This is a genomic window from Antribacter sp. NEAU-D49 (assembly GCF_057158775.1).
On the sequence record NZ_JBXTSN010000031.1, the window covers coordinates 1 to 53,546 of the forward strand.

Here is a 53,546-nt window from a genome sequence, read left to right on the forward strand (position 1 = left end):
CGGCCGCCCGGGCTGCCGATCATCCGACGAACTGCCGAACACACGAGCCAGGACGCGCGGTCCCGGGCGGTCCACCTCCTCCGCGCGGCCGCGAGCCGGTGGACCGCGGCGGGCGGGACGACGTCGGGCACCGGGGCCGGCGGGACGACGTCGGGCACCGCGGCGGTGCGCGCCGCGCACGTGGCCGCGCACCGGGAGCTGTACGACCGGGTGAGCCTGCGACTGGGCCCGAGCGCCGCGCCCGACGAGTCCCACCTGCCCACCGACCTCCGCGTGGCGCGCAGCGCGGGCGGTCACGACCCGCTCCTCACGGCGCTGGCGTTCCACTTCGGGCGGTACCTGCTGCTGTCGTCGTCACGGCCGGGCGGGCCGCCCGCCACGCTCCAGGGCATCTGGAACGCCGAGCTGCCCGGCCCGTGGAGCAGCGCCTACACGCTGAACATCAACGCCCAGATGACGTACTGGCTCGCCGAGACCACGAACCTGCCGGAGTGTCACGAGCCGCTGCTCGACCTGCTCGGCCGGGTGGCCGACGGCCCGGGCGCGACGGTCGCGTCCGGCCTGTACGGGGCCCGGGGGTGGGTGCTGCACCACAACAGCGACCTGTGGGGGCACGCGGCCCCCGTGGGGGCGGGACACGGCGACCCCGCCTGGGCGTCGTGGCCGCTGGGCGGCACCTGGCTCGCGCGGCACGCGTGGGACCACCACGTCTTCGCGCCCGACGACGGCGCCCTGCGCGAGCGCGTCTGGCCGCTGCTGCGCGGCGCGGGCGAGTTCGCCGCCGACTGGGTGCTGACCGACGACGCCGGCCGCGCCTGGACCAGCCCGTCGACGTCGCCGGAGAACCACTACGTCACGGCGGACGGCACGGTGACGGGGGTGGGCACCTCGAGCACGATGGACGTCGAGCTCCTGCGCGACCTGGCGCGGACCTGCCGCGCGGCCCGTACCGCGCTGGGCCCGGACCCGTCGATCGGGGACGACACCTGGCTGGTGCGGCTGGAGCAGGCGGTCTCCTCCCTGCCCGGGGTGCGGGCCGGCGCCCGGGGCGAGCTCCTCGAGTGGGAGCAGGACGTGGTCGAGGCGGAGCCGGAGCACCGGCACCTGTCGCACCTGGTGGGCGTCTATCCGCTCGGCGCCTACTGGCCCGACACCGCCCCGGAGGTCTGCGCGGCTGCGGCCCGGTCGCTCGAGCTGCGGGGGCGGGAGTCGACCGGCTGGTCCCTCGCGTGGCGGCTCGCGCTGTGGGCACGGCTGGGCCGCGCCGACCGCGCGCACGAGCAGGTCCTCCTGGCGCTGCGCCCGGCCATGGACGGCCTCGGCCACCGGGGCGGGCTCTACCCCAACCTCTTCAGCGCGCACCCGCCGTTCCAGGTCGACGGGAACTGCGGGTTCACCGCCGGGGTGGCCGAGCTGCTGGTCCAGTCCCGCCCCCGCCCCCACAGCCTCGGAGGGCTGCGGGTCGACCTGCTGCCGGCGCTGCCCGCCGCGTGGCCCGAGGGCGAGGTCGTGGGGCTGCGCACGCCCGGCGGCGTGCTCGTCGACGTCGCCTGGCGGGACGGCCGCGTGACGCGCGCCCGGCTGCGCCGGCCCGCCGCCGTCGGGCAACCGGAGCACGCCGCCGTCGGGCAACCGGGGCCCGCCGTCGGGCAGCCGCGGCCGGCCGGGACGACCCCGTCCGGGCCGCCCGCGACCCCCCTCCAGGTCGAGGTGCGCTCGCCCGGCGCCGCGCCGCGCCACCTCCGGCTGCTCCCCGGCGATACCGTGTGCCTGTCCCCGGACCCCGTCGGGTCCCCGCTGTGAGGAGCAGACCCGTGGCAACCATCGACGACGTCGCACGAGCGGCCGGGGTCTCCGCGTCCACGGTCTCATACGTGCTGTCGGGCAAGCGAAAGATCTCGGGCCCCACGCGGTCTCGCGTGGAGCAGGCCATCGCCGAGCTCGGCTATCGCCCGCACGCCGGCGCGCGCGCCCTCGCGTCGAGCCGCACCAACGTGATCGCGCTCATGGCGCCGCTGCGCGTGGGCGTGGACGTGCACGTGATCATGCAGTTCGTGGCGGGCGTGGTGACCCGCGCGCGTGACTTCGACCACGACGTGCTGCTCCTCACCCAGGACGACGTCAGCGGGCTCGACCGGGTGACGAGCGGGTCGATGGTGGACGCGCTCGTGATGATGGACGTCGAGGCGGACGACCCGCGCGTGCCCCTCCTCGCCTCGCAGCGGCAGCCGGCCGTGCTGATCGGGCTGCCGCAGGACCCGGCCGGGCTGAGCTGCGTCGACCTGGACTTCGAGGCGGCGGGGCGGCTGGCCGTGCGGCACCTGGCGTCGGCCGGCCACCGCCACATCGCGCTGGTGGGCTCGCCGCCGCAGGTGCTGGACCGGCACACGTCGTACGCGGAGCGGCTGCTCCGCGGGTTCCGCACGCAGGCGGAGGCGTCGGGCATGACGGCCGTCGTCGAGCCGTGCGAGCCCACGCCCGCGGGCGCCTACCGCGCGGTGGACACCCTGCTGGACCAGGCGCCGGAGACCACCGCCCTGGTGGTGCACAACGAGAGCGCGCTGCCGCACGTGCTGTCCCGCCTCGCCCGCCACGGGCGGCGCATCCCGGAGGACCTCGCGGTGGTGGCGGTGTGCCCCACGGACGTGGCGCTCGCGCAGGCGGTGCCCATGACGAGCATCGACCTGCCCGCCGAGTCCATCGGACGGCTCGCGATCGAGATGGTGATGGCCCGCCTCGCGGGCGACCAGCCTGCCGAGACGCGGCTGCTCGCCCCGGTCCTCACGGAGCGGGCGAGCAGCCGCGGCACGGCGCCCTGACCGGGCGGCCCCCGCCGCCCGGTCGGGCACGGCCGGGTGCGCGCACCCCGCACCCCGGCCGGTCACCGGGCGGAACCCCCGACCGCCCGGCCACGGGCGACGGGAGCTCCCCCGTCACCCCGTCTCTCGCCCCTCGACGGCGCCGGTGGCGTGAACCCGTCACGACTCCCCGACGAACTTCCCAAAACCCCCATCGAAGCGCTTCGCCAGAGTAAGGCGACCGGGTGCGCCCTGTCTACCGCACACCGTGGCACGGGCAAGGCTGCGCCACGGCCCGCACCCCGCGCGCCCACACACCGCCCCGCGAGCGCTAGAGCACCCGCCGGAGGTTGACCAAAGCATTGCCCCGGAGCGCTCCCCCGTGGTATCAATTCTCGTCGAAGCGCTTCAATGCGGTCGACGTCGACCGCAACCTCACGAGGGAGTGACAGGTGGGTCTCCTGCAACTGACGCGGGGCGGGCGGGGCGAGACGCGACGCGTCTCGGTCTCCGCATTCCTCGTGGTCGCGCCGTTCCTGGTGCTGGTGCTGCTGTTCTCCTACCTGCCGCTGCTCGGCTGGGTCACGGCGCTGTACGACTACAAGCCCGCGCTCGGCCTGGGCCGCAGCGAGTTCGTCGGTCTGCAGTGGTTCGAGATGCTCGTCTCGTCGCCGACCCAGCTGCGGCAGATCGGCCAGGTCATGGCGAACACCCTCGCCATGAGCTTCCTCGGCATCGCGACGTCGCTGCTGCCGGTCTTCTTCGCCATCTTCCTCAACGAGGTGCGGGCGAGCTGGTTCCGCAACGCGGTGCAGACCCTCACGACGCTCCCGAACTTCATCTCGTGGGTGCTCGTGTACATGATCGCGTTCTCGCTGTTCTCCACCAGCGGCCTGGTCAACACGACGCTGTACGACTGGGGCCTGATCACCGTCCCGGTCCAGTTCCTGGACTCCGACCAGCACGTCTGGCTGACGATGCTCGCCTGGAGCCTCTGGAAGGGCCTGGGGTGGGGCGCGATCATGTACCTCGCCGCGATCGCCGGCATCGACCCCACGCTGTACGAGTCGGCCCGGATCGACGGCGCGAACCGCTTCCAGCTCATGCGGCACATCACGTTCCCCCAGCTCATGCCGACGTACGTGGTGCTGCTCCTGCTCTCCGTCGCCAACATCCTCAACAACGGGATGGAGCAGTACTACGTGTTCCAGAACGCGTTCAACAAGGAGCACATCCAGGTCCTCGACCTGTACGTCTACAACGTCGGCATCACCGGGAACAGCATCTCGCTCGCCACAGCGCTCAGCATGCTCAAGAGCGTCGTCTCCGTGGCGCTGCTCGTGGCCGCCAACGCGATCGCGAAGCGCGCTCGCGGGACCTCGATCCTCTAGGGACGGACCATGACCATCCGGACGACCCCTGCGAACCCTGCCGCCACGACCACGCCGGCGGCGGCCCTCCCGGGCGGCACGCGCAACCCGCGCGACCCCCGGCGCCGCCGCACCGGGCAGGGCGGCTCGCGGTTCCGGCGCACCAAGGGCGACCTGCCGTTCGAGATCTGGAACTACCTGTGGTTCGCGGTGTTCGCCCTCGTGTGCGGGTACCCGTTCTACTACCTGATCATCAACTCGGTCAGCGCGAACGACCTCAGCGCGCTCGGCGACGTGCGGCTGTGGCCGGTCGGCTTCCACCTGTCCAACTACGAGCAGGTCCTCGGCCTCGGCGGTCTCACGAACGCCACGCTCGTGTCGGTCGCCCGTACGGTGATCGGCACCGTGACCACCGTGCTGGCGTCGGCCTTCCTCGGGTTCATGTTCACGCAGGAGCGCATGTGGAAGCGGGCGCTGTGGTACCGGCTCGTGATCTTCACGATGTACTTCAACGCCGGCCTGATCCCCATGTACGTGACGATGAAGAGCCTCGGCCTGACCAACTCGTTCTGGGTCTACATCCTCCCGGCGATCGTGCAGCCGTTCAACATCATCCTCGTCAAGACGTACGTGGAGTCGCTGCCGAGGTCGCTCCAGGAGGCCGCCGAGATCGACGGCGCCAGCACCGTGCGCATCTTCTTCAACATCATCCTGCCGAACACGACGCCCATCCTGGCGACCGTCGCGATCTTCTCCGCGGTGGCCCAGTGGAACTCGTTCCAGGACACGCTGCTGTACATCACCGACCAGAGCCTGTACCCGCTGCAGTACACGCTCTACACGTACATCAACCAGGCGAGCAGCCTCGCGCAGGCGGCGCAGAACGCCCAGGGCAACCTCGGTGCGATCGTGTCCGCCGCCACGTCACAGACACCGACGTCGATCCGCATGACGGTCGCCGTGATCGTCGTGCTGCCGATCATCTTCATCTACCCCCTGTTCCAGCGGTACTTCGTCAAGGGCATCATGCTCGGCGCCGTCAAGGGCTGACAGCGAACCCGCACCGAGAAAACAACTCAAGGAGAGTCAATGAAGACCAGAAAGGCCATCGCCCTCCTGATGGCGCCCGTGCTGGGGACCTTCACCCTCGCGGCGTGCACAGCGGCAGGACCGGAGGAGACGAACACCTCCCTCGACCAGGACTGGTCCCAGGCCGAGCCCCTCACCGTCGACGTCTACGACGGGCTCGCCAACTACATGGGCGTACAGAGCGGCTGGTTCGGCCAGATCGTCAAGAAAAAGTTCAACATGGAGCTGAACATCATCGCCCCGAACGTGGCGGGCGGCGGTGACACGCTCTTCAACACCCGGGTCGCGGGCGGCGACCTCGGCGACCTCGTGATCGTCGACAAGGGCCAGCAGCTCGACGAGCTGGTCGAGGGCGGCCTCCTGCTGGACGCGGCACCCTTCTACGAGAACATGCAGAACGTTCCCCAGTACGACGCTGCCGTGGACAAGCTCAACGAGGGCAAGGAGGGGATCTACGGCTTCCCCACCCAGGTGTCGTCGATCAAGCCGACCGAGCCGTCCGAGGGCCTCGACCCCACCTTCGGCCCGTTCCTGCGCTGGGACTACTACGCCCAGGCCGGCTACCCCGAGATCGGTACGCTCGAGGACCTCCTGCCGGTGCTCAAGACGATGCAGGACGCCCACCCCACGGCCGACAACGGCAAGCCCACCTACGCCATCTCGCTGTTCAAGGACTGGGACGGCAACATGATGGTCACGGCGAAGCAGCCGGCGACCATCTACGGGTACGACGAGATGGGCTTCGTCCTGGCCAAGGCGGACGGGTCCGACTACCAGAGCATCCTCGACTCCGACTCGGAGTACGTGCGTGCCCTGCGGTTCTACTTCGAGGCCAACCAGCTGGGCCTCGTCGACCCGGAGTCGACCACGCAGAACTACGACACGATGTTCTCCAAGTACCAGAACGGCCAGGTCCTGCTGTCGTGGTGGCCGTGGCTGGGTCAGTCCGCGTACAACACCGAGCAGAACATGGCCGAGGGCAAGGGCTTCGAGCTCGCGCCGCTGAAGGACCAGAAGATCTTCTCGTACGGTGCCGAGGTGTACGGCGGCAAGCAGGTGTTCGGCATCGGCTCGAACGCCGAGGACCCGGCCCGCCTGGCTGCGTTCATCGACTGGCTCTACTCGCCCGAGGGCGTGACTGCCAGCGCGTCGGAGACCATGGGCGCCGCCGGCCCCGAAGGCCTCACCTGGGAGGTCGTGGACGGCGAGCCGCAGCTCACCGAGTTCGGCAAGCAGGCCATCCTCCAGGGTGGCGCGGACGTCCCCGCCGAGTGGGGCGGGGGCTCGTACAAGGACGGCGTCTCCACGCTCAACGTGTCGGCGGTGCTGCCCATCGACGTGAACCCCGAGACGGGCTTCCCGTACAGCTACAAGTACTGGCCGAGCTACCAGGAGACCGTGGCGAACCCGCTCACGGAGGACTGGAGCGCCCACATGGGCGGCGCGACCACGACCATGGAGTACCTGCAGGAGAACGACCAGCTCATCGTGGCGCCGGGGTCCAGCTTCGCCGCCCCGACCGACGACGCCGAGGTCGAGGCCATCCGCAACCAGGTCAAGGCCACCATCGTGGAGCACTCCTGGAAGATGGCCTTCGCCAAGGACGAGGCGGAGTTCGAGAGCCTGCTCGCCGCCATGCAGGAGACCGCCGAAGGCCTGGGCTTCGAGAAGGTCCTCGAGGTCGACATGGCCAACGCCGAGGCGCAGAACGAGGCACGCCTCGCGGTCGCCAAGGAGTTCGGCTGACCTGACCCGGCCTCGCGGCCGCTGACGCCCCTGACCAGGTAGGTGTTCCCCGTTTGCAGGCGAGACGGGGAGCACCTACCTGGTCGGCTGCCCGACGGCGCCGCGTCACTCGCCCGAGTGCGGGCTCACCGTCTCGTCGTCGCCCTGCCGACGGCGGAACACGCTGTGCAGCACGAGCGCGTCGACGTACGCGCCCACCGAGAAGCCGATGGTCGCCACGAGCACGATCGACTGGGGCACCACGTACAGCACGGCGACGGTGGCGACCGGCCGCAGCACGAGCCAGCCGGTGCGGAGCGGCTCCGCCAGAGGCAGCAGCAGGGCGTTGCGGAGGGTGCGGCCCAGCGGGTCGTCGTACCGGGCGACCAGGGCGAGGCCGCACAGCAGCGCGGCCGCCAGGTGCACGGAGATCAGCACCGCGACGACGCCGGCGACCGTGCCGAGCACGCTCCCGGCGGACAGCCAGAACACGGCGGCGAAGACCGCCCCGGCGACCGCCGGTCCGAGCAGCGCGAAGACGGCCGTGCCGCGCCACAGGTTCCGCCGCAGCGCCACGAAGTACCCGGAGAGCAGGTAGCCACGCTCCTCGTCGGCGTACCGCAGGGTGACCTCGTAGAGCGCGGCCGTCGCCGCCCCCGCCGTCACGACCGGCAGGCACGAGACGATGTACAGCAGGTTGAGCGCGACGAAGTGCAGCAGGACGGTGAGTCCCTGCGTGGTCCTGCCGTCCGGGTCGATCCTCATGCGACCGTCAGGCCGGCTCGCAGCGGCAGGTCCACGGACGACGCGCCGGCCGCGAGGGTGTAGGTGCCGGGGTGCACCCGCAGGTCGCCGTCGAGCAGCCCGGCGCCGTCCGGGGCGACCCACAGGGCGAGCCGGGCCACGTCGAACACCACGTCCACCGTGGCCTCCTGCCCCGGCTCGAGCCGCACCCGGCGGTAGCCGAGCAGGAGCCGGACCGGGGTCCGGGACGGTGCGGGGAGTCCGAGCGAGTAGACCTGCACCAGCTCCTCGGCGGGCCGGTCGCCGGTGTTGCGCACCGTCACCGACGCGGTGACCAGGCCGGGCGCAGCCGGGTCCGCGGGCGCGAGCGGCGGGTGGGCACGGGTCGGCGCGGGCGCCGCCACCTGCTCGGCCGAGAGCGTCAGCGACCCGTACGACACCGTCGAGTAGGTCAGGCCGTGCCCGAAGGCGAAGGCGGGCACCCCGGCGTCGGACGCGGGCAGGTGGCGGTAGGTGACCTGCTGACGGCGTGTGTCGTAGTCGAACAGGTCTCCCGCCTGCGACTCGCGGGCAGGCCACGTCTGGGACAGCCGGCCGGTAGGCTCGACGGCGCCGCTCAGGACGTCCGCCAGACCGTGCCCGAGCTCCTGCCCGCCGTGGCTCGTCCACACGACCGTGGGGGCGTCCGCGACCCCGGCGCCCAGCACGTACGGGTAGCTGGAGACGATCGTCAGCACCGCGCGAGGGTTCGCCTCGACCGCGGCGCGCCAGACCTCGACGGCCGCGTCGGGCAGCATCAGGTCCGGACGGTCCTGCGTCTCACGCCCGCCCAGGTGCGGGTCGTTGCCGACCGCGACGACGACGGCGTCGCACCGCGCGGCCGCCTCCGCCACGCGCGCCACGCCCGACTCCAGCACGCGCGCCACGAACCGCTCCGCTTCGTCGAGGGTGCGACCCTCCGCGCACAGCAGCCCCGTGTCGCGCTGGGCCCGCACCCACCGGCCGGAGCCGAGGTGCAGCAGCGACCACGTGCCGTCGTCGTGCACGTGCCGGCGGAAGCTCTCCTGCACCTCCCAGCCGCCCACCCGGGTCGCGTCCGCCCGGAGCGGCCAGGCCCCGGTCAGGAGGCGCCCCGACGCCTCGGACCGCACCGTGAGCACGCCGCGGCCCCAGTCGGTCACGGCCAGGCGCGCGGCGGGCCCGGCGTCGGGCGAGTCCGCGAGCACCGCGGAGCCGTCCGCGGACACGGTCACGTACAGCCCCGACGCGGCCCGCAGGGCGACGACGTCTGCGCCGTCCGCGACGACCACGTCCGCGCCCGCGGCGCGGAACCCGTCCGCGGCCGTCACCGCGTAGGGCAGGGTCCCCGAGTACCAGTCGGTGAGCACGGCGTCCGCCAGCGGGCCGACGACGGCCACCGATCCCGGCGTCCCGAGCGGCAGCACGCCGGCGTCGTTCCGCAGCACGACGACGGACCGCGTGGCCGCCTCACGCGCGAGGGCACGGTGCTCGGGCAGGTCGAGGGCGTCGGAGCCGATGCCGGCGTAGGGGTCGTCGGCGTCGAGCTCGCCGGAGCGCAGCCGCAGCTCCAGCATGCGGAGCACCGCGCGGTCGACGTCCGCCTGGTCGAGCAGCCCTCGCTCGATGGCCTCCTCGAGGCGCTGGACCGTGGGCGCGGAGTCGGCGTCGTCGTCGGTGAACGAGTCGACGCCCGCGCGGACGAGGGCCGCGTTGCCGGACGCCCGGTCCGGCGCGGCCCGCTGGACGGTCACGACGAACATCGGGGCGGCGGCGTCCGAGACGAGCGCGACGGACTGGCGGGTCCAGGACCGCAGCTCGGCGAAGAGCTCGGTCTGCAGGTGCGCCGGGGTGCCGTTCACCTGGTTGTACGAGGGCATGACCGCGGCGACCACCCCGGCCTCGACCGGCTCGCGGAAGGCGGGCAGCTCCTCCTCGTGCAGCACGGCCGGCGTCACGTTCGAGCTCGTGGACGACCGGTCGGTCTCGTTGTTGTACGCGAGGAAGTGCTTCAGCGTGGGGGTCGTCTTCCAGACCCGCTCGTGGTCCCCGCGCAGGCCCCGGCAGTAGGCAGTCGCCAGGTGGGCGGTCACGTGCGGGTCCTCGGAGTAGCCCTCCTCGTTCCGGCCCCACGCGGGGTGGCGGAGCGTGTTCACCACCGGCGACCACACGTTGAGGCTCACCGACGGGTCGGCGGCCCGCTTGGCGCGCACCTCGGTGGCCGCCACGTCGCCCACGCGCCGCACCAGCTCCGGGTCCCAGGTCGCGGCGAGACCTACAGGCTGCGGGAACACCGTCGCGACACCGAGCCAGGCGACGCCGTGCAGCGCCTCGCACCCCGTGTGGAACGGCCCGAGCCCGAGGCGTTCCACCACGGGCGCGTGCTGGTGGAGCATCGCGACGCGCTCCGCGGGCGTGAGCCGCCCGAGCAGGTCGCGGGCTCGCTCGGGCACGGAGAGCGTGGTGTCGCGGTAGGCCGGAACGTCCATGGTCACTCCTTCATCGCCGCGGCGGTGCGGCGGTGGTGGGTCGCGGGCTGTCGAATGTCGAAGCGCTTCGACAGCCTACCGTAGCGAGCACCCGCCCCCCGGGGCAATGCCTGACGCGGTCCGGTCAGCCCTCGACGTCGACCCCGGCCCGGAGCACGCGGACCGGCCGCAGGGCGTCGTCCGTGACGAGCACGTCCGCACGCAGCCCGGGAGCCAGCGCGCCGAGCTCCGCGGCGAGGCCGAGCACCCGGGCGGGCACGGTCGACGCGGCCCGCACGGCGTCCTCGAGCGGCACCCCGGCGTCGACGGCACACCGCACCACGTCGAGCAGGTGGGCCGTACCCCCCGCGATCGCCCCGCCGTCCGGGTCGGCGGGGTCGGTGACCCGGGCGACGCCGTCGCGCACCGTCACGGACATGGGGCCCAGCTCGTAGGCGCCGTCGGACATCCCGGCAGCCGCCATGGCGTCGGTGACCAGCACGACGTGGTCGGCGCCGACCGTGCCGAAGACCGTACGCACCGTCGCCGGGTCGAGGTGCACGCCGTCGCCGATCAGCTCGACCACCATCTCGCCGCGCGCCGCCGCCGCCAGGCAGGCCGCGATGGGCCCGGGCGCGCGGTGGTGCAGGGGCCGCATACCGTTGAACAGGTGCGTCGCGGTGAGCTCGCGCGGCGCGCCCGGGCGTCCGTCCGCCCGCTCGGCGAGCCCCGCCACGACCTGCGCCACCAGCGCCTCGGCCTGCTCCGTGGTGCCGTCGGTGTGCCCCAGCGACGGGACCGCGCCGGCCTCCACGAGCGCCTGTGCGGCTCCGCCGGCACCCAGCACGCCCGGGACCTCCGGGGCGATCGTCATGGTCCGCAGGTGGCCGCGGGCAGCGGCGGCGAGCTCGCGCACCAGGCCGGCGTCTCCCGGAACCAGGTCGTCCGGGTTGTGCGCGCCCCGCCGTTCGTACGACAGGAACGGGCCCTCCGCGTGGATGCCCGCGATCTCGCCGGCGTCGGCGAGCCTCGCCAGCACGTCGGCGCGGGCGAGGAGGGTCTCCCGAGAGGCCGAGACCAGCGACGCCAGGAGCGTCGTGGTGCCGTGGCGGCGATGCTCGCGCACGGCGACCATCGCCTCGTCCGGGGTCAGCACGTCGGGGAACGACACGCCACCACCGCCGTGGTTGTGCAGGTCCACCAGGCCCGGCAGGAGCAGCGCGGAGGAGGCCGGGACCGCGGCGACGAGGTCGCCCAGGCCCGCCGTGACGGCGTCGGGCACCGTGCCCACGAAGGTGAGCCGGTCGCCCGCGACGACCACGACGCCGTCGTCGAGCACCTCCGACGGCAGGACGACACGGCCACGCAGCACGAGAGGATCAGGCATGGGGACCATCCTGCCCGATCACCGCCGTACGCCCGCCGCGGTCTCGCGGAGGACGGCCCGGGCACCGCGCGCCAGCCACGCGAGGTACGCGTGCTGGAACAGGGGCACACCCGGGCGCAGCAGGCGCACCCACCACACCACGGGCCGCGAGAAGGCGACGGCAGCGAACCAGAGGCCGTCGTCGTCCCGCTCGATCGCGAACGCCTCCTCGCCCGCGAACACGTGCCCCGGCAGGGTGCCGTAGCCGAACGCGACCCGCGTGTCCGTCCGCTCCGTCCAGATCACCTCGCACGGCTCGACCAGCCGGAGGCCGCCCACGCCCAGCAGCGTGGTGACCCGCGCACCCGGGGCCGCCACTCCCCCGGACGTGGCGAGCCGCACGCGCGCGGCCGCGTGGACACGCCAGGTCAGGAGGGCCTCGCCGACGCGGGCCAGGTCGTCGGGTCCGCCCGGCCCCAGGCGGTGCCGGGCGCGCAGGTGCGCATAGCCCGGCGGCAGGTCCGGACCGGCGGTGGCGCCCACCTCCGCATAGGTGAACGGAGGGACGACGGCGGCTCGGCCGGCCTGGGGAGGCACGGCGCCCTCGGCGGGCGCCGCGCCGTGGGCGGGGCCGGGGCCCTGCGCGGGGCCGCCGGGCCGGAGCGCGAGGAGCGAGCAGAGCACCACGCCCAGGGCATTCGCGACGCCGTGCGTGGCGAGCATCCAGCCGATGCTCGGGTGGGGCACCGCAAAGGCCTCGCCGACCGCCCACCAGAGCGCGAGCAGCATGCCCGCCGTCCCCGCGAGAGCGGCGGTGAGGCGCAGGGCACCTGCACCGCGGGTCCCGGCCCAGAGGGCCGCCCAGAGCGCGACGGTGAGCACGACGGCGCCCGCGAGCTCGGCGACGTCCGACACGAGGTACCCGGCCAGCACCAGTCCCACGCCCGCCGGGACGCCCCACGCGGCGGCCGCCGCCAGGCGGGAGCCCTGGGACTCGCGGGCGAGCAGGGCCGCGACCAGGCAGGCACCGAAGCCCGCGAACAGCATGTGCGGCACCGTCAGCGCCAGGTAGCCCGACGAGAACCCGAGGAGCGACCAGCCACCCCGCTCGGCGACCAGAGCCGACGCGCCCACGACGGGGAAGGCGAGGCCCGCGGCGATCGAGAGGTCGGGTCCGAGGCTGGTCCACCGGGGGCGGACAGGCCGCGGTGCAGCCGTCGGGGCGACCGCGCGGTCCGGCCGCGGTGCAGCCGTCGGGGTGGCCGCGCGGCGAGGTCGCGGCGCAGCCGTCGCGGCGACCGCCCGGCGAGGTCGCGGCGCAGCCGTCGCGGCGACCGCCCGCAGCCCGTGCCGCACCCCCGCGACCGCCAGGACCGCCGTAGCCACGGCCGCCGGGAGAGCGAGCGCGACCCCGGCCCAGCCGGTCGGCACGAGGACGCTCGCAGCGCCGAACGCTCCGGCGACCGGCCAGGCGGCGCTCCTGGGCACGGGAACGGCCGCCGCCCCGAGCGTCCGGAGCCCGAGCGGCAGCACCACCACCCAGCCGAGCGCGGTGAGGACCGCGAGCAGCGCGTCGCTCGCCGCGCTCATGAAGGGCTCCCGGGGGCGGTTTCGGTCGGGGCGGTTTCGGTCGGGGCGGCCTCGGTTGGGGCGGCCTCGGTCGGGGCGGTCTCGGTCGGGGCGGGGTCCGTCGTCGCGGGATCGCTCGGCGCGGGGTCCGTCGTCGCGGCGCCCGCCGCCACCGGCTCAGCCAGCACGGCGAAGCGCCGGACCAGCCCCAGGACGTCGTCGACCACCCCGCGGGCGACCGGCAGGCGCGAGAGGCGCACCAGGCGACCCACGACCTGGGCGGCGTGGCTCGCGAGGTCGCGGGACCGCCGTCGGCCCGGCGAGGTGTCGTGGACCCAGAACAGGGTGAGGCCGAGCTGGCCGTACCAGAGGAGGTCGGGCAGGTCGGCACGCAGGTGCGGCGGCACGTCGTGCGCGCCCGTGACCACGTCGGCGAAGATGGTCCGCGAGGCGTTCCGGGCGGCCGCCGACTCGGCGGAGAACGGGCTGGTCCGCGCGCCGGGACGGATCGCGACGGACACCAGCTCCGTGCCGAGCGCGTGGTAGGGCTCGAACGCGTCCACCGATGCCTGCCACGCGACCAGCAGCCGGTCCTCGAGCCGGGTCAGCTCTCGGGCTCCCGGCGCCTCCAGCCGCTGCCGGACCAGGCCCGCGTGCTCCTCCTGGACGTCGCGGTAGAGCTCGTGCACCAGGTCGTCCTTGGACGGGAAGTAGTAGTAGGCGTTGCCCGTGCTCACGCCCGCCTCGGCGGCGACGCGCCGCATCGTGGTGCGTTCGTACCCGTCCTCCCGGAAGAGCCGGAGGGCAGTGCTGCGCAGGAGGTCGCGGGTCGCTTCGGCCTTCGCCGTTTTGAACATGTTCAGAAAATAGCACCGCGCAGCACCCCTGCGAAACGAACGGTGGAATGGCGCACATCACGTCGGCAGTTCAGATCGGCACTTTGTCGTCGGGTGGGGCCCGAGAAGTGGCCCACCCACCACACACGGGCGGGCTGATGTGGGCGCGCGGCGCGACCCGGCCAGGCGCGGCCCGGCGCGGCCCGCTCCGACGTGCCCCGGGGCGGCTCAGAAGAGGCGCGAGTCCACGTCGTCCACGCCGCGCATCGCGTCGTAGTCGAGGATCAGCGTGCCGATGCCGCGGTCGGTCGCGAGCACGCGCGCCTGAGGCTTGATCTCCTGGGCGGCGAACACCCCGCGCACGGGAGCGAGCAGGGGGTCGCGGTTGAGCAGGTCGAGGTAGCGGGTGAGCTGCTCCACGCCGTCGATGTCGCCGCGGCGCTTGATCTCGACGGCGACGGTAGCGCCCGCCGAGTCGCGGGCCAGGATGTCCACGGGCCCGATCGCCGTCATGTACTCACGGCGCACCAGCGTGTGGCCGTCGCCGAGCAGGCCGATCTGGGCGGCGAGCAGCTCCTGGAGGTGCGCCTCGACGCCGTCCTTGACGAGCCCCGGGTCGATGCCAAGATCGTGCGCCGACTCGTGGTGGACGTGGTGGAGCTCGATCTCCAGCCGGTCGTCCGACTTGCTGTGCTGCACCGTCCACACCAGCGTGACGCCGCGCTCGCGCGCCTCGTCGTCCGGCTCGCGGACCGCGAGGGTGCACGGCGGCGACATCCAGTTGAGCGGCTTGTACGACCCGCCGTCCGAGTGCAGCAGCACGCTCCCGTCGGCCTTCACCACGACCAGCCGCTTCGCGAGCGGGAGGTGGGCGGTCAGACGCCCGGTGTACCGGGCGGAGCATTCGGCAACGACGAGGCGCACAGGTCTCCTTCAGATCGTGGCTGCCCGACGGCGGTGCCCGGGCGGGCGCGTCACCACACCCGGGCCTGGCTCCGGCCGGACGCTACAGGACGAGGTCCCGGCGTCCCGGCGGTGCCGCCTCCAGCCAGGAGGCGAGACCGGTGTAGTCACCGGCCGAGATGTTGAGCTCGAAGTCCAGGCCGTCGTAGCGGCACTGGACCAGGTACTGGTCCGGCTGGCCTGCCTGGTCGAGCGGGACCCGGCCGGTGACCTCGAGCCGTTCACGCTGCCAGGTGCGGGCGGGGCGGGGCGACAGTGACCAGCAGCGCCACCAGTCGATCCGCCCCACGGCGTACTGGGCGATCCCGAGCGTCCACGCACCCTGCGGGTTGCCTGCCGCACGAGCGCCGCAGGAGAACGACCCCACGCGGCTGGACAGGGCGCGCAGACGGGACACGCCCACGACGAGGACCAAGGCGAACGCGACGAGCACCGCGATCGCTATCCATACGACGCCCGGCACGCGAACCCCCTCAGCGAAGGGCGGTGATCTCGTCGACCACGAGGGTGACGAGGTTGTCGTCCACGGAGACGAAACCGCCGCTGACCTCGGCCTCGACGGCCGGGCCGGACGCGGTCGTCACGGTCAGGGTGCCCGGGCGGAGCACCGCGAGCAGCGGCGAGTGGTTCGCCAGGATGCCGATCTGACCGTCCACGGACGGTGCGCTGACCGACACGGCGGTGCCCGACCAGACCTTGCGGTCCGTGGAGACCAGGTCCACGTTCAGCTCTGCCACGAGGGCTCCTCTCTGAGAGTCCTGTCGAAACCTGATGATACGGGCGTGACGCCGCCGCGACGGACGGCGTCACGCCCTGCGGGGCTGACGAGCGTCAGGCCCCGTACTCCTTCTGGATGCGAGCCCAGTTCGCCTCGAGCATCTCGAGGCCGCCGATGTTGTAGAAGGCCTGCTCGGCGATGTGGTCGAACTCGCCGTCGGCGATCAGCTTGAACGCCTCGATGGTCTCGGCCAGCGGGACCGTCGAGCCCACCACACCGGTGAACTTCTCGGCCATGTAGGTGTTCTGGGAGAGGAACTGCTGGATACGACGCGCACGCGCGACGACCGTCTTGTCCTCCTCCGAGAGCTCGTCCACACCGAGGATCGCGATGATGTCCTGGAGCTCCTTGTTGCGCTGCAGGATCGACTTCACGCGGGTCGCCACGTCGTAGTGCTCCTGGCCCACGTAGCGCGGGTCGAGGATGCGGGACGTCGAGGCCAGCGGGTCGATGGCCGGGTACAGACCCTTCGACGCGATCTCGCGGGAGAGCTCGGTCGTCGCGTCCAGGTGGGCGAACGTGGTCGCCGGCGCCGGGTCGGTGTAGTCGTCAGCGGGCACGTAGATGGCCTGCAGCGACGTGATCGAGTGACCACGCGTCGAGGTGATGCGCTCCTGGAGGAGGCCCATCTCGTCAGCGAGGTTGGGCTGGTAGCCCACGGCGGACGGCATGCGGCCGAGCAGCGTCGACACCTCGGAGCCCGCCTGCGTGAAGCGGAAGATGTTGTCGATGAAGAGCAGCACGTCCTGCTTCTGCACGTCGCGGAAGTACTCCGCCATCGTCAGGGCGGACAGGGCCACGCGCAGACGCGTGCCCGGCGGCTCGTCCATCTGACCGAAGACGAGGGCAGTCTTGTCGAAGACGCCCGCGTCCTCCATCTCGTGGATGAGGTCGTTGCCCTCACGGGTGCGCTCGCCGACACCGGCGAACACCGACACACCACCGTGGTCCTGCGCGACGCGCTGGATCATCTCCTGGATGAGGACCGTCTTGCCGACGCCCGCACCACCGAAGAGGCCGATCTTGCCACCCTGGACGTACGGGGTGAGCAGGTCGATGGACTTGATGCCCGTCTCGAACATCGTGGTCTTCGACTCGAGCTGGTCGAACGACGGCGCCTTGCGGTGGATGGGCCAGCGCTCGGTGACCTCGAACTTCTCGCCCTCCTTGAGGTTCAGGACCTCGCCGGTGACGTTGAAGACCTTGCCCTTGGTGATGTCGCCCACGGGCACGCTGATCGGGGCGCCCGTGTCGGTGACCAGGGCGCCGCGCACGAGGCCGTCGGTCGGCTTCAGGGCGATCGCACGGATCAGCGAGTCACCCAGGTGCTGGGCGACCTCGAGCGTCAGGACGAACGTCTTCTCGCTCTCACCCTGCGACGAGAGGTCGATCTCGACGGTGAGCGCGTTGTAGATCTCGGGGATCGCGTCCTCGGGGAACTCGATGTCCACGACGGGGCCGATCACCCGGGCGACCCGGCCCACGCCGGGACCGCTCGTGTGCTCGACCGGTGCTTCCACGGTGGTGGCGGTCATACTTGCCTCGCTTCGGTGGGCCGGAGGGTCCTCCGGCGCGGATTCTCTGTCAGGTGGTCGGCAGTCAGGCGCTCAGGCGGACGCCAGGGCGTCGGCACCGGAGACGATCTCGCTGATCTCCTGGGTGATGTCGGCCTGACGCGCCTGGTTGGCCAGGCGGGTGTAGGTGCGGATCAGGTCCTCGGCGTTGTCCGTCGCCGTGTGCATCGCACGCTGGCGGGCGGCCAGCTCGGACGCCGCGGCGTCGAGCAGGAACGCGAAGATCCGGGACCGGATGTAGCGCGGCAGCAGCGCGTCCAGCACGGCCTCGGGCGACGGCTCGAAGTCGTACAGCGGGAACGCCTCGTGCTCGCCGGGCTCGGTGACGCCCTCGACGACCTCGAGCGGCAGCATCCGGACGACCCGCGTGCGCTGGGTGACCATGTTGACGAACTGCGTGGAGACCACGTGGAGCTCGTCGACGCCGCCCTCGTCGGCCGAGGCCAGGAAGGCCTCGAGCAGGGCGTCCGCGATCTCCTCGGACGCCTCGCTCGTCGGTGCGTCCGAGCCGTACGACCACTGTCCCGCGAGCTCGCGCCCGCGGAAGGAGTAGTACGCGATGGCACGGCGGCCGGCTGCGTACAGCACGACCTCCTTGCCCTCGGCCCGCAGCTGCTCGATCAGCCGCTCACCCTCGCGGACGACCGACGCCGAGTAGGCGCCGGCCATGCCGCGGTCGGACGAGATGACGAGCACCGCGGCCCGCCCGGTGGTGGTCTTGGTGCGCTCCGTCGTCAGCGGGTGCGCGATCGTCGTGTGCGCTGCGACGGCGGACACCGCCCGCGTGATCGCCTGCGCGTACGGCGCGGCCGCGGCGGTACGCGCCCGGGCCTTACCGATACGGGACGCAGCGATCAGCTCCTGCGCGCGGAACATCTTCTTCAGCGCCTGCGTCGACTTGATCCGCTGCTTGTAGACGCGCTGGGATCCTCCGGCCATGAATCAGGCCTTCTTCGAGACGACGATCTGCTCCTGCTCGACGTCGACTCCCTCGGACTCGTCGGCGCCGCCGACCAGCGGGGTGCCGTCGGCCTTGACGAAGCCGGCCCGGACCTCTTCGACCGCAGCGGCCAGGGCCGCCTCGGTCTCGTCCTCGAGCTTGCCCGTCTCGGCGATCGTCGAGAGGACGTCGGTCTTGCGGCGCAGGTGCTCCAGCATCTCGGACTCGAAGCGCTTGACGTCCTCGACCGGGACGTCGTCCAGCTTGCCCTTGGTACCGGCCCAGATCGACGCGACCTGGTCCTCGACCGGGTACGGCGAGTACTGGCCCTGCTTGAGCAGCTCCATGAGCACCGCACCACGCGCGAGCTGGCCGCGGGAGGCCGCGTCCAGGTCGGACGCGAACATCGCGAAGGCCTCGAGCGAGCGGAACTGCGCCAGCTCGAGCTTCAGCGTGCCGGAGACCTTCTTCATCGCCTTGACCTGGGCGTCGCCGCCGACTCGGGAGACCGAGATACCCACGTCGACAGCGGGGCGCTGGTCGGCGTTGAACAGGTCGGACTGGAGGAAGATCTGCCCGTCCGTGATGGAGATGACGTTGGTCGGGATGTACGCCGACACGTCGTTCGCCTTGGTCTCGATGACCGGCAGACCGGTCATCGAACCCGCACCGAGCTCGTCCGAGAGCTTGGCACAACGCTCCAGCAGGCGGGAGTGCAGGTAGAAGACGTCACCCGGGTAGGCCTCGCGGCCCGGCGGGCGGCGCAGCAGCAGCGACACGGCGCGGTAGGCCTCGGCCTGCTTCGACAGGTCGTCGAAGATGATGAGGACGTGCTTGCCGTCGTACATCCAGTGCTGGCCGATGGCCGAGCCGGTGTACGGCGCGAGGTACTTGAAGCCGGCCGGGTCGGACGCCGGGGCCGCGACGATCGTCGTGTACTCCATGGCGCCGGCCTCTTCGAGGGCACCGCGCACGGAGGCGATGGTGGAGCCCTTCTGACCGATCGCCACGTAGATGCAGCGCACCTGCTTGGTCGGGTCGCCGGTCTCCCAGTTCGCCTTCTGGTTGATGATCGTGTCGATCGCGATCGCCGTCTTGCCGGTCTGGCGGTCGCCGATGATCAGCTGGCGCTGACCACGGCCGATCGGGATCATCGAGTCGATGGCCTTGAGGCCGGTCTGCAGCGGCTCGTGCACCGACTTACGCTGCATGACGCCGGGCGCCTGCAGCTCGAGGGCGCGGCGGCCGTCCGTGGCGATCTCGCCCAGGCCGTCGATCGCGTTGCCCAGCGGGTCCACGACGCGGCCGAGGTAGCCCTCGCCCACGGGCACGGACAGGACCTCGCCCGTGCGGCGGACCTCCTGGCCCTCCTCGATACCGGTGAACTCACCGAGGATGACCACACCGATCTCGCGGACGTCCAGGCTCAGCGCGAGGCCGACCGTGCCGTCCTCGAAACGCAGCAGCTCGTTCGCCATCGCCCCGGGAAGACCCTCGACACGAGCGATGCCGTCGGCGGCGAACACGACGCGGCCCACCTCTTCGGTGACCGCACCCTCGGGCTCGTAGGACTTCACGAAGCTGTCCAGAGCGGCCCGGATCTCCTCCGGCCGGATCGTCAGCTCAGCCATTGCTCTTCTCCTGTCGTGGCCGCGAGTGCCGCGGCGGAATTCATGTTCACGGTGTCAGCCGGCCAGCCGACGACGGGCGTCGGCGAGGCGGGACAGGACGGTGGAGTCGACGACGTCGGCGCCGACCTGGATGCGCAGGCCACCGAGGACCGCGGGGTCCACGGTGACGTTGAGCTGTACGGCTCGGCCGTACGCGCGCTCCAGCAGCGCGGCGAGCCGGTCGGTCTGCGCCTGGTCCAGCATGGTCCCGCTGGTCACCGAGGCGACCAGGCGGCGACGACGCTCGGCGGCGACGTCCCCGTACCAGATCAGCGTCTGGACGAACCGGCGTCCGCGCAGCGCCGAGGTGGCGCGACGCGCGAGGGCCTGCGTGACCGGGTCGACCTTGCCGTTCAGCAGCGCGTCCACGAGCGCCGTGCGGCGCGCGGGGTCGGAGGCCGCGTCGGACAGGGCGTGACGCGCGTCGCGCTGCCCCACGAGCGACCGGGTGATCCGGAACAGCTCGTCCTCGACGGACTCCAGGGTGCCCCGGGCCTCCGCCGAAGCGAGCACGGCGTCCAGCGCCAGGCGCTCGACGGCGTCGACCAGGTCGGCGTCGCTCGCCCAGCGGGCGCGCGCCACACCGGACACGAGATCCACCACGCGCTCGTCGAACCCGCCCGCGAGCAGACCGGCGACGAGGCGTGCCTTGTCCTCGCCGGGCCGCGAGGGGTCGGCGAGCGAGCGGCGCAGCGCGCCCGAGCCGTCGAGCGCGGAGACCACGGTGAACAGCTGCTCACCGAGGGCCTTCGCGCCCTCGCCCGCTGCACGCAGCACAGGCTCGAAACGCTCCTGGGCCGCTGCCAGCGATGCTCCGCTCGTCCCGCGCATCAGCCCACCGAACCTGTCTTCGAGGTGCCCGCGGTGACGACGCCCTGGCTGGCCTCGAGCTCGTCGAGGAAGCGGTCGACCACGCGCGACTGACGGGCCGAGTCCTGGAGGGACTCGCCGACGATCTTCGACGCGAGCTCGGTCGCGAGGGCGCCGACCTCGGAGCGGAGCGACACGGCAGCAGCCTGGCGCTCGGCCTCGATCTGGCGGTTGGCGGTCTCCGTGATGCGGGCGGCCTCCTCGTTCGCCTTGACCCGCAGGTCGGCGACGATGGCCTTGCCCTCCTCACGAGCCTCTTCGCGCACCTGCGCGGCCTCGGCGCGAGCCTCGGCGAGCAGACGCTGCTGCTCAGCAAGTGCGGCGTCGGCGGCCGTCTGTGCCTGGGCCGCCTTCTCGATCCCGCCCTCGATCAGCGCGGTGCGCTCGTCGAGCACGACCTGGATCTTGGGCAGCACGACCTTGTAGAAGACCACGGCGATGATCGCGAGGATGACCGCGGACCAGACGAGGTCGTAGGTCGCGGGCAGCAGCAGCTCGATGCCGCTGTGCTCCTCTTCCGTCTGCGCTGCCACGATCCCGGCAGCGCCCGAGAGCGCAGCCATCACGCGGCGGCGGGGAAGAGGAAGCCGGCGACGATGCCGAGGAGGCCCAGCAGCTCGACGAACGCAACACCGAGGAACATGGTGGCGCGGAGCTGGCCGGCGACCTCGGGCTGGCGGGCGATGCCCTCGATCGTCTTGCCGATGAGGATGCCGAGACCGATGCCCGGGCCGATGGCGGCGAGGCCGTAGCCGACCGCGTTGAGGTTACCGGTGACCTCGGCGAGGGTGGTGACGTCCACTTGCGTCTTCCTTCCGTTGGGCGCCGGACCGGGCGGTTCGGCGTCGCGTTGTGTGCAACTCGCGTGGTGCTCGTCGCGTGGTGCGGGTGTGGCGTGAGGCGAGGGCGAGACTCAGCGCGAGGCGCTCAGTGCTCGTCCTCCAGGGAAAGGCTGATGTAGACGGCGGCCAGCAGGGCGAAGATGTACGCCTGCAGCGCAGCCACCAGGAGCTCGAAGGCCGTGAAGGCGAAACCGGCGCCGAGCGTGAGCACGCCGAACGCCTTGAGCGCCGGGGCGGCCTCGAGGAGGAAGAAGTGGGTCGCGGCGAAGCACAGGACGAGCATGATGTGGCCGGCGACCATGTTGGCCATGAGTCGGATCGCGAGCGAGGCCGGGCGGATCACCAGGATCTGCAGGATCTCGATCGGCGTCACGATCAGGTAGATCGGCGCGGGGATGCCCGGGGGGAACAGGTTCGCCTTGAGGTATCCGCCGAGGCCGTGCTTCTTGATGCCCACGTACCAGTACGTCACGAAGACCCACAGGGCGAGCACGATCGGCAGACCGATGCGCGCCGTACCGGCCAGGTTCAGGCCGGTGATGATGCCCGTGAGGTTGAACGCGAGGATCGCGAGGAAGATCGTCGTGAGCATCGGGAGGAAGCGACGTGCGTGCTCCTTGCCGAGGATCTCCTCGGCGATCTGGACACGCACGAAGTCGAGGATCCACTCGATGGCGCCCTGGAACCGGCCCGGGACCACCTTGGCCCGGTTGGCCGCGATCACGAAGACCGTGCACAGGACCAGCGCGGCGAGGATGCGGATGATCCAGACGCGGTCGATCTGGAAGGGAGTGCCCTCGAAGAAGATGGCCGGCGGGAAGAAGTCCGCGATCGAAGGCGCGTGGAACCCGCCCTCACCCTCGGCCTCGGAGGCAGCGAGCAGCATGGAGGTCGCAAGCGTGGACAGGAGGACTCCCCGGTTGGTCAGAGGCCCGGCGCACGTCACCGCACGCTGGTGCGGGCGCGCCGTCGGGCCTGGCCTTCATGGATTCGCGAGTAGCCTAACCCATCTTCCGCATGGACCCGGTCACGGGACCGTGAGGAGGAGGGCGGTGTGACGCGTCTCGCGAAACCGCGTCAGATAACAGGAATCATGCGGGAACCGCAGCCCCCGCGAGGTACGTCAGGAACCCGGCGCCACGTACGGCACGCGACCGTTCCTGACCGCGCGGTAGTCGAGCAGCGCCGACCCGATCGCACCCAGCGCGAGCACGACGAACAGCACCACCCGGTCGTAGAAGTCGAAGCGCGAGATGACGGCCAGCACGACGATCAGGACGATGATCTTGGCCAGCCAGCTGCCCATCACGACCGCCCCCATGGTCACGGGGTTGGCGCCCACGGTGCGGAGCATGGACCAGACCGTCGTGGCCGAGAAGAAGGCCGCGATGCCCGCACCCAGGAGGGCGCCCCAGACGCCCGGCAGGCCTGCCACCAGGCCCCCGACCACCACCCCGAGGACGGCGAGCGAACCCACCAGGATCAGCCCGTCCCGCAGCGCCGTACGGAACACGGCGCGCTCGGCGCCACGGTCCGTGCCGCGGTCGGCGCCGGGCGCCCCCGCCTCGGGCTTCGGCGTGGCGTCAGCCATGGGTCGTCTCCTTCACCTTCGGGACCGCGCCGGAGAGCGCGACGTCGTCGTCGAGGAACCGGCCGCGGTAGCGCAGCGGTCCCAGAGTGAGCACCAGCGCCACGACCACCGCCACCGCGAGGCCGGCGAGCACCCTCTGCCACGGCCACCAGATCAGCGCCGCGCACGCGTAGGCGAACACCCCGGTCCAGACGTAGAGGATCACCACGGCGCGGCGGTGCGAGTGGCCCAGGGCCAGCATGCGGTGGTGCAGGTGCATGCGGTCGGGCGCCATCGGCGACTTGCCCGCCGCAAGCCGCCGAACCACGGCCATGCCCATGTCGAGCAGGGGCAGCAGCAGCACGGCCACCGGCAGCAGCAGCGGGAGGTACGCGGGCAGCGACTGCGCGCCGGAGAGGTTGTTCGGCATGAGGTCAGGCTGGATGCGGCCGGTCACCGAGATGGCGGCGCCCGCCATGACCAGGCCGAGCACCATGGACCCGGCGTCCCCCATGAAGATGCGGGACGGGAAGAAGTTGTGCGGCAGGAACCCGATGCAGACGCCCACCAGGATGGCCGTCATGAGGGTCGCCAGGCCCGCGTAGTCGTCGGTGCTCACCTCGCGGGTGAGCCCGTACGTGTAGAGGAAGAAGGCGGAGCCCCCGATGGCGACGATCCCTGCCGCCAGGCCGTCGAGGCCGTCGACGAAGTTGACGGCGTTCATCGCCAGCACCACCACGAAGATGGTGACGAGCAGCGACGCGCGCGGCGAGATCACGGCCAGGCCGTCCGGGCCCGGCAGCGTGTAGAGCTGCACGCCCTGCAGCGCCAGCAGGCCCGCCGCGAGCACCTGGCCGGCGAGCTTGGTGACCCAGTCCAGGTCCCACTTGTCGTCGGCCCAGCCCAGCAGGCAGACCACCAGGGCACCGCCCACGATCCCCCAGGCCTGCTCGTCCTCCTCGAACACGCTGTCGAGGAACGGCATCTGCGACGCGAGGAGGACCGACACGACGATGCCCAGCATCATCGCGAGGCCGCCGAGGCGGGGCGTCGGCATCACGTGCACGTCACGGGCGCGGACAGCCGTGATGGCCGAGGTCTTGAGCGCGACCCACCGCGCGAAGGGCGTGGTCAGGAACGTGACCGCAGCGGCCACGAGCATCAGGAGGAGGTACACCCTCACGCGTCTTCCTCCGGGGCGACGACCGGAGCCACCTGACGCAGGGCGTCCAGGCCGATCGCGCCCTCGCGCACCACCCGCAGCTCCGGACCGGTCGCGTCCACGATGGTGGACGCCACGCCACCGGGGGCGCGTCCGCCGTCGAGGTAGACGGCGACGGAGCCGCCCAGCTGATCGACGGCGTCGTGCACGTCCGTGGCCGCGGGACGGCCCGACAGGTTCGCGCTCGACACCGCGAGCGGGCCGGTACGCCGCAGGACCGCCAGCGCCGCCTCGTGGTCGGGCATCCGCAGGGCCACCGTGCCGTGCGTCTCGCCCAGGTCCCACTGCAGGGACGGCTGCGCTCTGAGGATGATGGTGAAGCCGCCCGGCCAGAAGGCCTCGACGAGCCGGCGGGCGGCGTCCGGGATGTCCGTCGCGAGACCGTCGAGGGTGCGCACGTCGGGCACCAGGACGGGGGGCGGCATCTGCCGGCCGCGGCCCTTGGCCGCGAGCAGCGCGCTCACCGCCTGGGCGTCGAACGCGTCGGCCCCGATGCCGTACACGGTGTCGGTGGGGAGCACGACGAGACCGCCGCGGGAGATGGCGTTCACTGCCTCGTCGACGGCGGGGCCCCAGGTCTGCGGGTCGGTGGCGTCGAGCACGGGACGTACAGGCACACTCACGTGCTCAGTCTTTCACGTCCGCCGGGTCGTGCGGAGCCGGACGGCGACGGGCCGTCACCATGCGGGGCCTGGCGGTCAGGTCCGCGCGGGTCTCGGCGGGCCCGAAGGCCCCCACCGCGTCCACCATGGCCCGCGCAGCCTCCGCCTGGACCTCGGCGTGCTCCATCACGTACAGCCCGCCGGGCCGCAGGAGGCGAGCGGCGGCGGCCGAGACGCCCCGGGGCACCTCGAGGCCGTCGGCCCCCAGCCCGTACAGCGCCACGGCCGGATCGTGCTCGGCGACCTCGGGGTCCACCGGCACCGCGCCCGGGGGCACGTACGGCGGGTTCGAGACGACGACGTCCACGGTCCCGTCCAGCTCCCGCAGCGCGGTCCGTGCGTCGCCCCGCAGGAGCCGCACCACCGGTCCGACGTTGCGCTCCGCCCAGGCGTGCGCCGCCGCGTCCAGCTCGACCGCGTGCACCACGGCGCCGGGCACCTCGGTCGCCACGGCGAGCGCGATCGCGCCCGACCCCGTGCAGAGGTCGACGACGACGGCGCTCCCCCGCTCGGCCACGACGCGCGCCGCCTCGTCGATCGCCACCTGCGCCACCTGCTCGGTCTCGGGCCGCGGCACGAACACGCCGGGTCCCACCGCGAGCTCCAGGTGCCGGAACGGCGCCACCCCCGTCAGGTGCTGCAGCGGCTCGCGGGCGACGCGGCGGGCGACCAGACCGCGGAAGGTGGCCGCGGCGTCGTCGGGCACCGGGGCGTCCAGGACGGCCAGCCGCCGGACCTCCCCGCGCGGGACGCCCAGGGCGTGCGCCAGCAGGAGCTCCGCGTCGACCCGCGGCGTGGCCACGCCCGCGCCGGCGAGCTCCGCGCTCGCCGACCGCACGAGGGCACCCAGGGTGGGCTCACCCATGCGTGGCCGCCGCGAGGCGGGCCGCCTCGTCGGCCTCGATCGCGGACCGGACCACGGGGTCCAGATCGCCGTCGAGCACGTGGTCGAGGTTGTAGGCCTTGTACCCGGTGCGGTGGTCCGCGATGCGGTTCTCCGGGAAGTTGTACGTGCGGATGCGCTCCGACCGGTCGACCGTGCGGACCTGCGAGCGGCGCAGGTCGGCGGCCTCGGCCGCGGCCGCCTCCGCCTGCGCGGCGAGGAGCCGCGCCCGCAGCACGCGCATGGCCTGCTCGCGGTTCTGGAGCTGCGACTTCTCGTTCTGCATCGAGACCACGATGCCGGTGGGCAGGTGGGTGATCCGCACGGCGGAGTCGGTCGTGTTGACCGACTGGCCGCCCGGCCCCGAGGACCGGAAGACGTCGATCCGCAGGTCGTTGGGGTCGATGGCGACCTCGCCCGGGTCGTCCACCTCGGGGAAGACGAGCACCCCGGCGGCCGACGTGTGGATGCGGCCCTGGCTCTCGGTGACGGGGACGCGCTGCACCCGGTGCACGCCGCCCTCGTACTTGAGGCTCGCCCAGACACCGTCCTCGGGCCCGGCGATCGAGCGCGCCTTCACCGCGACCTGCACGTCCTTGTAGCCGCCCAGGTCGGACTCCGTGGCCTCGAGCACCTGGGTGGTCCAGCCGCGCCGCTCGGCGTAGCGCAGGTACATGCGGAGCAGGTCGCCGGCGAACAGCGCCGACTCCTCGCCGCCCTCGCCCGCCTTGATCTCGAGGATCACGTCACGGCCGTCGTCGGGGTCGCGCGGCACCAGCACCCGGCGCAGCCGCTCCGAGGCCTCCGCCTCGGCGGCGCGCAGACCCGGCAGCTCGGCCGCGAAGCCCTCGTCGAGCTCGGCCAGCTCCGCGGCCGCGGCCGCGTCGTCGCGCGCCTGCTCCCACGCGCGGTAGGCGCCCACGACCTGGTTGAGCTCCGCGTAGCGGCGGCCGAGCGTGCGGGCGCGGCCCGCGTCGGCGTGCACGGCGGGGTCGGCGAGCGCGCGCTCGATCTGGGCGTGCTCCTCGAGCAGGGGTTCGACGCCGGAGAACGAGTCGGTCATGAAGGCTCCTGAAGATCCGTGCACGAACACGCGGGCGGGACAAAGCAACAGCGCCGGCGGTCCCGGCTCCGACTGCCCCTGGAGAGGTTGTCGGGCGGAACCACCGGCGCTGAGGGAACGCTAGTTGGCAGCCTTCTTGCCGTAGCGCGCCTGGAACCGGGCCACGCGGCCACCGGTGTCCAGGATCTTCTGCTTGCCCGTGTAGAACGGGTGGCAGGCGCTGCAGACGTCGGCGCTGATCTTGCCCGACTTCTCGGTGCTGCGGGTGACGAACGTGTTGCCGCAGGTGCAGGACACCTCGGTCACGACGTACTCGGGGTGGATACCGGACTTCATGGAGTGCTCCTTGAGGGTGTTGCCGCCGGGTCGACCACAGGACAGTGGGCGTGAACCGGCCAGCCAGCGAACCATTCTGCCAGAACGACGCCGCGCGCGGGTACCTCGGGAGGTGTGACGCGGGTGACGGCGCCGCCGCGAGGGCGTGACGCGGGCCGGCGTCACGCCCTCGCGAGAGGGTCAGACCGTGTGACCGACGTGGTCGTCGGTGAGGCCGCCCGGCGTCGTCTTCTGGACCTGCAGCAGGAACTCGACGTTCGAGCTGGTCTCCTTGAGCTTGCCGAGCAGCAGCTCGATCGCCTGCTGCTGGTCGAGCGCACCGAGCACGCGACGCAGCTTGTAGACGATCTTGAGCTCGTCGCCCGCCATGAGGATCTCCTCGCGGCGCGTGCCCGAGCCGTTGACGTCGACGGCCGGGAAGATCCGCTTGTCGGCGAGGGAGCGCGACAGGCGCAGCTCCATGTTGCCGGTGCCCTTGAACTCCTCGAAGATCACCTCGTCCATCTTGGAGCCGGTCTCGACGAGCGCCGACGCCAGGATGGTGAGCGAGCCGCCGTTCTCGATGTTGCGGGCGGCACCGAAGAACTTCTTGGGCGGGTAGAGCGCCGCGGCGTCCACACCACCGGACAGGATGCGGCCCGACGCCGGAGCGGCCAGGTTGTAGGCGCGCGACAGACGGGTCAGCGAGTCGAGCAGCACGACCACGTCCTGGCCGAGCTCGACGAGACGCTTGGCGCGCTCGATGGCCAGCTCGGCGACGATCGTGTGGTCGGACGCGGGGCGGTCGAACGTCGAGGCGATGACCTCGCCCTTGACCGTCCGCTCCATGTCGGTGACCTCTTCGGGCCGCTCGTCCACGAGCACCACCATGAGGTGGACCTCGGGGTTGTTCGTGGTGATCGCGTTGGCGATCTGCTGCATGATGATCGTCTTGCCGGCCTTGGGCGGCGAGACGATCAGGCCACGCTGGCCCTTGCCGATCGGGGCGACGATGTCGATCACGCGCGGGGTGAGGCGCGTGGCCGACGGGTTCTCCAGGCGCAGGCGCTCCTGCGGGTACAGCGGCGTGAGCTTGGCGAACTCGGGACGCTCGCGCGCCTCGTCCGGGGCCATGCCGTTGACGGTGTCGAGACGGACCAGCGCGTTGAACTTGGCGCGCGGGCCGCTGCCCTGAGGCTGCTCGCCCTCGCGCGGCTGGCGCACCGCGCCGGTGACCGCGTCACCGCGGCGCAGGCCGGCCTTCTTGACCTGGTTGAGGCTGACGTACACGTCGCTGGCCCCGGGCAGGTAGCCCGTGGTCCGCACGAACGCGTAGTTGTCGAGGATGTCCAGGATGCCGGCGACGGGCAGCAGCACGTCGTCCTCGCGCACCTCGACGTCGTCGAGGCCCTGCACGTCCGGTCCCTGACGGGTGCCGGTGCGGCCGCGCTTGCGGTCGCGACCGCGCTCCCGGCCCCGGCGACGGCGCGAGCCGCGCTCGTCGTCGTCCCCGAACGCGTCGCCGCCCTGCTGGGGCTGCTGCCGCTGGTTCTGCTGGCCGCGGCCCGCGTTCTGGTTGCTCTGGCCGCCCTGCTGGGCGCCGTTCCGCTCGGCCGGGGCGCCGCCCTGGCCCTGCCCGTCGCGCTGACGGCGCTGGCCGCCCTCGCCGTTCTGGTCCGGGGCCGAGGCGGCCTCGGGGGCCCCCTGGCCGCGGCCGGCGCGGCGCGAGCCGCGCTCACGGGGCGCGGCGACCGCCTCGGCGAGCTCCGCGAGGCGGGCCTCACGGTCCGCGTCGGTGCTCGCCTCGGCGCGCACGCCGGGGGTGGTCGTCGCGGCGGCGACGGGCACGCTCGCGGTGGCCGACGCCGTCTCGGTCGCCTCCACCGGGCGGCGCGCCCGGGTACGCGGCTGCTCGGCCGTACGGCTGGACTGCTCGGAGACCTGCTCGGCCGGCGGCGCCGTGCGGCGCGCCGTTGCGCCGCCCTCGCCCCCGGACCGGCCGGTGCGCTCCTGGATGGTGTCGACGAGATCGCTCTTGCGCATCTTCGAGGTGCCCTTCACGCCGAGCTCGGTCGCGAGGGCCTGAAGCTCTGCAAGGCGCATGCTGCTCAGCGCGCCCGCGGTGCCGCCGTTGCGGCGTGCGGTGCTCTGAGTGTCGGTGGTGTCTGTCACGAAGGACCCTTCCCCCTCGATCTGCGGCCGCGTCGTTGGTGGTGGGCCGCGCAGTGGTGTGCGCCCGGCGCAGTGCGGCCGTGGCGCTGGAAACCTCGCATCAGTGGTACGACGACGTCGGCTGACGAGGGTTGCTGTCCGCCTTCACGCGATGCCGGCCGTCCCTGGGACGACCCGGATGCCGGGTACGCCGCCGCTTCCTGGAGGAGAACCTGGAGGTCGTGTGGCAGCGTCGCTGACTCTGCCACAGCCTGGCTGTGCTTGACGACCAGGCCGGACGATCGTGCCGGGAGAGCGGACGGTAAGTCGAACCGTGCATCCCAGAAGGCTCACTGCATCGTACCACCCCGCACTACGGACGGGCCGGAGGCTGTGCCCGAGGGCACACGGCTGGCGCGCGCGCCCGTCAGGTCGATCCCGGGGCGGAGCGTACGCCACCCGGCCGACTCGTCGACGAGCTCCGTCAGGACGGCGTCACGCCGGGCACGCTGACCGGGGGTCGTGAGCAGCAGGACGGTGGGACCCGCACCCGAGATCGTCGCGGCGAGACCCTCCGCGCGGAGGGCACGCAGCAGCTCGCTCGAGGCTCCGAGGGCCGCCGCGCGGTACGACTGGTGCAGCCGGTCCTCCGTTGCCTCGAAGAGCAGCTCGGGCCGGCGGGCGAGCGCCTCGACCAGGAGGGCCGCCCGGCCCGCGGTGAACGCCGCGTCCGCGTGAGCGACGCGCGCCGGGAGCGCCGCACGGGCCCGGGCCGTGGCCAGGCGGTGGTCCGGGACCAGCACCGTGGCCTCGATCGACGGGTCCACGTCCAAGCCCACCGCACGGGCGCCGTCGTCGCCGGTCCAGGCAACCGTGGCGCCGCCCTGCACGGCCGGGGCGGCGTTGTCGGGGTGTCCCTCGAACTCCGTCGCGAGGCGCAGCACCGCGGCGCCGTCGAGCGACCGCGGGTCGGCGAGCAGCGCCCGCGCCGCCACGACGCCGGCCACCGCGGCGGCCGCGGACGACCCGAGGCCGCGACCGTGGGGGATCGCGTTGACACAGGTGAGGTGCAGCCCGGTGGGCGGGGCGCCCGCGTACTCCATGGTGCGCCGGATCGCGCGGACCACGAGGTGCTCCTCCCCGTCGGGCACCTCGCCGGCCCCCTCGCCCTGCACGTCGACCATGACCTCGTCACGAGCGACGAGCCGCACGTCGACCTCGTCGTACAGGGACAGCGCGAGCCCGAGGGCGTCGAAGCCGGGACCGAGGTTCGCGCTCGTCGCGGGCACCCGCACGCGCACGTGGTCCGCGCCCAGCTGCACGTCAGGCCAGCCCGAGAGCATCCGCGACCGAGACCACGTCGGTGCTCACGCGCGTGGGGGCGACCTCGCCGCCGTCGGGCGTGCGCAACGCCCAGGCCGGGTCCTTGAGCCCGTGGCCCGTCACGGTGATGGTGATGCGCGACCCGGCCGGAACCAGCCCGCGGGCCGACCGGGACAGCAGGCCCGCGACGCCGGCGGCCGACGCCGGCTCGACGAAGACCCCGACCTCGGACGACAGGATGCGGTGGGCGGCGAGGATCTCCTCGTCGGTGACCGCCTCGATGACGCCGCCGGACGTGTCGCGCGCTTCCACGGCCTGCTCCCAGGAGGCCGGGTTGCCGATGCGGATCGCCGTGGCGATGGTCTCCGGCTCGTCGATCGGGTGGCCCGCGACGATGGGCGCCGAGCCCGCGGCCTGGAAGCCCCACATCACCGGCGTGCGGGAGGCCCGCACCGGGCCCGCCGCAGGGTCGGCGTACTCCCGGAAGCCCTTCCAGTACGCGGTGATGTTGCCCGCGTTGCCGACCGGCAGGACGTGGATGTCCGGCGCGTCGCCCAGCGCGTCGACGATCTCGAAAGCCGCCGTCTTCTGGCCCTCGATCCGGTCGGGGTTCACCGAGTTGACCAGCTCGACCGGGTAGGCCTCGGCCAGCTTGCGGGCCGCGACCAGGCAGTCGTCGAAGTTGCCGTCGACCTGGAGGAGGCGGGCGCCGTGGGCGATGGCCTGGCTGAGCTTGCCCATCGCGATCTTGCCGTCGGGCACCAGCACCGCACACACCATGCCCGCGCGCGTGGCGTACGCCGCCGCCGACGCCGACGTGTTGCCGGTCGAGGCGCAGACCACGACCCGGGCGCCACGCGCGGCGGCGGCGGAGATCGCCGTCGTCATGCCGCGGTCCTTGAACGAGCCGGTCGGGTTCATCCCCTCGACCTTGACGAACACCTCGGCGCCCACCCGCTCGCCCAGGGCCGGCGCGGGGACGAGCGGCGTGCCGCCCTCCCCCAGCGTCACGACGGTACGGCGCACGTGCTCCGGCAGGCGGTCGGCGTACTCGGTGATCACGCCCCGCCACTGGTGCGCGCCAGGCCCGGGGAAGGCAGGCGCCGGCGCAGTCGACGTCGAGGTGGAAGGTGCGGCGTGGGGCACGGTGGCGGGCATGCGGGTCATCCCTCGACTCTCAGGACGGACGTGATCTCCTGGACGGGCTCGAGCCCGCGCAGGGCGGCGACGGTCGCGGCCAGAGAGGCCTCGCGCGCCGCATGGGTGGTGAGCAGCAGCTGGGCGGAGCCCTCGACGGGCGCCGCCTGGCGCACCGTGTCGATCGAGACCCCGTGGTCGGCCAGGGCGCCGGCCACCTGGGCGAGGACGCCCGGCCGGTCGGCCACGACCATGCGGACCTGGTACCGCGTGACGGCGGCCTCGGGCGGCAGGATGCGGAGCGCGGCGTACGTGGACTCCTGGGGGCCCTTGCCGCCCAGCACGCGGTGGCGGGCCGCGGACACCACGTCACCCAGCACCGCCGACGCGGTGGGCCGCCCGCCGGCCCCCTGCCCGTAGAACATCAGCGGGCCTGCGGCGTCCGCCTCGACGAAGACGGCGTTGAACGCGCCGCGCACGTTGGCCAGCGGGTGCTCGGCGGGCACGAGCGACGGGTGGACGCGGACGGAGACCCCCTCCTCCGTGCGCTCGGCGATGGCGAGCAGCTTCACGACGTGACCGGTGCGCGCGGCCCACGCCACGTCGTCGGCGGTCACGCCCGTGATGCCCTCGCGGGCCACGTCGTCGAGGCCCACCCGGGTGTGGAACGCGAGGCTCGCGAGGATGGCGGCCTTGGCCGCCGCGTCGAAGCCCTCGACGTCCGCCGTGGGGTCGGCCTCCGCATAGCCCAGGTCCTGGGCCTGCTTGACCGCCTCCTCGAAGCCCAGGCCACCGCTCGCCATCTGGTCCAGCACGTAGTTGGTGGTGCCGTTGACGATGCCGAGCAGGCGCGTCACGTGGTCGCCCGCGAGGGACTCCCGCACAGGGCGCACGATCGGGATGGCGCCCGCCACGGCCGCCTCGAAGTAGATGTCCACCCCTGCCGCGTCCGCCGCCTTGTAGAGCGTGGGGCCGTCGTCGGCCAGGAGGGCCTTGTTGGCGGTCACCACCGCCGCGCCGCCTGCGACCGCGCGGAGCAGGAGCGTGCGGGCCGGCTCGAGGCCGCCCATCACCTCCACGACGATGTCTGCGCCGTCCACGAGCGACTCCGCGTCCTCGGTGAGGAGCTCCCGCGGGATCGCGCTGTCACGTCGCACCGCGGTGTTCCGCACGGCGATGCCGACGAGCTCGAGCGGCGCGCCGGCGCGGGCCGCCAGGTCGGGCCCGTGCTCCAGCAGCGCGCGAGCCACCTGCGTGCCGACCACCCCGCAGCCGAGCAGGGCGATGCGGAGCGGAGCGGGTCTGGCTGCGGGCACGGTGGTCCTACTCTCTGTCACGACGGGGGTCCGGGGACGAGGCGCCCCGAGGGGGCGGTCGGGCTCAGGATAGCCGTGACGTACGACACCCGGTCGGGTGGTTCCACTCCTCGGCCCGGGACGGGCACGACAGAGGCGGCCACCCGGGGGGAGCCGCCTCTGCCGTTCATCAGTCCGTGCCTGTCTCAGACGTCGTTGACGCCGTGGCACACCTTGTACTTCTTGCCCGACCCGCAGGGGCACTGCGCGTTGCGCGGCGTGCCCGGGAAGGTGCGGCCGTCGCTCTCCGCGGCAGCGGCCTCGCCGTGCAGCGCCCGGCGCGCGCGGCGCGAGGCGTCCGAGCCTGCCGCCCCGCCGGCGGAACCGGACGTGCCACGGGACACGAAGGCCGAGCCGCTGCCGTCGTCGCTCGGGGCGGAGTAGGTGAGCGGCGCCTGCCGGGCCGGGCCGTCCAGGCCCTTGGCCAGGAGGATCGGCTCCGTGGGCGGGGCCGACGGCGTCCGGCGCTCACCCGGGAGGGCGGCGGGGACGAGGGGGCTCTGCGTGGTCGGCGCCGGCTCCGGGGCGACGGGGGCGTCGTCGACGGGGCCCGCCGTCGAGCCACCGGTCATGTCGACCGGGCCGTCCGCCGTCGAGCCCGCGGGCTGCTGCACGCTGACCTCGAGGTTGAAGAGGAAGCCGACGGACTCCTCCTTGATGGCGTCCGTCATGGCCTGGAACAGCAGGAAGCCCTCGCGCTGGTACTCCACCAGGGGGTCGCGCTGCGCCATGGCGCGCAGGCCGATGCCCTCCTTGAGGTAGTCCATCTCGTACAGGTGCTCGCGCCACTTGCGGTCCAGGACCGACAGCACCACACGTCGCTCCAGCTGACGCATCGCCGAGTGGCCGAGCTGCTCCTCGCGGGCCTCGTACGCCACCCGGGCGTCGGACAGGATCTCCTCCAGCAGCATCTCGCTGGTGAGGCTGCTGATGCCGCCCGCCTCCGCCGTCACGTCCTCCACGGTGATCGACACCGGGTACACGGCGCGCAGCGCCGTCCAGAGGGCGTCCAGGTCCCAGGTCTCGGGCACGCCGTCCGCGGTGGCGTTCCGCACGTAGTCGGTGACCACGTCCGTGAGGAAGTGCTGCACCTGCTCGTGCAGGTCCTCGCCCTCGAGCACGCGGCGGCGCTCGGCGTAGATGACGGAGCGCTGGCGCGACAGGACGTCGTCGTACTTGAGGACGTTCTTGCGGATCTCGAAGTTGCGCGCCTCGACCTGGCCCTGCGCGCTGGCGATGCCGCGCGTGACCATCTTCGACTCGAGCGGCATGTCGTCCGGGAAGCCCGCCCGGTTCATCATCGCCTCGGCGAGGCCCGAGTTGAACAGGCGCATCAGGTCGTCCTGCATCGACAGGTAGAACCGGGACTCGCCCGGGTCGCCCTGACGGCCGGAACGGCCGCGGAGCTGGTTGTCGATCCGGCGCGACTCGTGACGCTCGGTGCCCAGCACGTACAGGCCGCCCAGGCTCACGACCTCGTCGTGCTCGGCCGCGACGGCCGTCTTGGCCTTCTCCAGCGCCTCCGGCCAGGCGGCCTCGTACTCCTCGGGCGTCTCGAGCGGGTCCAGGCCGCGCGACGCGAGCTCCGACACGGCGATGTGCTCCGCGTTGCCGCCCAGCATGATGTCGGTACCGCGGCCGGCCATGTTCGTCGCGACGGTGACGGCGCCCTTGCGGCCCGCCATGGCGACGATCGCGGCCTCGCGCTCGTGCTCCTTCGCGTTGAGCACGTTGTGCGGCACGCCGGCCTTCTTCAGCTTGGCGCTGAGGAGCTCCGACTTCTCCACGCTCGTGGTGCCCACCAGCACCGGCTGGCCCACGGCGTGACGCTCCACGATGTCGGCCACCACCGCGTCGAACTTGCCGTCCTCGTTCTTGTAGACGAGGTCGGGCTGGTCGATGCGCTGCGGCGGCCGGTTGGTCGGGATCGGCACGACGCCGATGTTGTACGTGCCCTGGAACTCCGCGGCCTCGGTCTCGGCGGTACCCGTCATGCCCGCGAGCTTCGAGTAGAGGCGGAAGTAGTTCTGCAGCGTGATGGTGGCGAGCGTCTGGTTCTCCGCCTTGATCGCCACGCCCTCCTTGGCCTCGATGGCCTGGTGCATGCCCTCGTTGTAGCGGCGGCCGGCGAGGATACGGCCGGTGTGCTCGTCGACGATCATGACCTCGCCGTTGAGGACCACGTAGTCCTTGTCGCGCTTGAAGAGCTCCTTGGCCTTGATGGCGTTGTTCAGGAACCCGATCAGCGGCGTGTTCAGCGACTCGTACAGGTTGTCGATGCCGAGGTAGTCCTCGATCCGGGCGATGCCCGGCTCCAGCACGCCCACCGTGCGCTTCTTCTCGTCGACCTCGTAGTCGGTGCCGGCGCGCAGGCGGTTCACGACCTTGGCGAACTCGGTGTACCAGCGGTTGGCGTCGCCCGACGCCGGGCCCGAGATGATCAGCGGCGTACGAGCCTCGTCGATGAGGATCGAGTCCACCTCGTCGACGATGGCGAAGTTGTGGCCGCGCTGCACCAGGTCGTCGGTCGACCAGGCCATGTTGTCGCGCAGATAGTCGAAGCCGAACTCGTTGTTGGTGCCGTACGTGATGTCGGCCGCGTACTGCTCGCGGCGCTGCGCCGGCGTCTGGCCCGACAGGATGATGCCCGTGGACATGCCGAGGAACCGGAACACGCGGCCCATGAGCTCGCCCTGGTACTTGGCCAGGTAGTCGTTCGTCGTGACGATGTGGACGCCCTTGCCCTCGAGCGCGTTGAGGTACGCCGCGGTCGTGGCGACGAGGGTCTTGCCCTCACCGGTGCGCATCTCGGCGATGTTGCCGAGGTGCAGGGCGGCACCGCCCATGAGCTGCACGTCGAAGTGGCGCTGGCCGAGCGTGCGGCGCGCGGCCTCACGGACCGCGGCGAACGCCTCGGGCAGCACGTCGTCGAGCTTCTGGCCGGAGGCGAGCCGCTCGCGGAAGCGCTCCGTCTCCTCGCGCAGCTCTTCGTCGCTGAGCTCGGTGAAGCTCGGCTCCAGGCGGTTGACCTGGTCCGCGATGGACGACAGCTTCTTGAGGATCCGGCCCTCGCCAATGCGGAGGACCTTCTCGAGGATGGAAGGCACGCACTTCTCCCGTGATCGGTAGCGTCCCCCGCCTGGGAGACGTTCGGTCGGCGTTCACCGGCCGGCCCGGCCGGGAGCCGGTCGGACAGGTCAGGTCACACCGTCGTCCATCGTAGGCCGTCCGGCAACGCTACCGGCCCCGTCGCCCGACGTCGGACGGCTAGGTTCGCCCAGAGGGTAACGTCCCGGCGTGTCGCCTGGTTCCCCCGGCGCGGCAGCGGCCACCGCCGGGACGGCTCCGGGCGCCGCCGGCCGGGACCGCGCCGCCTGCTGGTCGCGCATCTCCTCGGCGTCGTCGTACCCGAACACGGCCTCCGCCGCGTTGTCCGCGAGCGCCGTGCCCGCGGTGCCGTACAAGTGGAAGACGGCGTCGGCGCCGTGCCGCTCGAGCTCGGCCGCGTCGTCGTCGTACCGGGCGATCGCCGCGACCGGGCCCTCGAAGCCGCCTGCGCGGAGCTGGGCCAGGGCGATGAGGTTGGCTGCGTGGAAGGGCATGGCGAGCACCGCGAGCCGCACGTGGCCGGCGCTGCGGACCCGGGCCCAGAACTCGATGTCGGTGGCGTCCGCCTGGACCACGTCGAACCCGTCGGCGCGCAGGGCGGCGACCCGGGCCGGGTCGTGCTCCACGCCGAGGACGGAGAGCCCGTAGTTGTCCCGGAGCCGGCGGAAGGCCCCGCGACCCACCCGGCCCATGCCGAGCACGACAGCCTCGACCTCGCCCACGTCGATGGGCCGCTCCTCGGGGTGGAGCCGCTCGGGCGGGCGGGAGGGCAGCCGGGCGGCGACCATCCGGGCGATCTCGTTGCCGCGGCGGTTGACCACGGCGGAGACCACGAAGCTGGCGGCCACGGCCACGGCCATGGCCACGAGCCAGTCCTCGGACAGCATGCCGGAGGAGGCGCCGACCGCCACGACGATGAGCCCGAACTCCGAGTAGTTGGACAGCACCATGGCGGCGAGGAACGCCGTCCGCTTCTTCAGGCGCATCATCCACAGGAGCCCGGCGTAGACGACCGCCTGGAACGGGAGGAGGAGCAGCAGGAGCAGCCCCAGCGTGACGGTCTCCCAGGTCAGCGCCCCGGTGAGGCCGATCGAGACGAAGAACCCGACGAGGAGCAGCTCCTTGACGGTGAACAGCGAGCGCGAGAGCTCCGTCGCGGCGGGGTGCGAGGCCAGGAGGAGGCCCATGACGATCGCACCGAGGTCGCCCTTGAGGTTGACGGCGTCGAAGAGCCAGTAGCCGGGGACGAGCGCCACGACGATGCCGAACAGGGCCTGCAGCTCGCCGTGCCCGATCTTGTCCCAGATGCGGCGGAGCACCCACGACCCGGGCACCAGCAGCACGAGGGCGAGCGCCCAGGGGCTGGGTGCGTGCCCCTCGGTCACCGAGAGGAACACGACGGCGATGATGTCCTGCATGACGAGCACGCCGATGGCGATGCGGCCGTAGAGCGCCGTGTGGTCGCTCCGGGCGTCGAGCACCTTGATCACGAACACCGTGGACGAGAAGGAGAGGGCGAGCCCGACCAGCGCGAGCACGCCCAGCGACTCGCCCGCCAGCATGGTGAAGCCCACCGCGGCCAGCAGCCCCAGGAAGCCGATGCCGAGGCCGATGCTCACCAGCATGTGCGCCGCGGTGGTGAGCCAGACGTCGCGGCGCAGGAGCGACCGCACGTCGAGCTTGAGCCCGATGCCGAAGAGCAGGAGCGTGACGCCGAGGTCGGCGAGCGTGTGCAGGTACGGCAGCTCGGCGACGCCGGCCGCGCCCAGGACGAAGCCCGCCGCGAGGAATCCCACCAGCGGGGGGAGCCGGAGCAGGACGGCGATCAGACCCGCGGCGAACGTGACTGCCAGGTACATCGCCGCGGTCGCCATGTCCGAATATTATCGGCCCGCCGGGGTGCTCCGGTCCTGCCTGTCCAGCACCGGTCAGACGCCCGCCGCCAGCGCACCGCTCAGCGCCGGCGCCAGGTCCCCCGGTCCCGTGATCTCGACGGCGCCGAGGCCGAGCCATCCGGCCATGAGCCGGAGCTCGGCAGCGAGGCGCTCCGGCGTCGCGGGGGTGACGTGCGGCTCGGCATGGGCGGACTGCACGCGGAGCACCCCCGCCTGCCGGTCGGCCTTGAGGTCCACGCGGGCGGTGATCCGCTCGTCCTCGAGGAACGGCAGCACGTAGTAGCCGTGGACCCGCTTGGGCGCCGGCACGTAGATCTCGATGCGGTACACCGTGCCGAAGAGCCGTTCGAGCCGGGTGCGCTCGAAGACCAGCGGGTCGAAGGGCGCGAGCAGCGCCTGCCCGTCGGCCCGGCGCGGGAGCTGGGCGTCCTTGTGGAGGAGGGTGCGCTCGTCCCAGCCCGTGACGGTCGCGGGCACCAGCACGCCGTCCTCGACCAGCTCGGCCAGCGCGCGGTCGGCGGCGGGGCCACGGAGCCGGAAGTAGTCCTTGATGCAGCGCGGCGTGCCGATGCCGTGGGCGCGGGCACCGATCTCGGCGAGGAGCCGCAGCGCCTGGTCGTCGGGGACGGGCGGCGCGGCGAGGACGTGCGGCGGGAGCACGCGCTCGGGGAGGTCGTAGAGGCGCTCGAACGCCGCGTTCCGGCCGGCCGACGTGACCTCGCCCGTGAAGAACAGGAACTCGAGGACCCGCTTGGAGACCGTCCAGTTCCAGCCCCACTGGACCTTGTTGCGGGGGGCCGTGCGGCCCTCCGCCTCGAGCAGCGCGTGGATGGCGGAGGCGGTGACCGGCCCCTTCTCCGCGACGATCTGCCGCACCTCGGCCACCTCCGCGGAGTGTGCCAGGGGGACGTTCGCGATGGACCCCCACGCCTCGGTGAGGTACTTGCGCCGCCGCCACTCCAGCAGCTGGTAGGTCTCGGGCGGCACGAACGAGGCGACGTGCGCCCACGTCTCCACGAGCCGCCGGGGCGCGCGCCCGGACGCACGGTCCAGCAGCGCGGTGTCGTACGGGCCCAGCCGGGAGAACACCGGCAGGAGGTGGGCGCGTGCCAGGACGTTCACCGAGTCGATCTGCAGGAGGCCGATCCGGTCGATCACCCCCTGCACGTGCCGCATCGTGACGGCAGGGCCCGGACGGCGGGCCCGGTGCAGGCCCTGGGCGGCGAGAGCGGCACGGCGGGCCTGGGGCAGCGACAGCGCGACGGGTTTCACCGTCCCATGGTGCCGCGAGCCACCGACACTCCCCCGCGCCACGCACGGACGAGCCCCGGCGCGCCACGGGTCGGCGGCGGGCCGGGGCTCGGCGGGACAGGACTACGTCAGATCGCTGACCGGCTGACCGGTGCACGGGTTGTCGAGCGCGATGACGCCGAAGCTCCACCCCTTGCTGCGGCGGTACAGCACCGACGGCCGCGACGTCTCCTTGTCGATGAAGAGGTAGAAGTCGTGGCCCACCATCTCCATCTCGTACACGGCGTCGTCGATGGTCATGGGCTCGGCGTGGTGCAGCTTCTGGCGGATCACCACGGGCGAGTCGCCCAGGTGGGTCTCCACCGAGTCACCCGGCCGCGCGAGGGCCGCAGGCGCGCTCACCTCGGACGCGGCGGGGGCGTCCGCCTCGGCGACCTCCTCGTAGGGCCGCACGTCGACGGGCGGCGTCACGGTGTGGCTCCGGTGGTCCTTGCGCCGGTCGCGTGCGCGACGGAGTCGCTCGTTGAGCTTGTCGATCGCGAGGTCGAGAGCCCCGAACCGGTCGTCCGCGCTGGCCTCGGCGCGGATCACCGGGCCCTTCGCACGCACCGTGAGCTCGACCCGCTCGCTGCGGTCGGCGAGCCGCGGGTTGTTCTCGTGCGTCACCTCGACGTCCACGCGCATCGCGCTGGGCGACAGCAGCTCCACCTTCGCGAGCTTGTCCTCCACGTGTCGGCGGAACCTGTCCGCGACCTCCGTGTGCCTGCCGACGACGACGATCTCCATGTGAGTGCTCCGCTCGGATCGTGGGCGCCGCCCGGGCTTCTTCCGCTGCGGCGCGCGCCCGTGTGTGGTTCTCGATGGCGCCTTGCGGCGCCCGGGTCTCGGACCACCTCCCTCGCGGGGGCTCGACCCCTGCGACCGAACCCCTTCGGTCGCCGGAGAAGCTCGGACGCCTCTCCCGGCTGGGTGTTCAGGCTAACCCCGGAACCTGGGAGCCCGACACCCCAGAAGACCCCCCAACGACGTGACATCTATCCGTCACTCCGTCACCTTTTTGGGGGGTATATCGGACATCTTGAAGCTCGCTCCCGGCGGCGGCGTCGCTGCCAGCACGAACGCGCCCAGAACCGCTCCCCCAGCCGCTTCCAGCGTTCTCTCAGCCGCGGCCAGCGTGGCCCCCGTCGTCAGGATGTCGTCCACCAGCAGGCACGGCGCGGGCAGCTCGCGCCGCCCGCCGCGCGTCACCCGGACCGCGGACGCCAGGTTCCGGCCCCGCGCACGCGATCCGAGGCCCACCTGGTCCCGCGCGGACCCGGGACGGTGCAGGAGCTGGACCAGCCCGGCGTCGGCCCCCGCACGGCGCAGGCCCTGGGCCACCGCAGCGGCCAGGACCGTGACAGGCACGCGCCCGCGCGCCCGGAGCGCCGCCCCGCTCGACGGCACGGGCACGACCAGCAGGGGGCCGCCGGCGGCGCCCGCGAGGGCGGGCGCCAGGGCGGCGGCTCCCCGCTCGAGCGCCGGGCCGAGCAGGCGGTCCAGGTCGGCCCGCCCGCGGTCCTTCCAGTGCACGACGACGTCCCGCACCGCGCCCACGTACGGCGCCAGCGCCCAGACGGGCAGCGGGGGCGTCCCGTCGAGCCGGTCGAGCCGGGGCGCGGCGTCCTCGACGCGCACGGGCGGCCCGGCCAGCACCGCGGCGCACGACGAGCACCACAGCACGTCGGGCATGCCGCACGGGCAGGCCACCGGGAGCACGAGCCGCGCCAGCTCGGAAAGAGGGTTCACGACCACCAGCCTCCCCGACGCGCCCGGCCACCACCCGCGCCCGTCCACAGGCTCGGACGAACGCCCTGTCTCGGCAGGGGGCGGCGCCGCAGCACCGCTTCAGCCGGGGAAGGCCACCAGGCTGACCGCCGTCCCCGGCAGCAGGTCCGTCCACGTCCCCTCGCTGGGCCGGCGGAACATGAGGGTCCCGTCGTCGTCGACCGCGTGGATCCCCTGGTCGTTGGAGCCCGCGGCGATCCGCTGCGGACCCACCACACCGGCCAGCTCGCGCGAGCGCCCGACGGCGTTCGGCGCGTATCCCCCGACCCCCGTCACCCACACGGACGTCTCGCCGCCGTCGTCGGTGAGGAGCCCGAGGTAGGTCTGGCCCGCCCACTGCACCTCGCGGACGTGCGGCACGGTGACGGCGACGCGCACCGCCCCGGCGAGCGCCGTCGGCAGGCCGTTCTTGTCGCGGACCACCCCCGCCACCTGGACCTGGCTCTCGCCCGACACCCCGCGGCTCACGACGGCGACCCGGGCGCCCTCCGGCGACACCCGGACACCGGTGACCTGCCGGCCCGTCAGCCAGTCGCCGGTGAGCGGCACCTGCGCCCCGTCCGGCGCGACGGCCAGGACCGAGCCGGGCGGCCCGCTGGTCCACACCATGCTGTACCGGTCGATCGACGGCGCTGCGAGGTCCGCGCCCGTGAGCAGGACCGCCGGGTCACCGGTCACCCGGCGGAGCGTGGTGGTCCCGTCCCGCACCACGACCGGCGTCGACGCCGGCCCCACGGCCAGCGCCGTCGGGTCGGTCACGCCCGACCAGTCCGTCTCCTCCGCGAACTCGACGAGGCGACCGTCGTCGCCGGCCCTGTGGAGGGTGCCGTCCGCCAGCACGACGGGTCGGCCCTCGGTCCGCGGGAGCGACGGCCCAGCCCCGCCGTTCACGTCGAGCAGCGCCGAACCGTCGGACAGCGTCACAGGCTGCGTGGGTCGTCCGTCCGGGGACAGGGTGGCGCCGATCTGCGCCGCGATGAGCGCCCGGTCGGCGGCGGAGGCGTCGAGGATCTGCGACGTCAGCGGGACCTCCAGCTGACCGGTCTCGGGATTGTCCGCGACGGCCCCGATGGAGAGCCCGGTGCCCTCCGGCACGACGCTGATCGCCGCTCCCTGGAGGTACGCGGGCGGCCCCGCGAGGACCTCCTCGACCGCCTTGGCGCGCCAGCCGTTCTCCGGGAACCAGCGCTGGTCGGGCACCCAGTAGGACCGGTCGGGCGTCGGGAAGTAGAGCCGCACCGGCCGGTAGGAGTTCGTGAAGATGACCTCGTGGAGGTACAGGCCGTTGTCCAGCTCGCTGATGCGCCACTGGCCGTCGGCGCCCTTCACGAGCGTGAACTCGGCCTGCGCCGGGGTGGGCACCTGCTGCTCGGTCAGCACGCCGCGCTCGTCCACCGTCGCCGTCACCTCGGCGCTGAACCGGACGGTGGTCGTGAGCGCGTCCTCCGCCACCGGGTCGGCCGTCAGCACGGGGTCGGCCTGCATCACGTAGACCCGTTCGTCCGGGTTCCACGCCGAGACCGCGAGCGGCTGGAGGAACTGGTTCGCCACGGTGAAGCGCGCCGGGTTGTTGGGCCCGGTCGAGGCTGCCATCAGGAAGCCCCGCACGATCGCCTCGGGTCCCGCCCCCTCCCGCGGGCCCGACGCGGGCAGGTACACGATGGGCCGGGGGTCGGCCTCCGCCGCCGCGTCGACGTCGCCCACCCAGGGCTCACCCGACGTCGGGATCGTGGCGCAGCCACCCAGCAGCGCCGCGGGCACAGCGAGGAGTGCGACCAGCCGGGCAACGAGGCGGCGCGTCGTCCGCGTGCGGGTCATCGGTGCACCTCCAGCTCCTCGTCGGCGATCGTCGGCAGGTCCGGGATCGTCGTGGGGCTCGGACCGCCGGACGGGTTGACGACGGGCACCTGACCCGTGGAGACGTGCGGCTCGTGGGACGGCGGCACCAGCGGGACCGGCGGCTCCGTGACCGTCAGGCCGGCCCGGCGGGGCAGGACCAGCCGGAAGCTCGCACCCCGGCCGGGCCGGCCCCAGGCCTCCAGGCGGCCGGCGTGCAGACGCGCGTCCTCCATCGCGATCGCGAGACCGAGACCGGTGCCGCCGGTCGTGCGGGCGCGAGCGGGGTCGGCGCGCCAGAACCGGTCGAAGACGTGCTCCACCTCCGGCTGCGTCATGCCCACGCCGTAGTCGCGCACCACGACGGCCACCGACCATCGGTCCTCCGCGACGGTGATCTCCACGGGCCGCTCCTCGGCGTGCTCGATCGCGTTGACCACGAGGTTGCGCAGGATCCGCTCGACGCGCCGGGAGTCGATGTCCGCGACGGCGTCGTTCTCCGGGAAGTGCAGCGAGACGGCGACCTCCTTGCGCTCCGCGAGCGGCATCGCCTGCTCCACGACCTGCGCCACGAGGTCGCGCAGGTCGTGCCGCTCGGCGTCGAGCACGGCCGCGCCGGCGTCGAACCGGCTGATCTCGAGGAGGTCGGCGAGGAGAGTCTCGAACCGGTCGATCTGGTCCTGCAGCAGCTCCGCGGACCGGCGGGCCCCGGGCTGCAGGTCGTCACGCTCGGCGTGGATGACCTCGCTGGCCATCCGGATCGTCGTGAGCGGCGTCCGCAGCTCGTGCGACACGTCGGACACGAACCGGCGCTGGAGCGTCGAGAGCTCCTCCATGCGGCGGATCTGGTCCTGGAGGCTCGTCGCCATCTCGTTGAACGACCGGGCGAGCGACGCCATCTCGTCCTTGCCCTTGCCGACGGGCATCCGCTCGGACAGGTGGCCGTCGGCCAGCCGCTCGGCCACCGTCGCCGCACGGGTCACGGGCAGGACGGTCTGCCGGGTGACGAGCCGGGTGATCACGCCGATCAGCACAAGGATGCCCACCGCACCGACGAGGAGGACCCGCTGGATCAGCGTCAGGGTCTCCTGCTCGTCCTCGAACGAGTAGAGGAAGTAGACCTCGTACGTGCCGAGGGCGGTGCCCTGCACCGTGGACCCGACCATGACCCCGGGCACCACATCGCCGTCCACGGGGATCGCCACCGACTGCAGCACCGGCACGTCGGACCGCGGGTCCTCCTCGCGGAGCGCGAGGTTGCGCTCCCGCAGGTCCTCGGTGAGGAGCGGCAGCACGTCGGGCGAGGCGATGTCCACGAGCCGCAGGTCCGTCCCCAGCTCGTGCATGAGGAGGACGTCGACGGCGCTCGAGCCCTGCGCCTGGAGGCGTCCGGGCACGTCGCTGAGCAGCCGGGTCAGCTCGGACTGCTGCGTGGCGGACGACTCCGCGACGGTGGTGCGCACCTGGTTGGTGAACGCGACGCTCTCGCGCTCGACGTCGGCGATGCGCTGTTCGAAGAGACCCCTGCTGATCGACGACGACAGGTACGTCCCCAGCACGGCGACCGCCACCACGCCCACCGCCAGGGCGGAGGCGGTGACCCGTAGCTGCATGGACGACCGCCACCGGTCCACGGCGCGCCGGAACGCACGCACCACCAGGGCGCGCACGTGCGTGCCCGTCCGCCGCAGCCGGTCCAGGAGGGACCGGGCGCGAGCGCGAGCGACGGGCAGTACCCCGAACGACACCGTCAGGGTCCCGTCACTGCGGTGCGCCCGCCTTGTAGCCCACGCCGCGCACCGTCAGGACGATCTCCGGGTTCTCCGGGTCGCGCTCGATCTTGGAGCGCAGCCGCTGGACGTGGACGTTCACGAGGCGCGTGTCGGCGCTGTGCCGGTAGCCCCACACGCGCTCCAGCAGGACCTCGCGGGTGAACACCTGCCACGGCTTGCGGGCGAGGGCCACGAGGAGGTCGAACTCGAGGGGCGTGAGCGAGATCCGCCGGCCCTCGCGCGTCACGGTGTGCCCGGTGACGTCGATCTCGACGTCACCCACCTTGAGCCGCTCGGGGCCGGGGTCCTCGGTGCGTCGCAGCCGCGCCTTGATGCGGGCGACGAGCTCCTTGGGCTTGAACGGCTTGGACACGTAGTCGTCCGCACCGGACTCGAGGCCCAGCACCACGTCTACCGTGTCGGACTTGGCGGTGAGCATGATGATCGGGGTGCCCGACTCGGCCCGGATCTCCCGGCAGACCTGCACGCCGTCCTTGCCGGGCAGCATGAGGTCGAGCAGCACGAGGTCGGGCTGGTGGGTGCGGAACATGCCGAGCGCGGAGTCGCCGTCGGCGCAGAACACCGGTTCGATGCCCTCACCGCGCAGCACGATCCCGATCATCTCTGCCAGGGCGGTGTCGTCGTCGACGACCAGGACGCGGACCTTCATGCCCCCAGTGTGCCAGGTCGGAGAGCTGTCACAGGCGTCCTGCCGCCTTGAGCGCGAGGTACGTGTCGGCGAGGCGCGGGGCGAGGTCGTCAGGCAGGGCCTCGACCACCTCGGCGCCGTACCGGCGGAGCATGGTCGTCACGGCCGTGCGCTCGAGGTCCCCTCGGGCGGCCGCGGCCGCGTCGTAGACGTCGGCCACCGTCTCGCGGCCCGCGCGCAGCGCGGCCACCTCCTCGTCGGCGACAGAGGCGACCACGACCTGGTGGTCGCGCGCGAGCTGGTCGACGACGGGCAGCAGGCCCGACTCCACCACCGCCGGGTCGAGGGCCGTCAGCAGCACCACGAGCGCCCGCTGGGACATCCGGGCGCGGACCTGCGCCACGACGCCCGACCAGTCGGTCTCGAGCAGCACCGGGTCGATCGTCGCCAGCCCCTCGGCCACCGCGGGCATCAGCCGGGGCCCTGCGGCCCCCGCCACCCGGGCCCGGACGACCCGGTCGAAGGCCACCAGCTCCACGCGGTCGCCCGCGTGCCCCGCCAGCGCCGAGAGCAGCAGCGCCGCCTCGATGCTGGCATCCAGGCGCGGTGCGCCCGTGCCGTCGGACGCACCCACGCGCGCCGCCGACGTGCGGCCCGTGTCCAGCACGATCAGCACGCGCCGGTCGCGCTCCGGCCGCCACGTGCGCACGACGACGTCGCGTCGCCGGGCGGTGGCGCGCCAGTCGATCGACCGCACGTCGTCGCCCACGACGTACTCGCGCAGGGAGTCGAACTCCGTGCCCTCACCGCGGATCTGCACCGCGGCGCGCCCGTCCATCTCCCGCAGCAGCGCGAGGCGCGACGGCAGGTGCTTGCGGCTCGCGAACTCGGGAAGCACGCGCAGGCGGCCCGGCACCGGCAGCGTGACCTGGCGCCCGGCGAGGCGCAGCGGCCCGAACGACCGGACCGTCACGCCACCCGCCTGGCGGTCGCCCCGGCGCGTCGGCACCAGCGTGGTGGCCAGGCGGGCCGACTCACGGTCCGGCAGGTTCACCTCGTGCCGCCCCGCGGTGCCGTCGCCGGCCTCAGGGCGGGTCCGCGCACCCGCCGACGGCGGCCAGGCGTCCCGGACCAGCGCCCGCAGCCGGCGGCCCGACACGTTGGTCACCACCAGCTCGGACCGGGCGGGGCTGCGCAGCCGGACGGACGCCGGTACACGCCGCTGGACCGCGACGCGCCGGGGCGACGCCGCCAGGGCCACGTCGATCCCGCACAGCACGAGCACCACGAGGAGCCAGAGGAGCACCGTGCCCTGCGACGGCACGACGAGCACCGGCACGAGGCCGACCGCCATGAGGGCGGCGGCACGCCAGGTGAGGACCATGTCGGTGGCGACCCGGGATCAGCGGGGCACGGGCACGGAGGCGAGCACCGTGTCCAGCACGCCCTCGGCGGTGACGCCCTCGAGCTCGGCCTCGGCGCGCAGCTGCACGCGGTGCCGGAGCGTCGGGTGGGCGAGAGCCTTGACGTCGTCGGGTGTCACGTACGCACGGCCGGACAGCCACGCCCAGGCCCGCGAGGTGGCGAGGAGCGCCGTGGCGCCACGGGGCGACACACCCAGGGAGAGCGACGGCGAGAACCGGGTCGCCCGGCAGACGTCGACGGCGTAGCCGAGCACCTCGCGCGAGACCTGGACCTGCGCCACCTCGGCACGGGCGGCGTCGAGCACCTGCTTTCCGGCGACGGGACGCACGCCGGCCGCGGCCAGGTTGCGCGGGTCGAAGCCCGCCGCGTGCCGCGCGAGCACCTCGACCTCCTGCTCCCGCTCGGGCAGCGGCAGCACGAGCTTGAGGAGGAAGCGGTCCAGCTGCGCCTCCGGCAGGGGGTACGTGCCCTCGTACTCGACGGGGTTCTGGGTGGCGATCACGATGAACGGGTCGGGCAGCGGCCGCGGCGTGCCGTCGACCGACACCTGCCGCTCCTCCATGGCCTCCAGCAGCGACGCCTGGGTCTTGGGGGGCGTGCGGTTGATCTCGTCGGCGAGCAGCAGGTTGGTGAACACCGGGCCCTCGCGGAAGGAGAACTCGGCCGTCCGGGCGTCGTAGACGAGCGAGCCCGTCACGTCGCCGGGCATCAGGTCGGGCGTGAACTGCACGCGCTTGGTGTCCAGGTCCAGCGCGGCCGCCAGGGTACGGACCAGCAGCGTCTTCGCGACGCCCGGCACACCCTCCAGCAGCACGTGGCCCTTGCACAGCAGGGCGATGAGCAGGCTCGTCACGGCGGAGTCCTGCCCGACGACGGCCTTGCCCACCTCCGTGCGGACCGCCGCCAGGGCGGAGCGCAGCTCGTGGGACGGACGTGGTGCTGTGGCGTCCATGGTTGTCTCGATCGGGTTGGTCACGGTCGGTGGACCTCGCTCTCCAGGGTGTCCAGATGACGCGCCAGCTGGAGCAGCGCGGCGTCGTCGGCGGGCGGGGGGCCGTAGAGCAGGTGCGCCACCTGCTCGGTCGGCCGGTTCGTGGCGGCGACGACCGCGTCCACGACGGTGGGGGCGTCGGCCGAGCGGGCCAGGCCCAGGCGCTTGGCGACCCGGTCGGCCGCCGCGGCGCGCAGGCCTGCCGCGGCGTGGCCGCGGGCCCTGGCCGCACGGTACAGGCGGCCGCGCCCGCGCGTGGTCTCGGCCGAGCGCACCAGGACCGGGAGGTCCTCGGTGACGAGCGGGCCGAGCCTGCGGCCGCGCCAGAACGCCAGGAACAGGGCGACGAACGCGAGGAGGAGCGCCACGGCGGTCGAGCCCGGCGGCAGGGTGGGCGTGAGCTGGCCGCTGTCTTCCTCTGTGCCGGTGCTCGTGTCGAACACCTCCGGCACGAACCAGACGAGGCGGTCGTGGGCGCCGAGGGTCCACAGGGCGAGCGCGGCGTTGCCCTGGTCCAGCACGGTCTCGTTGAGGATCACGGCCGGGTCGTCGATCACGGCGACGGACCGGTCGCCGGCCTGGACCCGCGCGAACGCGGCGTCGCCGTTCTCGTCGAGCCAGCACAGGACCGTACCGGGCCCCGTGCCGGTGCCCGTGACACCAGGGTCCAGGTCGACCGGCCCGGCAGCGCCGGCCGCCGGGTCGTCGCACTCCGGCTGGAGCACCCCGGCCTCCGACCACCCGGAGGTGGTGACGGCGCCGTCGGTCATGGCTTCGAGCAGCTCGAACTCCGGGGCCAGCAGCACGACGTCGGCCTCCATGGCCGCGAGCGAGTTGATCTGCACCGGCTCGAAGAAGCTCGGGTGCGGCGTGATGAGCAGCGTCGTCCCCGGGCCTGCGGCCCGGACCGCGTCCGCGACGGAACGCACGTACGTGACGTCCACCCCCTGGGCGCCGAGCACCTCGGCGACGGCGCGCGCGCCGTCCGGGTCCGCGTTGTCGGGCGCGTGCCGCACGCCGGAGGACGGTGGCCGGGTCCAGGCCAGGAACGCGACGAGCACGAGGAAGATGCCGACGACGGCCAGCGGCCACCTGCTGCGGCGCCAGCGGCCGCGCGCGCGGGACCCGGCGGTCGTGTCGTCGCCGATGACGACGGGCGGCTCGGCGGTCCCCGGCCCCGTGGGGCCGGTCGCCCCCGGGATGGCGTGAGGCGGGGCCAGCGCGGTCATGAGGCACCCCCGCGGGAGTCGGGCGCGGGCTGAGCGGGCGCGGCGCCGGCGCCGGCGGCTGCGGGCGCGGCGCCGGAGGCTGCGGCGCCCACGGCCGCCGTGACCTCGGGCCGGGCAGCGGCGACGGCGGCGTCGAGGTCGCGGAGCACCTGGTCGTCGTTCGCCGTCGCCCGGAGCTTGCCGTACTCGGCGTCGTCGAAGAGCCCGGCGCCGGTCCGGAGGTCAGCGGCGAGCACGGGGAGCCGCACGCCGGCGTCGGCCGCGGCCTCCTGCGCGGTGCGGCCCGGTCGCGGGTCGATGATCACGCGCTCCTCCAGGGACCGCACCACGGCACGGAACCGCTCCACCACGGCGGTGGACCAGTCCCCGGCGGCGGCCGCCGCGTCCGCCGCCGCGCGCATCTGCGCGGAGGTGCGCACGTCGTCCTCGTCCAGGACGACGGCGGCGGCCCGGCGCACGCGGGACAGCCGCACCGGTCCGGCCACCCACCAGGCGATGAGCACCACGAGAGCGATCGCGCCGACGAGGATGAGGGTGAACTGGAGCGGCGGCACGCCGATGTCGGGCACGCGCACGCCCTCGAAGAGGCCGAAGAACCAGTCGAAGAGCCGCTCCAGCAGCGACCTGTCGTCCTGGTAGTCCGGCTTGGCGAGCTCACGCCGGAGCCACTGCGCGGCGGTGTCGCGGTCGGGATCGACCGGCACGTCGAGGCGGATCACGCCACCCCTCACCGGTCCGCGGTCTCGGAGGCCGCCGCGGCGAGCTCGACGTCGAGGCCTTCCCGGCGCATGCGCAGGTCGATGTACTGGAGGGCCACGACACCGCCGAGGAACAGGAGCTGCAGCGCGTAGGCGGCCACGATGGCGACGCCGTACGCGATGCCGCCGCCTTCGGCGCTGCCGACCGCGAAGAGCACGCCGGCCAGCCCCCCGAGCACCCCGGCGATCACCTGGCCCACGATGTAGACGATCACGTAGGCGAGCAGGTAGATGCCGAACAGCCGCCAGAAGCTGCCGCGAGTGAGGGTCCAGACCCGCCGGACCGTCTCCCAGAAGGGGCGGCCCTCGAGCACGAGGGCGGCCGGGACCAGGCCCGTCCGCACGCCCAGCCAGACGGTGAGGACCAGGAAGGCCGGGATCGCCAGCACCACGATGATCCCCGTGAGGGCACCGCTGTCGTCCAGGCCCATCGCGGCCACGGCGAGCACCACGACCAGCGTGAGCGCCACGGTGAACGCGAGCCCCAGCAGCAGCGAGAACCCGATGAGGAACCAGGCCCGGCGACCGGCCTGGCGCCAGGCCTGACTCACGCCGATCTTGCGCCCGATCGCCGACTGTGCCACGGAGAGCGTGACGATCCCGTTCACCACAGGCGCGGCGAGAGCGAGGGTGAGGCTCGCGCCGATGCCGCTCGTGTACAGGAAGCCGAGCATGTCCTCGAGCCCGCCGAGGTCCTCGCCCTCGAGCGAGGAGAAGAGGTCCGAGACCATGGACGTGAAGGGCAGGCCGAGGAGGAAGCCGAGGACGGCGGCCACGACGATCACGATCGAGCTCAGGCCCAGCACCACCGCCGGGTTGTGCCGGATCGCGCTGAAGGCGCCGTCGTAGATCTCGCCCAGCGACAGCGGGCGCAGCGGCACGATGCCCGGCTTGTCGGCCACGGGAACGGGGCTGCCGTAGGGAGTGGTCACGCTCTGGACGGGCTGCCCGTACTGGGACTGGCCGTACTGGCTCTGCCCGTACTGCGGCTGCCCCGGCTGTCCGTAGGCGGGCGCGGGCTGCCCGTAGGCCGGCTGCCCGTAAGCGGGCTGGCCGTACGCCGGCTGCCCGTAAGCGGGCTGCCCGTACGCCGGCGGCGCGGCGGGCCGCTGCCCCTGACCTGTCTGCGACCCGTGCTGCGGCTGGCCGTAGGCGGCCGACCCGGCGGGAGCCGGCGGCGCGGGCGTCCCCGGGGCGCCGGGCCCAGGAGCCCCGGCAGCGGCGTCCGAGACGGCGCCGTCCGCGCCGGCGCCCGGGGCACCCGCGGGAGCCGGTTGCTCCGCCTGCGGACGCGCGTACTGCCCGTAGCGCGGCGGCTCGCCCCAGCCGGTCCCCCGCTGGTCGGGTGCGGGCTGGTCAGGTGCGGTGTCGGGCGTCGTCATGTGCTCGCTCCGGTGCTGGTGTCAAGGCTTCGAGGACCTGGGCGCGGAGCGCCGGTGCCTGTCGCGGCAACCCTAGTACGTCCAGGTGACAGCGGGCGCGCGCCCTCGGCGGGGCGCGCGGCGCGCCTCCGGGCTCAGCCTGCTGTCGGTACGACTTCACCCGCCTCGTGCGCGTCGAGGTCACCCGTGGCCCCGGCCCCGACCGCGCGACGGCCGAGCGCGTACACATAGACCCAGAACGCGGCGAGCACGATCGCACCGATCACGATCTTGAGCCACCAGGGCATCGTCGAGCCGGTCACGAAGCCCTCGACCAGGCCGGACAGCCCCAACGCGGCTGCCAACCCCACGACCAGGGTGATCAGGGCCCGGCCCTCCTCGCCGAGCGCAGCGAGACGCGGGCGCGGCCCAGGGTCCACCATCACCCAGAACAGGCGGATGCCCGCCGCTCCCGCGGCGAAGACGCTCGTCAGCTCGAGCAGGCCGTGGGGGGTGATGAGCTGGAGGAACAGGGCGAGCTCGCCGTGGGCGGCCATCATGCCGCCGATCGAGCCCACCATGACCGAGTTCTGGAACAGGACCCACAGGGGGTAGACGCCGGTGATGCCGGTCGCGATGCAGATGGCGGCGATGAAGGCGTTGTTGGTCCAGACCCGTGCGCCGAACCCCGCGCCCGGCTCGTAGTAGTCGGCGAACGCCGCCTCGACGTACTCCTCCTGGTAGCTGGGCGGGCCCATGGCCTGCAGCGCTTCGGCATCGTTGGCGACATAGAAGCCGGCCACGACGGCGACGAGGAGGCACGCCGCCGTGACCCCGTGGATCCACCACCGGATGCGGTAGAACGCCGCCGGCACGGACAGGGTCGCGAAGCGCACCACGTCCCGCCACGCCGGCTCGTGCGCTCCCGCGATCCGCGTGCGGGCGCCGTTCAGGAGGTCGGAGAGCCGGGTGACCAGCACGGGGTCCGGCGCGCTGGACCGCACTGTGGACAGGTGGGTGGCCACGGCCTGGTAGAGCCGCACCAGCTCGTCGGACTCGGCGCCGTCCAGCCGACGACGCCGGGACAGCTCGCGCAGGCGCTCCCACTCCGGATCGTGCACGGCGGTGAAGGCATCGAGGTCCACGGCCGATACCCTGCCACAGGTGGGCGCGCGACGGGCGCGCCGTCGTCGGCCCGCGCGCCCGACCGCGACGGGCTCGGAACAGGAGGCGCACGTGCAGGACGGCATCCTCATCGGTGAGGGCGTGGTGCTCGACGCCCGCCCGGCCTCGTTCGTGACGCGCGCGCTCAGCGGCCTGCTGGACCTCACGGTCATCGGTGCCACGCTGCTGGTCTTCGTCCTGGCGACCGGTGAGTGGTTGCTCCCGGAGGTCGCGATGGGCAGCGACGTCGGCGCGATCGTCTACATCGTCGTGATCGTGACGGTGACCGTCGGCATCCCCACCACCGTGGAGACGCTGACCCGCGGCCGGTCGCTCGGCAAGCTCGCGACGGGCATCCGCGTGGTCCGCGACGACGGCGGTCCCGTCCGGTTCCGGCACGCGTTCGTGCGCGCCCTCGTCGGTCTGCCGGAGCTCTGGGCCACGGGCGGAGGCCTCGCGGCCCTGATCTCGCTGACCAACCACCGGGGCAAGCGGCTCGGCGACATCGTCGCCGGCACCTACGCGATCCGCGTCCGCGGCGCCCGGCAGACCCTGGCCCCCGTGGTCATGCCCCCCGCCCTCGCCGGCTGGGCGCACACCGCCGACATGCGCCGGCTGCCCGACGGCCTCGCTCTCGCGGCACGCCGGCTCCTCGGCCGTGCCGACCGCCTGGCGACGCCGTCGCGGGCCCGCCTCGCCGTCGACCTCGCCGCCCGCGTGGAGCGGTACGTGGCGCCTGGCCCGCCGCCGGGCACCCACCCGGAGGCGTTCCTGCACGCGGTCCTCGCGGAGCGTCGCGACCGCGAGTGGGCGGCCGCGCAGCGCGAGCAGACCCGGGCCAAGGAGCAGGCGGTGCTGCTGCACCGGCTCCCCTACGCCGTCCCTGACCCCCGCGACTGACCCCCGCGCGCCGAGACAGCGCCCTCGTCCGACGAAGGCGCTGTCTCGGCGGGGGGGGTCAGCGCGCGACCGGCTCCCG

Annotated in this window: 45 protein-coding genes and 1 pseudogene; 6 read left to right on the forward strand and 40 right to left on the reverse strand. The window is 73.1% G+C overall.

Features of this window, described 5'->3' with window-relative positions; genetic code table 11:
- The 5 genes from AC060K_RS19355 to AC060K_RS19375 form a co-directional block, all read left to right on the forward strand.
- On the forward strand, positions 1–1,803 hold a 1,803-nt coding region (locus AC060K_RS19355; RefSeq protein WP_483766986.1), incomplete at its 5' end, for a glycosyl hydrolase family 95 catalytic domain-containing protein.
- Positions 1,804–1,814: 11 nt separating this feature from the next.
- Positions 1,815–2,819 (forward strand): LacI family DNA-binding transcriptional regulator, encoded by a 1,005-nt coding sequence (locus AC060K_RS19360; RefSeq protein WP_483766987.1) that lies wholly within the window; start codon positions 1,815–1,817, stop codon positions 2,817–2,819.
- Positions 2,820–3,250: 431 nt separating this feature from the next.
- The gene (locus tag AC060K_RS19365; protein WP_483766988.1) at positions 3,251–4,189 is read left to right on the forward strand and encodes an ABC transporter permease; all 939 of its coding nucleotides are present in this window, start codon (positions 3,251–3,253) and stop codon (positions 4,187–4,189) included.
- Between the two features lie 9 nt (positions 4,190–4,198).
- Positions 4,199–5,218, forward strand: coding sequence for a carbohydrate ABC transporter permease (locus AC060K_RS19370; protein ID WP_483766989.1), 1,020 nt, complete (start codon positions 4,199–4,201; stop codon positions 5,216–5,218).
- Between the two features lie 39 nt (positions 5,219–5,257).
- Positions 5,258–7,003, forward strand: coding sequence for a type 2 periplasmic-binding domain-containing protein (locus tag AC060K_RS19375; RefSeq protein WP_483766990.1), 1,746 nt, complete (start codon positions 5,258–5,260; stop codon positions 7,001–7,003).
- A gap of 105 nt (positions 7,004–7,108) precedes the next feature.
- Here the strand turns inward: AC060K_RS19375 and AC060K_RS19380 are convergent, their stop codons facing one another.
- The 40 genes and pseudogenes from AC060K_RS19380 to AC060K_RS19575 all read right to left on the reverse strand — a co-directional run bounded on the left by AC060K_RS19380 (position 7,109) and on the right by AC060K_RS19575 (position 52,548).
- Positions 7,109–7,747, reverse strand: coding sequence for a DUF624 domain-containing protein (locus tag AC060K_RS19380; RefSeq protein WP_483766991.1), 639 nt, complete (start codon positions 7,745–7,747; stop codon positions 7,109–7,111).
- Positions 7,744–10,233, reverse strand: coding sequence for a glycoside hydrolase family 3 C-terminal domain-containing protein (locus tag AC060K_RS19385; protein WP_483766992.1), 2,490 nt, complete (start codon positions 10,231–10,233; stop codon positions 7,744–7,746). Before AC060K_RS19385 ends, AC060K_RS19380 begins: the two co-directional genes overlap by 4 nt.
- 124 nt (positions 10,234–10,357) lie before the next feature.
- On the reverse strand, positions 10,358–11,608 hold the full coding sequence (locus tag AC060K_RS19390) for an N-acetylglucosamine-6-phosphate deacetylase (RefSeq protein WP_483766993.1): 1,251 nt from the start codon (positions 11,606–11,608) through the stop codon (positions 10,358–10,360).
- Positions 11,609–11,617: 9 nt separating this feature from the next.
- Positions 11,618–13,168, reverse strand: coding sequence for a YndJ family transporter (locus AC060K_RS19395; protein ID WP_483766994.1), 1,551 nt, complete (start codon positions 13,166–13,168; stop codon positions 11,618–11,620).
- A complete protein-coding gene (locus AC060K_RS19400) occupies positions 13,165–14,004 on the reverse strand; it encodes a TetR/AcrR family transcriptional regulator (RefSeq protein WP_483766995.1) in 840 nt (279 codons plus the stop codon). Before AC060K_RS19400 ends, AC060K_RS19395 begins: the two co-directional genes overlap by 4 nt.
- 207 nt (positions 14,005–14,211) lie before the next feature.
- Positions 14,212–14,907: an endonuclease NucS gene (gene nucS, locus AC060K_RS19405; protein WP_483766996.1), complete on the reverse strand. Its 696-nt coding sequence runs from the start codon at positions 14,905–14,907 to the stop codon at positions 14,212–14,214.
- Between the two features lie 82 nt (positions 14,908–14,989).
- Positions 14,990–15,409: a DUF2550 domain-containing protein gene (locus tag AC060K_RS19410; RefSeq protein ID WP_483766997.1), complete on the reverse strand. Its 420-nt coding sequence runs from the start codon at positions 15,407–15,409 to the stop codon at positions 14,990–14,992.
- A gap of 10 nt (positions 15,410–15,419) precedes the next feature.
- Positions 15,420–15,683, reverse strand: a complete 264-nt coding sequence (locus AC060K_RS19415; protein WP_483766998.1) for a F0F1 ATP synthase subunit epsilon — start codon at positions 15,681–15,683, stop codon at positions 15,420–15,422.
- Between the two features lie 94 nt (positions 15,684–15,777).
- A complete protein-coding gene (atpD, locus tag AC060K_RS19420; protein ID WP_483766999.1) occupies positions 15,778–17,259 on the reverse strand; it encodes a F0F1 ATP synthase subunit beta in 1,482 nt (493 codons plus the stop codon).
- A gap of 72 nt (positions 17,260–17,331) precedes the next feature.
- Positions 17,332–18,237 (reverse strand): F0F1 ATP synthase subunit gamma, encoded by a 906-nt coding sequence (locus tag AC060K_RS19425; protein WP_483767000.1) that lies wholly within the window; start codon positions 18,235–18,237, stop codon positions 17,332–17,334.
- Positions 18,238–18,240: 3 nt separating this feature from the next.
- Positions 18,241–19,869 (reverse strand): F0F1 ATP synthase subunit alpha, encoded by a 1,629-nt coding sequence (gene atpA / locus AC060K_RS19430; protein WP_483767001.1) that lies wholly within the window; start codon positions 19,867–19,869, stop codon positions 18,241–18,243.
- A gap of 54 nt (positions 19,870–19,923) precedes the next feature.
- Positions 19,924–20,739, reverse strand: a complete 816-nt coding sequence (locus tag AC060K_RS19435) for a F0F1 ATP synthase subunit delta (RefSeq protein WP_483767002.1) — start codon at positions 20,737–20,739, stop codon at positions 19,924–19,926.
- Positions 20,739–21,341, reverse strand: coding sequence for a F0F1 ATP synthase subunit B (locus AC060K_RS19440; protein WP_483767003.1), 603 nt, complete (start codon positions 21,339–21,341; stop codon positions 20,739–20,741). The genes AC060K_RS19435 and AC060K_RS19440 overlap by 1 nt, the downstream gene beginning before the upstream one ends.
- The gene (atpE, locus tag AC060K_RS19445; RefSeq protein ID WP_125774383.1) at positions 21,341–21,580 is read right to left on the reverse strand and encodes an ATP synthase F0 subunit C; all 240 of its coding nucleotides are present in this window, start codon (positions 21,578–21,580) and stop codon (positions 21,341–21,343) included. The genes AC060K_RS19440 and atpE overlap by 1 nt, the downstream gene beginning before the upstream one ends.
- A 125-nt stretch (positions 21,581–21,705) precedes the next feature.
- Positions 21,706–22,506, reverse strand: a complete 801-nt coding sequence (gene atpB, locus AC060K_RS19450) for a F0F1 ATP synthase subunit A (RefSeq protein ID WP_483767004.1) — start codon at positions 22,504–22,506, stop codon at positions 21,706–21,708.
- A 237-nt stretch (positions 22,507–22,743) separates the two neighbouring features.
- Positions 22,744–23,211 (reverse strand): Cg1360 family ATP-synthase-associated protein, encoded by a 468-nt coding sequence (locus AC060K_RS19455; RefSeq protein ID WP_483767005.1) that lies wholly within the window; start codon positions 23,209–23,211, stop codon positions 22,744–22,746.
- Positions 23,204–24,373, reverse strand: coding sequence for a glycosyltransferase family 4 protein (locus AC060K_RS19460; RefSeq protein WP_483767006.1), 1,170 nt, complete (start codon positions 24,371–24,373; stop codon positions 23,204–23,206). The genes AC060K_RS19455 and AC060K_RS19460 overlap by 8 nt, the downstream gene beginning before the upstream one ends.
- Complete coding sequence (locus tag AC060K_RS19465) at positions 24,370–25,035, reverse strand: L-threonylcarbamoyladenylate synthase (protein WP_483767007.1); 666 nt, start codon at positions 25,033–25,035, stop codon at positions 24,370–24,372. Before AC060K_RS19465 ends, AC060K_RS19460 begins: the two co-directional genes overlap by 4 nt.
- A gap of 4 nt (positions 25,036–25,039) precedes the next feature.
- Positions 25,040–25,939, reverse strand: coding sequence for a peptide chain release factor N(5)-glutamine methyltransferase (prmC, locus tag AC060K_RS19470; protein ID WP_483767008.1), 900 nt, complete (start codon positions 25,937–25,939; stop codon positions 25,040–25,042).
- Entirely contained in the window at positions 25,932–27,020 is a 1,089-nt protein-coding gene (prfA, locus tag AC060K_RS19475; protein WP_483767009.1) for a peptide chain release factor 1, read from the reverse strand. The genes prmC and prfA overlap by 8 nt, the downstream gene beginning before the upstream one ends.
- Before the next feature lie 120 nt (positions 27,021–27,140).
- Entirely contained in the window at positions 27,141–27,356 is a 216-nt protein-coding gene (gene rpmE, locus AC060K_RS19480) for a 50S ribosomal protein L31 (protein WP_125774393.1), read from the reverse strand.
- A 180-nt stretch (positions 27,357–27,536) separates the two neighbouring features.
- Entirely contained in the window at positions 27,537–29,507 is a 1,971-nt protein-coding gene (gene rho, locus AC060K_RS19485; RefSeq protein WP_483767010.1) for a transcription termination factor Rho, read from the reverse strand.
- A gap of 329 nt (positions 29,508–29,836) precedes the next feature.
- Complete coding sequence (gene thrB, locus AC060K_RS19490; protein ID WP_483767039.1) at positions 29,837–30,808, reverse strand: homoserine kinase; 972 nt, start codon at positions 30,806–30,808, stop codon at positions 29,837–29,839.
- A 1-nt stretch (position 30,809) separates the two neighbouring features.
- On the reverse strand, positions 30,810–31,976 hold the full coding sequence (gene thrC, locus AC060K_RS19495; protein ID WP_483767011.1) for a threonine synthase: 1,167 nt from the start codon (positions 31,974–31,976) through the stop codon (positions 30,810–30,812).
- Positions 31,973–33,262, reverse strand: a complete 1,290-nt coding sequence (locus AC060K_RS19500; protein WP_483767012.1) for a homoserine dehydrogenase — start codon at positions 33,260–33,262, stop codon at positions 31,973–31,975. Before AC060K_RS19500 ends, thrC begins: the two co-directional genes overlap by 4 nt.
- A gap of 185 nt (positions 33,263–33,447) precedes the next feature.
- Positions 33,448–33,873, reverse strand: coding sequence for an SEC-C metal-binding domain-containing protein (locus tag AC060K_RS19505; protein WP_483767040.1), 426 nt, complete (start codon positions 33,871–33,873; stop codon positions 33,448–33,450).
- 44 nt (positions 33,874–33,917) lie between these two features.
- Positions 33,918–36,408: pseudogene (secA, locus tag AC060K_RS19510) on the reverse strand (preprotein translocase subunit SecA); the annotation flags it as partial.
- 90 nt (positions 36,409–36,498) lie between these two features.
- Complete coding sequence (locus AC060K_RS19515) at positions 36,499–38,283, reverse strand: cation:proton antiporter domain-containing protein (RefSeq protein WP_483767013.1); 1,785 nt, start codon at positions 38,281–38,283, stop codon at positions 36,499–36,501.
- Positions 38,284–38,337: 54 nt separating this feature from the next.
- A complete protein-coding gene (locus AC060K_RS19520) occupies positions 38,338–39,576 on the reverse strand; it encodes a winged helix-turn-helix domain-containing protein (RefSeq protein WP_483767014.1) in 1,239 nt (412 codons plus the stop codon).
- A gap of 102 nt (positions 39,577–39,678) precedes the next feature.
- Entirely contained in the window at positions 39,679–40,341 is a 663-nt protein-coding gene (gene hpf / locus AC060K_RS19525) for a ribosome hibernation-promoting factor, HPF/YfiA family (RefSeq protein WP_483767015.1), read from the reverse strand.
- 255 nt (positions 40,342–40,596) lie between these two features.
- Positions 40,597–41,343, reverse strand: coding sequence for a ComF family protein (locus AC060K_RS19530; RefSeq protein WP_483767016.1), 747 nt, complete (start codon positions 41,341–41,343; stop codon positions 40,597–40,599).
- A gap of 99 nt (positions 41,344–41,442) precedes the next feature.
- Positions 41,443–43,200, reverse strand: coding sequence for an LpqB family beta-propeller domain-containing protein (locus tag AC060K_RS19535; protein WP_483767017.1), 1,758 nt, complete (start codon positions 43,198–43,200; stop codon positions 41,443–41,445).
- Positions 43,197–44,966 (reverse strand): MtrAB system histidine kinase MtrB, encoded by a 1,770-nt coding sequence (gene mtrB, locus AC060K_RS19540; RefSeq protein WP_483767018.1) that lies wholly within the window; start codon positions 44,964–44,966, stop codon positions 43,197–43,199. The genes AC060K_RS19535 and mtrB overlap by 4 nt, the downstream gene beginning before the upstream one ends.
- A 13-nt stretch (positions 44,967–44,979) precedes the next feature.
- Positions 44,980–45,660 carry an MtrAB system response regulator MtrA gene (gene mtrA / locus AC060K_RS19545; RefSeq protein WP_483767019.1) on the reverse strand — a complete coding sequence of 227 codons (681 nt, stop codon included), beginning with the start codon at positions 45,658–45,660 and terminating at the stop codon, positions 44,980–44,982.
- A gap of 28 nt (positions 45,661–45,688) precedes the next feature.
- Positions 45,689–47,023: a DUF58 domain-containing protein gene (locus AC060K_RS19550; protein ID WP_483767020.1), complete on the reverse strand. Its 1,335-nt coding sequence runs from the start codon at positions 47,021–47,023 to the stop codon at positions 45,689–45,691.
- An 18-nt stretch (positions 47,024–47,041) separates the two neighbouring features.
- Entirely contained in the window at positions 47,042–48,016 is a 975-nt protein-coding gene (locus tag AC060K_RS19555; protein ID WP_483767041.1) for an AAA family ATPase, read from the reverse strand.
- Between the two features lie 20 nt (positions 48,017–48,036).
- Entirely contained in the window at positions 48,037–49,284 is a 1,248-nt protein-coding gene (locus AC060K_RS19560) for a DUF4350 domain-containing protein (RefSeq protein ID WP_483767021.1), read from the reverse strand.
- A complete protein-coding gene (locus tag AC060K_RS19565) occupies positions 49,281–50,003 on the reverse strand; it encodes a DUF4129 domain-containing protein (protein ID WP_483767022.1) in 723 nt (240 codons plus the stop codon). Before AC060K_RS19565 ends, AC060K_RS19560 begins: the two co-directional genes overlap by 4 nt.
- An 8-nt stretch (positions 50,004–50,011) precedes the next feature.
- The gene (locus AC060K_RS19570) at positions 50,012–51,424 is read right to left on the reverse strand and encodes a DUF7544 domain-containing protein (protein ID WP_483767023.1); all 1,413 of its coding nucleotides are present in this window, start codon (positions 51,422–51,424) and stop codon (positions 50,012–50,014) included.
- A gap of 134 nt (positions 51,425–51,558) precedes the next feature.
- Positions 51,559–52,548, reverse strand: a complete 990-nt coding sequence (locus AC060K_RS19575) for a stage II sporulation protein M (RefSeq protein ID WP_483767024.1) — start codon at positions 52,546–52,548, stop codon at positions 51,559–51,561.
- A gap of 91 nt (positions 52,549–52,639) precedes the next feature.
- Between AC060K_RS19575 and AC060K_RS19580 the strand changes: the two genes are divergently transcribed.
- Positions 52,640–53,467, forward strand: a complete 828-nt coding sequence (locus AC060K_RS19580; protein WP_483767025.1) for an RDD family protein — start codon at positions 52,640–52,642, stop codon at positions 53,465–53,467.
- Positions 53,468–53,546: the final 79 nt, after the last annotated feature.

What these genes read in the sequence shown, in the direction of transcription:
- AC060K_RS19550 (WP_483767020.1), bottom strand. Translation starts at nt 47,023, where the DNA reads ATGGTCCTCACCTGGCGTGCCGCCGCCCTCATGGCGGTCGGCCTCGTG.
- AC060K_RS19400 (WP_483766995.1), bottom strand. Translation starts at nt 14,004, where the DNA reads ATGTTCAAAACGGCGAAGGCCGAAGCGACCCGCGACCTCCTGCGCAGC.
- AC060K_RS19425 (WP_483767000.1), bottom strand. Translation starts at nt 18,237, where the DNA reads ATGGCCGGAGGATCCCAGCGCGTCTACAAGCAGCGGATCAAGTCGACG.
- AC060K_RS19395 (WP_483766994.1), bottom strand. Translation starts at nt 13,168, where the DNA reads ATGAGCGCGGCGAGCGACGCGCTGCTCGCGGTCCTCACCGCGCTCGGC.
- thrC (WP_483767011.1), bottom strand. Translation starts at nt 31,976, where the DNA reads ATGACCCGCATGCCCGCCACCGTGCCCCACGCCGCACCTTCCACCTCG.
- prfA (WP_483767009.1), bottom strand. Translation starts at nt 27,020, where the DNA reads ATGACCGACTCGTTCTCCGGCGTCGAACCCCTGCTCGAGGAGCACGCC.
- atpB (WP_483767004.1), bottom strand. Translation starts at nt 22,506, where the DNA reads ATGCTGCTCGCTGCCTCCGAGGCCGAGGGTGAGGGCGGGTTCCACGCG.
- AC060K_RS19380 (WP_483766991.1), bottom strand. Translation starts at nt 7,747, where the DNA reads ATGAGGATCGACCCGGACGGCAGGACCACGCAGGGACTCACCGTCCTG.
- AC060K_RS19535 (WP_483767017.1), bottom strand. Translation starts at nt 43,200, where the DNA reads ATGACCCGCACGCGGACGACGCGCCGCCTCGTTGCCCGGCTGGTCGCA.
- AC060K_RS19435 (WP_483767002.1), bottom strand. Translation starts at nt 20,739, where the DNA reads ATGCGCGGGACGAGCGGAGCATCGCTGGCAGCGGCCCAGGAGCGTTTC.
- AC060K_RS19385 (WP_483766992.1), bottom strand. Translation starts at nt 10,233, where the DNA reads ATGGACGTTCCGGCCTACCGCGACACCACGCTCTCCGTGCCCGAGCGA.
- AC060K_RS19560 (WP_483767021.1), bottom strand. Translation starts at nt 49,284, where the DNA reads ATGACCGCGCTGGCCCCGCCTCACGCCATCCCGGGGGCGACCGGCCCC.
- AC060K_RS19440 (WP_483767003.1), bottom strand. Translation starts at nt 21,341, where the DNA reads ATGGCTGCGCTCTCGGGCGCTGCCGGGATCGTGGCAGCGCAGACGGAA.
- AC060K_RS19370 (WP_483766989.1), top strand. Translation starts at nt 4,199, where the DNA reads ATGACCATCCGGACGACCCCTGCGAACCCTGCCGCCACGACCACGCCG.
- AC060K_RS19390 (WP_483766993.1), bottom strand. Translation starts at nt 11,608, where the DNA reads ATGGTCCCCATGCCTGATCCTCTCGTGCTGCGTGGCCGTGTCGTCCTG.
- AC060K_RS19570 (WP_483767023.1), bottom strand. Translation starts at nt 51,424, where the DNA reads ATGACGACGCCCGACACCGCACCTGACCAGCCCGCACCCGACCAGCGG.
- AC060K_RS19375 (WP_483766990.1), top strand. Translation starts at nt 5,258, where the DNA reads ATGAAGACCAGAAAGGCCATCGCCCTCCTGATGGCGCCCGTGCTGGGG.
- atpA (WP_483767001.1), bottom strand. Translation starts at nt 19,869, where the DNA reads ATGGCTGAGCTGACGATCCGGCCGGAGGAGATCCGGGCCGCTCTGGAC.
- mtrA (WP_483767019.1), bottom strand. Translation starts at nt 45,660, where the DNA reads ATGAAGGTCCGCGTCCTGGTCGTCGACGACGACACCGCCCTGGCAGAG.
- AC060K_RS19515 (WP_483767013.1), bottom strand. Translation starts at nt 38,283, where the DNA reads ATGGCGACCGCGGCGATGTACCTGGCAGTCACGTTCGCCGCGGGTCTG.
- AC060K_RS19455 (WP_483767005.1), bottom strand. Translation starts at nt 23,211, where the DNA reads ATGGCTGACGCCACGCCGAAGCCCGAGGCGGGGGCGCCCGGCGCCGAC.
- AC060K_RS19505 (WP_483767040.1), bottom strand. Translation starts at nt 33,873, where the DNA reads ATGACCGGTGGCTCGACGGCGGGCCCCGTCGACGACGCCCCCGTCGCC.
- AC060K_RS19555 (WP_483767041.1), bottom strand. Translation starts at nt 48,016, where the DNA reads ATGGACGCCACAGCACCACGTCCGTCCCACGAGCTGCGCTCCGCCCTG.
- prmC (WP_483767008.1), bottom strand. Translation starts at nt 25,939, where the DNA reads ATGGGTGAGCCCACCCTGGGTGCCCTCGTGCGGTCGGCGAGCGCGGAG.
- rpmE (WP_125774393.1), bottom strand. Translation starts at nt 27,356, where the DNA reads ATGAAGTCCGGTATCCACCCCGAGTACGTCGTGACCGAGGTGTCCTGC.
- atpD (WP_483766999.1), bottom strand. Translation starts at nt 17,259, where the DNA reads ATGACCGCCACCACCGTGGAAGCACCGGTCGAGCACACGAGCGGTCCC.
- hpf (WP_483767015.1), bottom strand. Translation starts at nt 40,341, where the DNA reads ATGGAGATCGTCGTCGTCGGCAGGCACACGGAGGTCGCGGACAGGTTC.